The 55,243-nt window shown below is 69.3% G+C and carries 50 protein-coding genes (1 of these 50 cut by a window edge); 23 read left to right on the top strand and 27 right to left on the bottom strand.

Features of this window, described 5'->3' with window-relative positions:
- Positions 1–100 precede the first annotated feature (100 nt).
- Complete coding sequence (locus HUA76_RS00710; protein ID WP_174459718.1) at positions 101–517, bottom strand: EamA family transporter; 417 nt, start codon at positions 515–517, stop codon at positions 101–103.
- A gap of 101 nt (positions 518–618) precedes the next feature.
- Here HUA76_RS00710 and HUA76_RS00705 point away from each other — a divergent pair, with 101 nt between their 5' ends.
- Both HUA76_RS00705 and HUA76_RS00700 read left to right on the top strand, forming a co-directional pair.
- Positions 619–1,101, top strand: a complete 483-nt coding sequence (locus HUA76_RS00705) for a hypothetical protein (RefSeq protein ID WP_174454593.1) — start codon at positions 619–621, stop codon at positions 1,099–1,101.
- A 72-nt stretch (positions 1,102–1,173) separates the two neighbouring features.
- Positions 1,174–3,357 (top strand): MXAN_5453 family MXYO-CTERM-anchored protein, encoded by a 2,184-nt coding sequence (locus tag HUA76_RS00700; protein ID WP_174459717.1) that lies wholly within the window; start codon positions 1,174–1,176, stop codon positions 3,355–3,357.
- A gap of 77 nt (positions 3,358–3,434) precedes the next feature.
- On the opposite strand, the gene HUA76_RS00695 is transcribed toward HUA76_RS00700, so the two are convergent.
- Positions 3,435–3,713, bottom strand: coding sequence for a hypothetical protein (locus tag HUA76_RS00695; RefSeq protein ID WP_174459716.1), 279 nt, complete (start codon positions 3,711–3,713; stop codon positions 3,435–3,437).
- Positions 3,714–3,983: 270 nt separating this feature from the next.
- Here HUA76_RS00695 and HUA76_RS00690 point away from each other — a divergent pair, with 270 nt between their 5' ends.
- Together HUA76_RS00690 and HUA76_RS46000 are read left to right on the top strand one after the other, a co-directional pair.
- On the top strand, positions 3,984–5,612 hold the full coding sequence (locus HUA76_RS00690) for an LVIVD repeat-containing protein (protein ID WP_174459715.1): 1,629 nt from the start codon (positions 3,984–3,986) through the stop codon (positions 5,610–5,612).
- Between the two features lie 405 nt (positions 5,613–6,017).
- Positions 6,018–6,146 carry a hypothetical protein gene (locus HUA76_RS46000; RefSeq protein WP_256433613.1) on the top strand — a complete coding sequence of 43 codons (129 nt, stop codon included), beginning with the start codon at positions 6,018–6,020 and terminating at the stop codon, positions 6,144–6,146.
- Here the strand turns inward: HUA76_RS46000 and HUA76_RS00685 are convergent.
- The 7 genes from HUA76_RS00685 to HUA76_RS00655 all read right to left on the bottom strand — a co-directional run bounded on the left by HUA76_RS00685 (position 6,143) and on the right by HUA76_RS00655 (position 13,013).
- The gene (locus HUA76_RS00685; RefSeq protein WP_174459714.1) at positions 6,143–6,778 is read right to left on the bottom strand and encodes a hypothetical protein; all 636 of its coding nucleotides are present in this window, start codon (positions 6,776–6,778) and stop codon (positions 6,143–6,145) included. The genes HUA76_RS46000 and HUA76_RS00685 overlap by 4 nt on opposite strands.
- A gap of 69 nt (positions 6,779–6,847) precedes the next feature.
- Positions 6,848–7,654, bottom strand: a complete 807-nt coding sequence (locus tag HUA76_RS00680) for a hypothetical protein (protein WP_174454598.1) — start codon at positions 7,652–7,654, stop codon at positions 6,848–6,850.
- Between the two features lie 151 nt (positions 7,655–7,805).
- The gene (locus tag HUA76_RS00675) at positions 7,806–8,315 is read right to left on the bottom strand and encodes a biotin/lipoyl-containing protein (protein WP_141643121.1); all 510 of its coding nucleotides are present in this window, start codon (positions 8,313–8,315) and stop codon (positions 7,806–7,808) included.
- 27 nt (positions 8,316–8,342) lie between these two features.
- Entirely contained in the window at positions 8,343–9,866 is a 1,524-nt protein-coding gene (gene accC / locus HUA76_RS00670; RefSeq protein ID WP_174454599.1) for an acetyl-CoA carboxylase biotin carboxylase subunit, read from the bottom strand.
- 94 nt (positions 9,867–9,960) lie between these two features.
- Positions 9,961–10,572, bottom strand: coding sequence for a hypothetical protein (locus HUA76_RS00665; RefSeq protein WP_141643119.1), 612 nt, complete (start codon positions 10,570–10,572; stop codon positions 9,961–9,963).
- A 120-nt stretch (positions 10,573–10,692) separates the two neighbouring features.
- Entirely contained in the window at positions 10,693–12,255 is a 1,563-nt protein-coding gene (locus tag HUA76_RS00660; RefSeq protein ID WP_141643118.1) for an acyl-CoA carboxylase subunit beta, read from the bottom strand.
- 50 nt (positions 12,256–12,305) lie between these two features.
- Entirely contained in the window at positions 12,306–13,013 is a 708-nt protein-coding gene (locus tag HUA76_RS00655; protein ID WP_174459713.1) for a Coq4 family protein, read from the bottom strand.
- 276 nt (positions 13,014–13,289) lie between these two features.
- Between HUA76_RS00655 and HUA76_RS00650 the strand changes: the two genes are divergently transcribed.
- Positions 13,290–14,450 carry a site-2 protease family protein gene (locus HUA76_RS00650; protein WP_254613955.1) on the top strand — a complete coding sequence of 387 codons (1,161 nt, stop codon included), beginning with the start codon at positions 13,290–13,292 and terminating at the stop codon, positions 14,448–14,450.
- A 40-nt stretch (positions 14,451–14,490) separates the two neighbouring features.
- Here HUA76_RS00650 and HUA76_RS00645 read toward each other — a convergent pair whose 3' ends face one another.
- The 3 genes from HUA76_RS00645 to HUA76_RS00635 are packed head-to-tail and all read right to left on the bottom strand — an operon-like array spanning position 14,491 to position 16,224.
- Positions 14,491–15,288, bottom strand: a complete 798-nt coding sequence (locus HUA76_RS00645; RefSeq protein WP_174459712.1) for an ImmA/IrrE family metallo-endopeptidase — start codon at positions 15,286–15,288, stop codon at positions 14,491–14,493.
- Positions 15,272–15,712, bottom strand: coding sequence for a hypothetical protein (locus HUA76_RS00640; RefSeq protein WP_174459711.1), 441 nt, complete (start codon positions 15,710–15,712; stop codon positions 15,272–15,274). The genes HUA76_RS00645 and HUA76_RS00640 overlap by 17 nt, the downstream gene beginning before the upstream one ends.
- Positions 15,709–16,224 (bottom strand): hypothetical protein, encoded by a 516-nt coding sequence (locus tag HUA76_RS00635; RefSeq protein WP_217439175.1) that lies wholly within the window; start codon positions 16,222–16,224, stop codon positions 15,709–15,711. The genes HUA76_RS00640 and HUA76_RS00635 overlap by 4 nt, the downstream gene beginning before the upstream one ends.
- 203 nt (positions 16,225–16,427) lie before the next feature.
- Between HUA76_RS00635 and HUA76_RS00630 the strand changes: the two genes are divergently transcribed.
- Both HUA76_RS00630 and HUA76_RS46365 read left to right on the top strand, forming a co-directional pair.
- On the top strand, positions 16,428–16,736 hold the full coding sequence (locus HUA76_RS00630) for a hypothetical protein (RefSeq protein WP_174459709.1): 309 nt from the start codon (positions 16,428–16,430) through the stop codon (positions 16,734–16,736).
- Entirely contained in the window at positions 16,637–17,023 is a 387-nt protein-coding gene (locus HUA76_RS46365; protein WP_371823412.1) for a DUF1883 domain-containing protein, read from the top strand. The genes HUA76_RS00630 and HUA76_RS46365 overlap by 100 nt, the downstream gene beginning before the upstream one ends.
- Before the next feature lie 134 nt (positions 17,024–17,157).
- Here HUA76_RS46365 and HUA76_RS00620 read toward each other — a convergent pair whose 3' ends face one another.
- Entirely contained in the window at positions 17,158–17,892 is a 735-nt protein-coding gene (locus tag HUA76_RS00620) for a laminin G domain-containing protein (protein ID WP_174459707.1), read from the bottom strand.
- Positions 17,893–17,987: 95 nt separating this feature from the next.
- Between HUA76_RS00620 and HUA76_RS00615 the strand changes: the two genes are divergently transcribed.
- Both HUA76_RS00615 and HUA76_RS00610 read left to right on the top strand, forming a co-directional pair.
- Positions 17,988–18,737: a TIGR02269 family lipoprotein gene (locus HUA76_RS00615; RefSeq protein ID WP_174459706.1), complete on the top strand. Its 750-nt coding sequence runs from the start codon at positions 17,988–17,990 to the stop codon at positions 18,735–18,737.
- Positions 18,738–18,764: 27 nt separating this feature from the next.
- Positions 18,765–19,493 (top strand): double-CXXCG motif protein, encoded by a 729-nt coding sequence (locus tag HUA76_RS00610; protein WP_174459705.1) that lies wholly within the window; start codon positions 18,765–18,767, stop codon positions 19,491–19,493.
- 19 nt (positions 19,494–19,512) lie between these two features.
- On the opposite strand, the gene HUA76_RS00605 is transcribed toward HUA76_RS00610, so the two are convergent.
- The gene (locus tag HUA76_RS00605) at positions 19,513–20,901 is read right to left on the bottom strand and encodes a hypothetical protein (protein WP_174459704.1); all 1,389 of its coding nucleotides are present in this window, start codon (positions 20,899–20,901) and stop codon (positions 19,513–19,515) included.
- A gap of 183 nt (positions 20,902–21,084) precedes the next feature.
- On the opposite strand from HUA76_RS00605, the gene HUA76_RS00600 reads away from it, so the two are divergent.
- A complete protein-coding gene (locus HUA76_RS00600) occupies positions 21,085–21,552 on the top strand; it encodes a hypothetical protein (protein ID WP_174459703.1) in 468 nt (155 codons plus the stop codon).
- Positions 21,553–21,709: 157 nt separating this feature from the next.
- On the opposite strand, the gene HUA76_RS00595 is transcribed toward HUA76_RS00600, so the two are convergent.
- The gene (locus HUA76_RS00595) at positions 21,710–22,126 is read right to left on the bottom strand and encodes a hypothetical protein (protein WP_174459702.1); all 417 of its coding nucleotides are present in this window, start codon (positions 22,124–22,126) and stop codon (positions 21,710–21,712) included.
- A 207-nt stretch (positions 22,127–22,333) separates the two neighbouring features.
- On the opposite strand from HUA76_RS00595, the gene HUA76_RS00590 reads away from it, so the two are divergent.
- The 5 genes from HUA76_RS00590 (at position 22,334) to HUA76_RS00570 (ending at position 30,069) form a co-directional block, all read left to right on the top strand.
- The gene (locus HUA76_RS00590; RefSeq protein WP_174459701.1) at positions 22,334–25,417 is read left to right on the top strand and encodes an aminotransferase class I/II-fold pyridoxal phosphate-dependent enzyme; all 3,084 of its coding nucleotides are present in this window, start codon (positions 22,334–22,336) and stop codon (positions 25,415–25,417) included.
- A 314-nt stretch (positions 25,418–25,731) separates the two neighbouring features.
- A complete protein-coding gene (locus tag HUA76_RS00585; protein WP_174459700.1) occupies positions 25,732–26,535 on the top strand; it encodes an ABC transporter ATP-binding protein in 804 nt (267 codons plus the stop codon).
- Positions 26,536–26,700: 165 nt separating this feature from the next.
- Entirely contained in the window at positions 26,701–27,699 is a 999-nt protein-coding gene (locus HUA76_RS00580) for a class I SAM-dependent methyltransferase (RefSeq protein WP_174459699.1), read from the top strand.
- Positions 27,700–27,788: 89 nt separating this feature from the next.
- On the top strand, positions 27,789–28,589 hold the full coding sequence (locus HUA76_RS00575; protein ID WP_174459698.1) for a hypothetical protein: 801 nt from the start codon (positions 27,789–27,791) through the stop codon (positions 28,587–28,589).
- Between the two features lie 103 nt (positions 28,590–28,692).
- The gene (locus tag HUA76_RS00570; protein ID WP_174459697.1) at positions 28,693–30,069 is read left to right on the top strand and encodes a wax ester/triacylglycerol synthase family O-acyltransferase; all 1,377 of its coding nucleotides are present in this window, start codon (positions 28,693–28,695) and stop codon (positions 30,067–30,069) included.
- Between the two features lie 9 nt (positions 30,070–30,078).
- Here HUA76_RS00570 and HUA76_RS00565 read toward each other — a convergent pair whose 3' ends face one another.
- Both HUA76_RS00565 and HUA76_RS00560 read right to left on the bottom strand, forming a co-directional pair.
- Positions 30,079–31,488: a sigma-54 dependent transcriptional regulator gene (locus HUA76_RS00565; protein ID WP_174459696.1), complete on the bottom strand. Its 1,410-nt coding sequence runs from the start codon at positions 31,486–31,488 to the stop codon at positions 30,079–30,081.
- Positions 31,485–33,026 (bottom strand): nitrogen regulation protein NR(II), encoded by a 1,542-nt coding sequence (locus tag HUA76_RS00560; RefSeq protein ID WP_174459695.1) that lies wholly within the window; start codon positions 33,024–33,026, stop codon positions 31,485–31,487. The genes HUA76_RS00565 and HUA76_RS00560 overlap by 4 nt, the downstream gene beginning before the upstream one ends.
- Before the next feature lie 237 nt (positions 33,027–33,263).
- Between HUA76_RS00560 and HUA76_RS00555 the strand changes: the two genes are divergently transcribed.
- On the top strand, positions 33,264–33,665 hold the full coding sequence (locus HUA76_RS00555; RefSeq protein WP_174459694.1) for a tetratricopeptide repeat protein: 402 nt from the start codon (positions 33,264–33,266) through the stop codon (positions 33,663–33,665).
- A gap of 46 nt (positions 33,666–33,711) precedes the next feature.
- Here HUA76_RS00555 and HUA76_RS00550 read toward each other — a convergent pair whose 3' ends face one another.
- The 4 genes from HUA76_RS00550 to HUA76_RS00535 all read right to left on the bottom strand — a co-directional run bounded on the left by HUA76_RS00550 (position 33,712) and on the right by HUA76_RS00535 (position 39,494).
- Positions 33,712–36,876, bottom strand: a complete 3,165-nt coding sequence (locus HUA76_RS00550) for a FrgA protein (RefSeq protein WP_174459693.1) — start codon at positions 36,874–36,876, stop codon at positions 33,712–33,714.
- 51 nt (positions 36,877–36,927) lie between these two features.
- Positions 36,928–38,187 carry an RDD family protein gene (locus HUA76_RS00545; RefSeq protein ID WP_254613954.1) on the bottom strand — a complete coding sequence of 420 codons (1,260 nt, stop codon included), beginning with the start codon at positions 38,185–38,187 and terminating at the stop codon, positions 36,928–36,930.
- Positions 38,188–38,382: 195 nt separating this feature from the next.
- On the bottom strand, positions 38,383–38,649 hold the full coding sequence (locus tag HUA76_RS00540) for a GlsB/YeaQ/YmgE family stress response membrane protein (RefSeq protein ID WP_141649274.1): 267 nt from the start codon (positions 38,647–38,649) through the stop codon (positions 38,383–38,385).
- A 110-nt stretch (positions 38,650–38,759) separates the two neighbouring features.
- The gene (locus HUA76_RS00535) at positions 38,760–39,494 is read right to left on the bottom strand and encodes a 16S rRNA (uracil(1498)-N(3))-methyltransferase (protein WP_174459692.1); all 735 of its coding nucleotides are present in this window, start codon (positions 39,492–39,494) and stop codon (positions 38,760–38,762) included.
- A 248-nt stretch (positions 39,495–39,742) separates the two neighbouring features.
- Here HUA76_RS00535 and HUA76_RS00530 point away from each other — a divergent pair, with 248 nt between their 5' ends.
- Positions 39,743–41,077 (top strand): adenylate/guanylate cyclase domain-containing protein, encoded by a 1,335-nt coding sequence (locus HUA76_RS00530; protein WP_174454619.1) that lies wholly within the window; start codon positions 39,743–39,745, stop codon positions 41,075–41,077.
- 306 nt (positions 41,078–41,383) lie between these two features.
- Here the strand turns inward: HUA76_RS00530 and HUA76_RS00525 are convergent, their stop codons facing one another.
- The 4 genes from HUA76_RS00525 to HUA76_RS00510 all read right to left on the bottom strand — a co-directional run bounded on the left by HUA76_RS00525 (position 41,384) and on the right by HUA76_RS00510 (position 44,167).
- On the bottom strand, positions 41,384–41,899 hold the full coding sequence (locus tag HUA76_RS00525) for an Mpo1-like protein (protein ID WP_141649277.1): 516 nt from the start codon (positions 41,897–41,899) through the stop codon (positions 41,384–41,386).
- Between the two features lie 23 nt (positions 41,900–41,922).
- Complete coding sequence (locus HUA76_RS00520) at positions 41,923–42,411, bottom strand: DUF962 domain-containing protein (RefSeq protein ID WP_174459691.1); 489 nt, start codon at positions 42,409–42,411, stop codon at positions 41,923–41,925.
- A 135-nt stretch (positions 42,412–42,546) separates the two neighbouring features.
- The gene (locus HUA76_RS00515; RefSeq protein WP_174459690.1) at positions 42,547–43,605 is read right to left on the bottom strand and encodes an AraC family transcriptional regulator; all 1,059 of its coding nucleotides are present in this window, start codon (positions 43,603–43,605) and stop codon (positions 42,547–42,549) included.
- 46 nt (positions 43,606–43,651) lie between these two features.
- Complete coding sequence (locus HUA76_RS00510; protein WP_141649109.1) at positions 43,652–44,167, bottom strand: DUF1993 family protein; 516 nt, start codon at positions 44,165–44,167, stop codon at positions 43,652–43,654.
- 138 nt (positions 44,168–44,305) lie between these two features.
- Here HUA76_RS00510 and HUA76_RS00505 point away from each other — a divergent pair, with 138 nt between their 5' ends.
- Positions 44,306–45,430 carry a metal-dependent hydrolase gene (locus HUA76_RS00505; RefSeq protein ID WP_174454621.1) on the top strand — a complete coding sequence of 375 codons (1,125 nt, stop codon included), beginning with the start codon at positions 44,306–44,308 and terminating at the stop codon, positions 45,428–45,430.
- A 281-nt stretch (positions 45,431–45,711) separates the two neighbouring features.
- Here HUA76_RS00505 and HUA76_RS00500 read toward each other — a convergent pair whose 3' ends face one another.
- Positions 45,712–46,578 (bottom strand): 50S ribosomal protein L11 methyltransferase, encoded by an 867-nt coding sequence (locus tag HUA76_RS00500; RefSeq protein ID WP_174454622.1) that lies wholly within the window; start codon positions 46,576–46,578, stop codon positions 45,712–45,714.
- A gap of 40 nt (positions 46,579–46,618) precedes the next feature.
- On the opposite strand from HUA76_RS00500, the gene HUA76_RS00495 reads away from it, so the two are divergent.
- Together HUA76_RS00495 and HUA76_RS00490 are read left to right on the top strand one after the other, a co-directional pair.
- A complete protein-coding gene (locus HUA76_RS00495) occupies positions 46,619–46,981 on the top strand; it encodes a hypothetical protein (RefSeq protein ID WP_141649112.1) in 363 nt (120 codons plus the stop codon).
- A complete protein-coding gene (locus tag HUA76_RS00490; RefSeq protein ID WP_174459689.1) occupies positions 46,978–47,943 on the top strand; it encodes a hypothetical protein in 966 nt (321 codons plus the stop codon). The genes HUA76_RS00495 and HUA76_RS00490 overlap by 4 nt, the downstream gene beginning before the upstream one ends.
- Before the next feature lie 135 nt (positions 47,944–48,078).
- Here HUA76_RS00490 and HUA76_RS00485 read toward each other — a convergent pair whose 3' ends face one another.
- Positions 48,079–50,679 carry a pitrilysin family protein gene (locus tag HUA76_RS00485; protein WP_174459688.1) on the bottom strand — a complete coding sequence of 867 codons (2,601 nt, stop codon included), beginning with the start codon at positions 50,677–50,679 and terminating at the stop codon, positions 48,079–48,081.
- A 195-nt stretch (positions 50,680–50,874) separates the two neighbouring features.
- On the opposite strand from HUA76_RS00485, the gene HUA76_RS00480 reads away from it, so the two are divergent.
- The 3 genes in view from HUA76_RS00480 to HUA76_RS00470 are tightly spaced (at most 33 nt apart) and all read left to right on the top strand, a layout consistent with a single transcriptional unit that may run on beyond the window.
- The gene (locus HUA76_RS00480) at positions 50,875–53,700 is read left to right on the top strand and encodes a plectin 1 isoform 8 (protein WP_174459687.1); all 2,826 of its coding nucleotides are present in this window, start codon (positions 50,875–50,877) and stop codon (positions 53,698–53,700) included.
- A 13-nt stretch (positions 53,701–53,713) separates the two neighbouring features.
- Positions 53,714–54,919, top strand: coding sequence for a radical SAM family heme chaperone HemW (gene hemW / locus HUA76_RS00475; RefSeq protein WP_141644466.1), 1,206 nt, complete (start codon positions 53,714–53,716; stop codon positions 54,917–54,919).
- Positions 54,920–54,952: 33 nt separating this feature from the next.
- Positions 54,953–55,243: the 5' end (the start) of a hypothetical protein gene (locus tag HUA76_RS00470; protein ID WP_174454627.1), read on the top strand. 543 nt of this gene lie beyond the right edge of the window; 291 of the gene's 834 nt are visible here — the first part of the coding sequence; the start codon lies at positions 54,953–54,955; its stop codon lies beyond the right edge, outside the window.

Genomic DNA, 55,243 nt, shown 5'->3' with positions numbered 1-55,243 from the left:
TCGTGTGCCGCGGAAGCGGGGGGAATCGTGAGCGGCGATGGACCCTACCAGTCCCGGGTGATGTCGCGGAATTTCGATGCGGGGCCGGGTGCTCCATCGTTCAGCGGAGGGTCAGCAGGGCGCCCGCCACCATCAGCGCCACGCCCGCCCCCATCTTCCACGAGAGCGGCTCGTGCAGGAGGACGACGGCGAGGAGCACGGTCAGCGGCAGGCTGAGCTTGTCGAGCGGCGCCACGCGCGAGGCCGGCCCGAGCTGGAGGGCGCGGAAGTAGGCCAGCCACGACAGGCCGGTGGCGATGCCCGACAGCGCGAGGAACAGCAGCGTCTTGCGGCTCAAGGACGGCAGGGCGGCGTGTTCTCCCCGGGCCAGGGAGATGCCCCAGGCGAAGACGAGGACGACGCAGGTGCGCAGGGCCGTGGCGAGTGTGGAGGGAACACCCTCGACGCCGACCTTCGCCAGTACGGCGGTGAGCGCCGCGAAGAGGGCGGAGAGCAAGGCATAGACCCACCACGACATGAAGACCTCCCGACCGCGAGCGCACTCTGGAACCGCGATGTTAGTCTTTCGAGCGTCGACCGCCGCGCTCTCGCAATGGTGGTCCCAGGAGAGACCACCGGATGGCACCAGGGGGTCGATGGACTGTCGCCATCGCGGGAGTCGTGCTGTCGCTCTCGCTCGCGGCGTACCTGCGGCGTGAGCTGAGTCCTCCGACGCCGCACCGCGTGGTGGAGAAGGCATCGCCGCCCGTGGAGCCGCCTTCCGACAAGGCGCTTCCCCCGCCTCCGCCGCCCAGGCCGGAGGAGTTGGGGCGCGTTCATTTCCGGGCCCTGAAGAGATGGAGTGGGCATCCGCTGCGAGGCGTGACGGTGGGCATCATGCGGGAGACGAGGCCCCGCGTCGTGCATCCGGAGCAACTGCGGACGGACGCGAACGGCATGGCCGAGTTTGTCGCTGTCCCCTCGGGGCGGTTGACCGTCTGTGCTCGCGGGGCGGGCTACATGGAGTCCTGTTTGACGAGCTCGCTCGCGGCGGGCGGTCTGCTCACCATCGACTTGAGCATGTCGGAGGAACCGGCGAGCGCTCCACTCGCAGTCCCATGAGCCCGGCCCCTGAGTGGTAGCCTTCGCGCCCTACAGGCAGCGGGGGTTCCACCCATGTGTGACGTGACGTGGATGCGACGAGCACGGACGTTGCTGCGCCAGGCCGCGGTGTCGTTGGGGATGGGAGTGCTGACGCTGGCTCCCAGTGCGCGAGGGGAGTTGCCCGAGCACTACACGCTCCAGCTTCAGGCTCGCACCAACATGTTGGGCAATGCATCGGGTGCCTACAACCTGAAGCCGGGCAATCTGCTCGCGGGGAGTCTTCAGGTCCCGGTGGTCTCGGATGGGAGGGTGGCGTTCCGGTTGTCGATTACCCCCGAGGGGCCCAACGCCATCTGGTGGGGAAGCGACGCCGCGGGCCATCACCGTTACCTGTTGCCGGACCTGGGGGAGGATGCGCGCGCGAGCGACCCGGGGTTCAACTCGTCGGGGCTTGTCGCGTTCGCCGTCACGGGGGCGAGTGCCGTGACGAGCAATGGCATCTATCTGCTGCGCACCGAGGCGCCGAACGACGTGCGCATCATCCGCGAGCCGCTCGGGGCGTCGGACTGGTCCAGCCTTGCGCTCAATGATTCGGGGCAGCTCGGGTTCCGAGCCAACTTCAACTTCGTCGGCCGTGGCTACGTGGTGCTGACGCCGCAGGGTGCGGGTTGGACGACGACGTATCTGGCGAAGGAGAAGACGCTCGACGACACGAGTCCCTACGAGTTCCTCTACTCGCCAGCGTTCAACGACCTGGGACAGATGGCGGGCGTGGGAGACGTGGCGCCTGGAGGGTCGGAGTACTACCAGGAGTTGCGAGTCTTCAGCGCGGATGGCACGTCCCGGCTCATCGCGCAGTCGCGGGGCCGGGATGCGGGCTCGCCCATCTACCGGTTTGCTTCGGTGCAACCCGCGTTCGACAACCTGGGGCGCGTCGCCTTCATCGCGACGGCGAGGGTTGGGGCGGGACCGAACCTCACGACTGTTTTTCTGTGGGATGGCGCGGAGCTGCGGGTGGTGGCGCAGAACGGGCAGGGAGGCATCAAGGAGGTGGAGTTCTTCCCTCCGGACATGAACGACGAGGGGCTCATCGTCTTTCGCGCCATCGACAGCAACAGTCGGCGCGCGGTGTGGGTGAGCGATGGGCGAATGCTCAAGCGGGTGGTGTCGGAGCACGACATCGTCGATTCGGACCAGGGGCCGGCGCGCGTCGACCAGGAGACGCCGAGCAACCCGGTGTTCGCGGGAAGCGTGAGCATCAGTCCGAGAGGAGATGTGTCCGTCGTCGCGGGGCTGGCGCCACCGGAGAATGACCAGGAGGAGTGGGGCACCGCCATCTTCGTGGCACAGGCGTACTTCGCGCCGCCCGCGGATGGTGGCGTGGATGCGGGACCTGGCGAAGAACCGGACGCTGGCTGCGACGGAGGCGAGTGCCCCGGCGAGGGAGACAGTGGCACTCCGAGCTGTGACGGTGGTGAGTGTCCTGGCGAGGGAGACAGTGGCACTCCAAGCTGCGACGGAGGTGAATGCCCCGGCGAGGGAGACAGCGGAACTCCAAGCTGCGACGGAGGTGAATGCCCCGGCGAGGGAGACAGTGGCACTCCAAGCTGCGACGGCGGTGAGTGTCCTGGCGAGGGAGACAGTGGCACTCCAAGCTGTGACGGCGGTGAGTGCCCCGGCGAGGGAGACAGTGGCACTCCACGCTGCGACGGCGGCGAATGTCCCGGCGAGGGAGACAGTGGCACTCCACGCTGCGACGGCGGCGAATGTCCCGGCGAGGGAGACAGCGGAACTCCAAGCTGCGACGGAGGTGAGTGTCCCAGTGAGGGAGACAGTGGCACTCCAAGCTGCGACGGCGGTGAGTGTCCTGGCGAGGGAGACAGTGGCACTCCAAGCTGTGACGGCGGTGAGTGCCCCGGCCAGGAGGACAGCGGAACTCCAAGCTGCGACGGCGATGAGTGCCCCGGCGAGGGAGACAGCGGAACTCCAAGCTGTGACGGAGGCGAGTGCCCCGGCGAGGGAGACAGCGGAACTTCAAGCTGCGATGGAGGCGAGTGCCCCGGCCAGGAAGACAGCGGAACTCCACGCTGTGACGGGGGCAGGTGTCCTAGTGGTCCGGACGGCGGAGCCGTGGATGCGGGCGGTGCGGGGCCCAGGCCCGACAGCGGCGGCTGCGGTTGCCAGTCGACGCCTTCCTCCGCGCTCCTGCCGTGGATGTTCCTCGGCCTGGCCTGGTTCGGTGCGCGCCGTCGAAGAGGTCCGCGCGGTCACTGAGACGCTGGACCTCTTCTGAGGTCATGACGCCACGCCCGGGTGGGCAGCTCACCTCACCCGGGCGGCGGTGCTCCGACTCAGCAGGGCAGCCAGGGGCCGACGCCGCGGTTGCACGAGTCGTAACAGATGGAGATGGCCGCGGCGCACTGCTCGCTCGTCGCCTGACACTGGACTTCGCACCAGAAGTTGGCCTGGTAGCACTCGTCCGCGCAGGACATCTGGGCCTGGGTGGAGGACTCGCTGTCGGTCGTCTCCGGGCTCACGGGCTCGACCTCGGGAGCGCCCACGCCACAGGCCAGAAGGGCCATCCCAGACAACGAGGCCAGGACGAACGAGCGGATGCGGCGAGCATTCATGGACAGCTCCTTGCTGTGAAAGGGGACCACGGGCTCAGCGTAGCCCGACGTCTCGGTGTGTCGCGGGAGCACCCAGACGGCTCTTGTCTCAACGGAGTTCTGGGACCCAGGCTGCAATTCCAGGACCGGAAGCCGTCTCCTCGTCTGTGGCTCGAGCCCAGGTCGGGAGATGGGCTTCATCTGACAAGCATTGGCCCGGCGCCTCCGAGTGGGGCGACCGTGAATGACACAGGCTTTCGTACCCCGACAGTCCCCTCACCGAGGTGTCTCATGACGTCGTTGGTTCGCGCCCGTGTCTGGTTGTTGTCGTGTCTGCTGGGAGGGAGCGTCCTGTCCGCCTGTGACGACACTCCGAAGGGGACCCCCGATGCCGGAGCGGAACCCGGCGCCTGGGATGGGGGCGCCACGCCGCTGGAAGAGCATGGCAACTGGTCGGACCGGGGGCCGTACGCGCCCTGTGCCTTGCGTGAGCACGGGACTCCCCTCCGGTGCGACAGCTTGGGGCTCGGGAGCTTCGACCTGTCTGCTTGTGACTCGGACGCGCTGGCGCTCGTGCCGCAGGAGGGCATCTACCAGGCGGGGCAGCGCTACGAGTCGCGACTGGCGGATGGTGGGACGCAGGTGATGTTCGGCGTCGGCATCGGCTTCAAGCTGGACGGCGCGGGCGGCGGCACGCTGGCTTCGAGGCCGCTCATCACCCGGCAGACCGAAGGCGGCACCTTCTTCATCACCTCGGGCTCGCGAACGGGCACCGCGGTGTCGCGCCTGTATGCCGGGTGCCAGCGGCCCACGCCCGAGACCCTCACCGGGTGCTACGTGACGTGCAACCTCGCGGGGACGGTGAGCCAGAGCGGCACCTTCGAGGCCCATCGCATGACCTGGCCCGTGGATGAGCCGGAGTCCTCGGGAGGCCTGACGCTCGTCTCGGAGTCGCGCGTGCTGCTCGGCCGGCCGGTGGACATCTACGTCACCAGGAACCACGCCTATGTCGTCTCCGTGTCCGATTCCCTCACCGAACAGCCCGGTGGGCTCACCGTCTTCGACGTGACTGACAAGGCGCACCCCGTCCTCAAGACGTCCATCAGCCTGCCCGGAGACAACTACTGGAACGGCGTCTGGTCGAAGGGAGATGCGCTGTACATCGCCAGCGATGTCGCGGGCGTCATCATCTATGACATCTCAAAGCCCGCGGAGCCGGTCTTCGTGCGCGGCCTGTGGGCGGGGGACTATGGCGTCCACACCGTCCTGGTCGAGGGCGAGCGGCTGTACGCCACGTCCAACGAGGGCCGGACGGAAATCTATGACCTCACCCAGCCTTTGGAGCCGGTGCTGTTGCAGAGCATCTCCCTGTCGGAGGAACTCTCCGCGGGCGGCCCCCACGACACCTTCGTGTACGAGGGGCGGCTCTACATCAGCAACGCGCAGGGGGGCTACTCCATCATGGACATCACCCGGCTCGACGACGTGAAACACCTGGGTCAGTACAGCTACCCGGATGTGTATTCCCACCACAGCGCGGTGGGCACGTTCGCGGGTCGCACCATCGCCTTCGAGGGAGGAGAGTTCGCAGGCTCCCACCTGCGTGTGCTCGATGTCACAGACCCCGCCCACATCATCAAGATTGGTGAGCACCGCCTGCGGCCTGTGTCCTCCATCCACAACATGATTCTGAAAGGCACGCGCCTGTATATCGCCTGGTATCAGGAGGGCGTGCGCGTGCTGGACGTGGCCAATCCCACCCAGCCTCGGCAGGTGGCGCACTACAACGTCTTCCGAGAGGAGGATGCGACGCGCACGGACAGCATCTTCCAGGGTGCTTTCGGCATCCGCCTTCCGGGAGATGGCTTCATCTACGTCGTCGAGTCCGCGCGCGGACTGCTCATCTTCAACGAACTCTGAGCCGCGGTGCTCCACGACGTCCCGGCGAACGAATGAAGCGCGTCGCGCATGACGCGCTGAACCGGCGCGCGCATCGACTCGCGGGCGCGCCGAGGGACCTGGGAGGATGCGACGCCGGTCGCCGTGGGGTTGCGGCGGGGCATCGAGGCGATTGTGGCGCAGGTGGTGCGCTGCAATCTCGGCGCGACGTGTGTGCCCATCGACCTGCGGCATCCGCCGGAGCGCATCGGCTCCGTGCTGATGGACTTGGCGCGGAGGTGCTGCTCACCGGGACGCTGGCGGATGAGGCCCGGTGTGGCGAAGCGCCCGCGACGCGCGCGTGGCAGACAACGCGCTCTGCCCGCTGGTGCCCATGCTGTACGAGCAGGTCTACGCGGGCGAGACGACACGCTGGGATGCCGGTCCATGAACGCCCACAACACGTTCCACGCGCTCGAAGGGCGAGACGCCGGCTTCCGGAAGATGGATGCCGGGCTCCTGGGGCGCTACCTGGCGCACTGGCGACGTCTGGGCCTGCTCGCGGCGCCGGGCTAGCGGCAGATGCTCGACTTCATGGGGCACGGGAAGTCGAAGGTGCCCGCGACCTGGATGTTGCGGACGGTGGCGCCCGGCTTGTTCGCGGAGCTGTGCGTCGTCGCGCTGAACTTGAACGTGCCCGCGACGCCGGTGCCGTCGAACTTCGTGAGCACCAGCACGCCCGGCTTGGTCAGCATGTAGTTGATGCCCTTGAGGCTCAGCGCCACGGGAAGCTCACCGGGCTTCTCGTCGAAGGTCACGAGCGAGTACGTGCCGGGCTTGAAGGGGATGGTCGCCTTCGTGTTCTTGCCAGGCAGGATGCTGAGGCTCGCGGCCATCGCGCCGCTCCCGGGGCTCATGCAGTGCAGGGACAGGGGGCCCGCCATGGTGCCCCCGCGCGCCAGTTGCTTCTCCATGGCGGCCTGGGCCTTCTGGGAGGCCTTCGCCCTGCTGGAGGCCTTCGTGAGGAGCTGGCGCACTTCCTCGGGGGTCATCCAGTGGTCCGAGGCGGCGGCCTGGGTGCCGCCCTTGCCCGTGAAGGTGAGCGGAAGGCCCACGGTCACCCGGACCTCGCAAGTGCCCTCGCGCCTCGCGGCGAGCGCGGGCAGGCTGAAGAGGAGCGCGATGGCGACGACGGCGGCGTGTCGCATGACGGCGAGCCCTGAGAAGGGGGCGACCGGGATGGCCCGGTGCCCAGTGGAGTCCAGGACTCTAGAACGTCAGGGCTCCGGTGAGGCGCTCTTCGGGGCGCTTCCATCCGGAGGCCGGTCGATTTCCTCGGCGGGGAAGTTGGCGGCGGCCTCCAGGTAGCGAGGAGGCTGGACCTTGCGGCGATCTCTCCGGTTGAGTCCCTCCGGCTCCACGAACGTCGGCTCCGCTCCGCTGCGTTGCTCCACGCGGGCCCCGTCGCAGAACTGCCATGTGGTGCCGCCGTCCAGGCCCTGGCGCGCGTAGAACACCGTCGCTTCACCCACCTTCGGGTCCGCCGTGCACCAGGTGCCGCGCGCGGTGCTCTCCCGCTGGGGCGACTCCTCCTTCCACTTCTCCTGGGTCGTCCGCACGGCCGCCGCCGCGAGGACCGCGTCGGACTCCGCCAGCCGTGTCCGCGCTTCCTTCAGCAGCTCCTGGCCCCGGCGCGAAATCTCCGGGAACGCGCCCCGGTCCTTGAAGCCGCACCGCGCCAGACCCCGAAGGTTGCTCTCGTGGATGTCCAGCACCCGGGGCAGCGAGCCCTGGGCCTCCTTCACCAGCTCCACCTGCTGCGCGTGCTCGGGCGCCTCCGGCGTGGCGAGCTTCTCCGTGCCGGTGACGAAGCGCGCCAGCAGGCCGTTGACCGCGGTCAGCTCATCCGACAACCAGCGCGGCTCGGCGTCACAGGGGTCGGACTTGGCGCCGCCATAGTCCCGGTAGTCCGCTCGGGACATTCCCAACGAGTAGTGCTGCACCGGGGGCGCGGGCCGTGACGCGCACGCCGACAGTGCCGTGCCCAGGGCCGCGAGCAGGACTCTCCGACGAAATGACTTCATGGCGCTCCACTCTGCCATGTGGTTTGCGTCCAAACAAACCAGGACGGAGACTGGAGCGCCGGCCGTACTGCGAGTGTACGGGAGTGATTAGTACGGGCAGATGATGGGGCCGCCGCGCGAGCAATGGGCGCGCCGCTCCCGACGAAGGCCGCTACTCGACGATGACCAGCTTCGCGTTGTTCTCCACGGTGGTGCCTTCCTTGGCGAACAGCTCGGTCACCTTGCCCGCCTTGGGGCTCTTGAGCTCGTTCTCCATCTTCATGGCCTCCACCACGACGAGGCCCTGGCCTTCCTTCACCTCGTCGCCCACCTTCACCAGCACCTTCACCACCTTGCCGGGCATGGGCGCGGTGACGAGCTGCTTGCCCTCCACGGAGAAGGCCGCCGTGCCCGCGCGCAGCCGCAGCCGACGCTCGTCCGCCACGTCGAAGCGGCTCACCTGCCCGCGCAGGAGCACGCCGACCTCGTCGCCGCTCTCCTCGAACTCGGCGCTGTAGGACTGGCCGTCCACCAGCATGCTCATGGTGCCGTGCTCGAGCGCCAGCGCGTCCACCTGATACGTGACGCCGTTGACGGTCAGCTTGTACCTGTCGCCCCCCAGGGCCTCCAGGTCCACCGGCACCGCTTCCTTCTGTCCCTGCTGCTTCGTGAAATAGCGCATGGAAGTCTCGTGAGCTCGGAGGTGGGGTTACCGGCGGCGGGAGCGCAGCGCCAGGCGCCACGGGCTGATGCGACCACTGCTCGCGTCGGCCGCGCCCGCCTTGCCACCGGGCATCGTCCTGGCGCGCTTCGCGTCACGCTGGTGCGCGTACACCGCGCTGGCCAACAGGGCCATCTCGCTCAGCTTCGGGTCCTCCACGCCTTGCAGCGTCGTGTGCTCGCGGCCGAGGAAGCCCGTGTCGTAGTCACCCTCGATGAACTCGGGGTGCGCGAGAATCGCCTTGAGGTAGCGGATGTTGGTGGTGATGCCCTTCACCACGTACTCGGACAGCGCGCGCTGGGCCCGGGCAATCGCCTCGCGCCGCGTGGGAGCCCACACGGACAGCTTGGAAATCATCGGGTCGTAGAAGTTGGGCACCGTGTAGCCGGGGAACACGCCCGAATCGTCACGGACGTTGGGGCCGCCCGGCACGCGCAGGTACGTAATCTTTCCCGGGCTGGGCATGAAGTTGCGCGACGGGTCCTCCGCGTACACGCGCACTTCAATCGAGTGGCCGCGCGGCGTGGGCGCCTCCAGGAGCGGCAGCTTCTCGCCCTCGGCGACCTTGATTTGCAGCGCGACGAGGTCCAGCCCCGTCACCCACTCCGTCACCGGGTGCTCCACCTGGAGGCGGGTGTTCATCTCCAGGAAGTAGAAGTTGCGGTGCACGTCGACCAGGAACTCCACCGTGCCGGCGCCCACGTAGTTGACGGCCTTGGCCGCCTTCACCGCGACCTCGCCCATCTGCGCGCGAAGCTCCGGCGTCAGGATGGGGCTGGGCGTCTCCTCGACGACCTTCTGGTGCCGACGCTGCGCCGAGCACTCGCGCTCGTTCAGGTGGATGACGTTGCCGTGCGTGTCGGCGAACACCTGGATTTCGACGTGGTGTGGCTTCTCGAGATACTTCTCGATGTAGACGGCGTCGTTGCCGAAGGAGTTGAGCGCCTCGCTCTTGGCGGAGCGCCACGCGGACTCGAAGTCGCCCATGCCTTCCACCCGGCGCATGCCCTTGCCACCGCCACCGCCGGCGGCCTTGAGCATGATGGGGAAGCCAATCTTCTGCGCGTACTCACGGGCCTCGGCCTCGGTGGCGATGGGCTCGGTGGTGCCGGGGACGACGGGCACGCCGACCTTGATCATGTTGGCGCGGGCGCGGGTCTTCTCGCCCATGGCGTCCATGGCGGCGGCGGGCGGGCCGATGAAGGTGATGCCGGCGGCCTCGCAGGCGCGCACGAAGGAGGCGTTTTCGGAGAGGAAGCCATAGCCGGGGTGGATGGCGTCCGCGCCGGCGGCCTTGGCGGCGTCGAGGATGCGCTGCTGGACCAGGTAGCTCTCGCGGGAGGGCGGCGGCCCGACGAAGAAGGCCTGGTCCGCGGTGCGAACGTGCAGGGCGGAGCGGTCTGCTTCCGAGTACACCGCCACCGTGGCGATGCCGAGTTCCTTGCAGGTGCGCATCACCCGGATGGCGATCTCGCCGCGATTGGCGACGAGCACTTTGCGGATCTTGGGCATGGCCGCCCGTCTACCACGGGCCGACCCGGTTTGCCTGGGTTGGATGGCGTTCACGCCCCTGTCAGGGGCGTGGTCATCCGATGCCCGTGACGACCTACTTCCGGGCGCTGCGGTACTGCTCCATATAGGCGCGCGCCTGGGTCAGCTTGGCCTCGACGAACCGGTCATCCTCGTCCGGCTCCGGGGGCTTGGCCGGAGGGGCGTTCGGCTCGCCACCGAAGTCCACCGCCGCGGCCAGGAGGTTGCGCGCGGTGTTGCCACCTCCCAGCATCCGCGCCAACAAGCCCGTCTCCACGTCCAGCCAACGAGCGGCCTGGCGCATGACGTCCAGCACCTCACCCTCCACGGCCTTGGCGGGCCGGCCCGGGCCGCTGACGCACGTGCGGGCGTAGCTGTGCTCCCGGTCCACGAAGATGCCCAGCACGCGCTCCCGGAAGTCCTGGGACAGCGCCTGGGACATGGCATCGAGCTGCTCCTCCAGGAAGGGCTGCTCGGACTTGCGGGCCTTGCGACCGGGGGCGGGGGGCAGGGCCACCTCGGCGGCGTGCCAGCCGCCATCGGCCAGTCCCTCCGGGGGTGACTCCACCCACTTCACCTCGGGCGTGGGCAGTTCCACGGCCTCGCAGACGCGTTTGAGCGTCTGGCGCACGGCGGTGAGGTTTCCTTCGACGTCGGCGAGAAAGAGAAGAAGTCGGCGGTGGGGCAAATGGGGGTTCCTTTCCTGGCCACCTGAAAGCCCGCGCGGCGCACGAGAATTTCCCGAGCGCCGCGAGCCTGCCTGCTCTCCAGCCGGGGGAGAGCAGGCGTCCAGGGGCCTGAAAGGAGCCTACAGCGGGATGTTCCCGTGCTTTCGCGGCGGGTTTTCCTGACGCTTGTCTTTCAACATCTCCAGCGCCCGGATGACCTTGGTGCGGGTCTCCTCGGGGCGGATGACCTCGTCGATGTAGCCCAGCTCCGCCGCCTTGAAGGGGTTGGCGAACTTCTCGCGGTAGTCATTCACCAGCTTCGTGCGCTCGGCGGCGGCGTCCTTCGCCTTGAGCAACTCGTTGCGGAAGATGATGTTGACCGCGCCCTCGGGCCCCATGACGGCGATTTCCGCGGTGGGGTAGGCGTAGTTGATGTCCGCGCGGATGTGCTTGGACGCCATGACGTCGTACGCGCCGCCGTACGCCTTGCGGGTGATGATGGTGATTTTGGGGACGGTGGCCTCGGCGAAGGCGTACAGCAGCTTGGCGCCGTGGGTGATGATGCCGCCCCACTCCTGGTCGGTGCCGGGCAGGAAGCCGGGCACGTCCACGAAGGTAATCAGCGGGATGTTGAAGCAGTCGCAGAAGCGCACGAAGCGCGCGGCCTTCACGCTGGCGTCGATGTCCAGCACGCCGGCGAGGAACGCGGGCTGGTTGGCGACGATGCCCACGCTCTTGCCGTTCATCCGCGCGAAGCCCACGACGATGTTGCGCGCGAAGTGCTCCTGCACCTCGAAGAAGTGCTTGTTGTCGACGACGGCCTTGATGATGTCCTTGATGTCGTAGGGCTTGTTGGGGTTGCTCGGGACAATCGTCTTGAGCGACTCCTCGGCCCGGAACGGGTCGTCGTCACACGGCTGGGCCGGCGGGTCCTCCTGGTTGTTGGAGGGCAGGAAGGAGAGCAGCTCGCGCGTCATGACGATGGCGGCCTGCTCCGTCTCCGCGGCGAAGTGCGCCACGCCGGACTTCTGGTTGTGCGTCAGCGCGCCGCCCAGCGACTCCTTCGACACCTCCTCGTGCGTCACCGTCTTGATGACGTCCGGGCCGGTGATGAACATGTACGAGGTGTCCTTCACCATCATGATGAAGTCGGTGATGGCCGGCGAGTACACCGCGCCGCCCGCGCACGGCCCCATGATGAGCGAAATCTGGGGCACCACGCCGGAGGCCAGGGTGTTGCGCAGGAAGATATCCGCGTAGCCGGCGAGGCTCTCCACGCCTTCCTGGATGCGCGCGCCGCCGGAGTCGTTCAGACCGATGACCGGCGCGCCCACGCGGGTGGCCATGTCCATGATCTTGCAGATTTTCTGGGCATAGGCGCCGGACAGCGAGCCGCCAAAGACGGTGAAGTCCTGGGCGAACACGAAGACCTGGCGGCCCTCGACGGTGCCGTAGCCGGTGACGACGCCGTCACCCGGAATCTTCTTGTCGCCCATGCCGAAGTCGGTGGAGCGATGGGTGACGAACTTGTCCAGCTCGCAGAAGGAGCCGGGGTCGAGGAGCAGGTCGATGCGCTCGCGGGCCGTGAGCTTGCCGGCCTCGTGCTGCTTGGCGATGCGGTCGGCACCGCCACCCAGCTCGGCCTGCTGCTCCATCTGCTGGAGGCGTGCGCGGAGGGGGTCCTTCTCGGAGGTCTCGTCCATGGGCCGCCCTCTAGCACGATTGAGCGGCTCGCGCGCTGTCCGGCTTCGCGTCAAGCCGCTCTGCGAGAGGGGTCCATCTTCACCGGGGGCACCAGGGCCGGGAGCAGGGCGTCCACTGTTGGCAAATCCAGGCCGAAGCGTTGGCGAACGTCAACAAGGGGGACCTCCCACAGCTCGCGCCAGGGGGTGCCGAACACGGGCCGCGCCAGTCGTCCCAGCACCCAGCCCCGGGTGAGGGCCTGCATGCGCGCGTCGCGCTCGGAGAAGGCGTAGAGCAGGGTGTTGGCGAGGCCCCCGGTGAGGATGCCCAACGCGAAGGGGCTGCCCAGTTGCGCCAGGCTGAAGGCCTGCACGCCCAGCTCTCCGGCCACGTCGGTGCGAAAGCCGGTGAGCACGTGCCAGATGTCGTGCGACTCCAGCAGGTGGGCCCGGACGTAGTCCTCGTCGGTGTGGGCTTCTCGGTAAGGCAGGGCGTTGGGGTCCAGGCCGTTCTGGGTGAGGTGGTCGGCGAACGCGCGGCCGAGGGTGCCTTCGGGCAGCGTGCGCAGCGTGGCGAGTGGAAGCATTCCGACGCGGGGGCGCTCGACGAAGGCGCGCGCGGCGGTGGGGGATTGCATCAGCCGCTCCACCACGCGGCGCATGGCCATGGGCGGTGCGAGGACTCGGGCCAGGTCGATGATGTCCTGGAGACGATTCGGGTCCTGGAGCACTCGCACCATTCTCCAGGCTTCGCGTGCGAGCGTGAGGGGGTTGCGCATGGGTCCTCCGGGGGAAGGCGGACTCGGCCAGGGACCGAGCGGAGGAACGGTAGCCGGCGTTTCGCGCGGCGGGAGCGTGCGTGGTGGTGGGGTGCTCGTCGGTGGACATCCGGGGGCCTGGAGGCCCGGGAGCGGACACTCAGGAGGCAGACGGGCGAACGAGTCATTCCCGGCACCGTGCGCGCATCGGGTGCGGGACGGACCTTGAAGGAGGCGAGCAGGGGGCGCAGGCCGTGGGAGTGCCCTCGCGGTGCTGGCGCCCTTCGCGAGGAGGCGATGATGCGCGAGTCACGGGGTGCATTGAAGGTGGGCTCGCTGCGAGGCATCCCCATCCGGGTCCACTACTCGCTGCTGCTCGTCCTGCCGTTGCTGGCGTATCTGTTCGGCGGAGCGTTCCGGCGGGCGGCGGAGGTGGCCGAGGTCCCTCCGGAGCAGCTGATGGGCTCGCCCATGTTGTGGGGGTTGGGCGTGGCGGTGGGGCTGTTCGCGTCGGTCTTCGTGCACGAGCTGGCCCACACGTTCTATGCGCTGGCGCGGGGCGGACAGGTCCGCTCGATTACGCTGATGATGGTGGGCGGGGTGTCGGAGCTGTCGGAGGCGCCGCCCCGGCCTCGGGACGAAGCGCTGATGGCGCTGGTGGGTCCGCTGACGAGTCTGGCGCTGGCGGGATTGTTCGGCCTTGCGACGTGGGGCGTAGAGGGGACGACCTCGTTCAACCTCCAGTTCGCGTGTTTCTATCTGGCGAGCCTCAACCTGTTCCTGGGGTTGTTCAATTTGCTGCCGGCGTTCCCGATGGATGGCGGGCGGATTCTGCGGGCGGTGTTGTCGGGGCGGATGGGGCCGGTGCGGGCGACGCGGGTGGCGTCGCTGGTGGGGCGTGGGTTCGCGGTGCTCTTCGCGTTGTGGGGCGTGGTGTCGTTCAACCCGTTCCTGTTCGTCATCGCCTTCTTCATCTTCATGGGGGCGGAGGGCGAGTCGCGGCAGGTGCGGATGAAGGCCCTGTTGGAGCGGGTATCGGTGTCGGAGTTGATGACGCCGCGTGGGGCGGGGGTGGAGGCAGGGGCGTTGCTGGAGCAGGCGCTGTGGGATTTGCGACGCGAGCGGCAGACGGCGCTGCCGGTGACGGAGGACGGGCGGCCGGTGGGGCTGGTGGACGTGGAGGCGGTGCGCGCGGTGTCGGAGGCGGACCGAATCCATCGCCTGACGCGCGAGGTGATGCGGCCCGTGCAGGTGGTGCGGTTGGACGAGGATGGATGGCGGGCCGTGCGACAGTTGGCGGAGAACTCGGCGCAGCTGCTCGCGGTGGTGGATGCCGACGGGCGGCTGGTGGGGACGCTCGACGTCGATGACGTGCAGCGGGGGATGACGCTGCTACAGACGCGCGAGGAGCGTGCCGAGCGCGATGCGCGGCGCTGGCGACAGGAGCGGCCGGCGTGAATGCTTTCAACTGATGCGGACTCATGAGACGGGAATCCGCTCAGAGGTCAGAGCCTTCTGGAATCCAAAGCAGCGAAATGACTGCGCGGCTGGATGAGAGTGCGATGCTGTGCTCCCAAAGGTCTTGGCCGTGTACTTTTAGTGAGTCAAGCCAGGCAGAAGCGTCCACTTCTTCTGGTCCTTCTGTGCAACTTCCAGTGCGAAAGTAGTCGCTTGCAAGCGTGGCGGGATGAAGCCGAGTGTCTTTGCCGATGTAGTATCCGAAAGATGGTCCTGGAGCGGCCCATTTGATATTGCCATCTTGAGAATAGACTGTGCAGCATCGTTCGGAACTGAGCTTCGCGAAGCGAATGGCTGATGCCGTGAGGCTTGTATGAAACTCGGTCGCGAGACTGGAGATGTGGTTGATGGACGGATGGGCGACTTCGCATCGCTTTCTCCAGAGGTCAGCGGGCATCAGCAGTTCTGAGGCAAAAGCGTTGGCCTCTTGTTCCGCCCCTTGGTCGTATAGTTCGCTTATGGCCTGCTCGGTGCAGAGGGACAGTTCTGCTTGATTGTGCTCCTTGTGTATTTCGAGGTGGCCAAGTTCGTGTGCGACAACAAATCTCTTTCGCGGGGTGTAGTGGAGTGATGAATTGACGCTTATGACTGCTCGTCCATTGAGTCTTGAAAGTCTGCCTTCGCAGTTGGTTAGTGGGATGCTGCGAACAAGCGCGCCCCGTAGGTGTGCGAAGTCCTCAATGCTGATGTCGGCGATGTGAGGGAGTCCCAGTTGGTGCAGGATCTGTCGCGCGCGTCGAATTCCTCGCTCGGTGTCTGCACTATTTTTCGAGGTCATGTTCCTCGTTCCCGAGATGTTCGAATTCCGTCAGAAGTGCTTCGAGGTCCTCCCTTGAGGCACTGCTTGATAAGCCTTTGTGTGCGACTGAAATTTGATGGCTTTGTGGGGTGATGCTGAGTGCACGGACTTTTGCCCTGAGTTGTTCGATGCTGAACTCGGCGTACCGACTGATTAGTGCTGTCAGTCGAGACTCTTCCTCTGTTCGCTTCGTAGTTGACTGGGTGAGTTGAGCCCGTGTGAGTCGCTGCCGAACGGATTGGACGTGGGCGCGAATGCGCGTCGAGAATTCAGCAGGATTAACCCCTGCATCCCGTAGGATTTTCTCTGCTTCTTCGACGCTGCTTGGTGGGACTATTTCGTCGAGATCAAGTAATTCCAGGCGCTGGATGAATTCTTGCGCGGGGCTGATTTTCTGTTTCATATGGTCCTCTTCTTGAGGATTGACTTGTGTCTCTTTTTGAGTTTGTCTTTTGCTAGGTATATTTGCTTGGTGGTGAGGCCAGTTGCAGTGCTGATCTCGTCGGCCGTCCCGGCACCGTCTGCTAGTGCCTCCACCAGTTGTGCGAGAATTGGGTCCGAACCTGCTGCCTCGTACGCGTCTGCTTCGATTTCTGCGCAAGCTTCTTTAGAAAGATAAAAGTCCTCGGGAGTTAATGGTTGGCCAAAGGTTTGCGCCGCCCCATCCTCCGCTGCCTTGGCTAGGTCATCAGTTGCCCTGAGGTGGGCGTCAGCGCTAGTTGCTTCGTTAGAGACTAGGCTGCGTATGACCCCGCATAGATGCCCCTCGAGAGAGACTTGCTTCGGATTCCAAGGACGCCTCCCTTCGAGGAGTCGCGTAATTGATTCTTGAACTAGCTCGGCAGCTAGTTCGCGGGCTCTTCCTGTGATGCCACCGCCACACCACCGCGCACAGAGCCTGATGGCGTAGGCCATCGCTATTATTTCAGCTCCAGGTCGTTGCTTCTCAAACTGTTCGGCTGTCGCCGGTGTCATTGCGCCCCCACTCTCGCAATCAAGAGGTGATGCTGACTTGCGCTTTTTTTTCAGCGCCTTGCGGAAAGTAGGCCGTTGGTCAGCACCTACCCAGCGAGGCGGCGAGCATCTCGCTCGTGCGGCTACTCGTTGGAGCCTACGACATGACGTACTTCCAGAACCAGATGACGGTGCGGTTGAAGCACACACAGGGATACAACTTGATGTGGAACAGCAATACCGGGGAGGTCCACTCGACGGGTGTTGCATGTGCGGGGAGCCACAACCTCGACGCGATGGTCGTCGAGCACATGCACTTCTTCAAGGGATACTACTTGTGGGATCAAGTGCGCTGGCAGTTGCACATCTCGCTGTGGGATCCCCTGACGACCCCGGTCGAGGCGAAAGCTGGGATTCGGTACAGCAACTGCGGTCACTGCAAGCCCGAGCGCATGGCTGGGAGGGCGGCGTGAAGTTCTTGCACTACGAGGTGGATACCTCTGATGGCGATGAGGTTGTCGTTGCGCTGAGTGGTAATGCTGCCAATGTAAGGCTGATGGATACCCTCAACTTCAGCTCTTTTCGAAGGGGAAGACGCCATTCCTACATGGGTGGTCATTTCACTCGCTCACCTGCTGTTCTGCGTCCTCCACACGGTGGGCATTGGCATGTCGTGGTTGATCTTGGCGGGTACCGGGGCAGTGTTCATGCAACGGTTCGTGTCATGCGGAGTGGCGGTTCGCTCCACGACTTTGATTGAGCCTCGTACTGACGCTGCTTCAGACGTGTGAGGCGAGACGCACGGCTCTGGCGGGAGGAGTGGCCGGGGTAAAGGCGGGTCGAGCCTCCGAGGAGTCTTGCTCGGGGGTCGATCCGCTTTGTGCTTAGCGTGGCTCAGTCGATGTTGAAGTAAACGTCGTCGATTTCGCCGTGGTACTGGTCGTTGTTGTTGCCGACGCTCTTGGCGCCCACGTTGACGGGCTGGCCCACGGGATTGATGTCGTAGGTGGATGGGAGCAGTGCGCTGCCTCGCGCGACGTTGTCGACGAGGATGGTGAGCGTGGTGCTGGTGCGCTGGCAGGCGACCTTGTGCCAGGTGCCGTCGGCGACGCCCACGGACGACTTGACGATGATGACGTCCGCGCCGCCCGTGGTGCGCACGACGCAGCTGGGTTTGCCGAGCACGGCGTCATCGAGCTGGAGCTTCCACTGGGCCGTGTTCGCGAGGCCCTTCTGTACGAGGTTGGAGCCGTGGACGGAGGAGAGGTCCGCGAGGGTGAGGCGCACCCGGGCGCCGAAGGTGAAGAGGGCGGTGCCCGGATTGAGGCTGGCCGAGTCGGGGGTGGTGACGTTCGCGAGCGGGCAGCCCGTGCCGTCACACACGGCGGGGAACTTGATGCCCAGGCCGTCAAAGCCCGTCACGGGGACGACGGTGGCGCCGTTCGCCGTCTGCACGGTGCCGGTGCGCCCCTTGCCACTGTCGTCCACCACGGTGGCGACGGGGTTGGTTACCGCGTCGAACTTGTAGCGTAGCTTCTGGCTCACCGCGCCGGCCGCCACGGGGGCCAGCACCAACATCGCGAGCGCGGTCCGCTTCGCCATCCGTCGAGGCTGTGTCGTCAGGGTCATGAGGTGTTCTCGTTGTCGTGTTGGAGTGTGGGTACGGCGAGGCGCGGTGCAGCGAACAAGGTGCCGCTGTCACCCACGCCAGCATAATCGTCGCCATGTCCACGTTCCCTCGCGGCCTGTCGCTCCCGGCGGTCATTCTTCTGCTGGTGTCGTGTCTTTCCGCCTGTGGCACCTCATCGCCCGCGCAGCGGGCATGGGATGCGGCTGGGGCCAGAGCGGAATCGAATTGCGAGGCTCCAGACACCGACGAGTGTGTCGTCTTCGCCTGTGACGGCGCGCTGGCTGAATGTGGGCTCTTCGGTTGTGAAGATGTGGAGCGGGGTGAGGCCTCCCGGAACCCTCCGCGACACGGTGTGGTGCGTGTCAGTGGCGCATATCGACCTGTGCGGCCTCCGAGCAGGCCGCCGCCGCGCGACTACAGGCGCTCGGGGATTCGCCAGGGCGCGCGGCCTCGGATGGTCTTCCACTTTCGCTACAGCTACGGCTACCTCCCCGCGTTCCCAGACCTGGGTGGTAGCAGGTTGATCAAGCACCATCTGTTCCCGCAGGAGGAGTTGCTGGCGCGTTGGTTCACGCGGCATGGCATCAACATTCATGAGTTCACGATGGTGGTGCCCGAGCACCTTCACCTTCGTGTTCACAATCCAGGGGGACGCGGAGGACCTTGGAATGCAGCCTGGCGGGAATACATGAATGCGAACCTGCACCGTCGCCGCATTCCGAAGGAGGAGTTGCTCCGCAAAGCCCTCGAGCTGGCATTTCGGTTCGACATCACGGGACCCATCGTGCCCTACTACGGGCATCCCATTGCGCCACCGGGGCCCCAGCTTTTCACGGACCCCTGAGCCGTGACCCGAGGTCGGCGAGAGCGAATGAAGTACTTCCGAGTCGAGCAGGACCTGTCGTCGCGCTACTCAGGCGAGCTGAACGCCACGCATCGGTGGGGACTCCCGGGCGTGGAGCCCTGCCCGTTGTGCGGCCTGAGCGGCGCAACGCTGGGTCTCGAATACCCGTGCGTTGACCTGTCGAGTCTTCCACCTGCGGAGCAGGAGCGGTTGTCTGACCCGTCTCCTGTCCCCTTGGATGAACTCAAGCGGTTGCGTGAGCTGGTGCGCCCGCTGGCTCCCGTGAATGCGGTGCTCGATGCCGGAACGGAGCTGGGGCCATTGACGGGAACAGGCTCGGGAAGCTTCGGCCCGTTCTTCCTGCCCGCAAGCTGGTCCCTGTGCATTCGAGAGGACGCGCTGGTCCGGCTCCGCGAGGCGGGCGCTCGGGGGCTCCAGGGGCGCGAGGTCTCGGTGCGCTTCAGGACGAAGAGCCCACCGATGCTGCTGAACCTGCAACTGGATGTGCAGGGCCGGTTTCATCCCGACGCTTTGACCTGGACGCGAAAGCCGCCGTGTCCTCGATGCGGCATCAGTGACGCGGAGGGGCCCCTTCCAGCGCCCATCGTTCTCGACGCGGCGACGCTTCCAGTGGACGTGGACCTGTTCCGGCTGGCGGATGCCCCGGGCATCATCATCGCCACGGAGCAACTGGTGGATGCGGCAACACGGTTGTCGCTGGACGGCGCCGTGTTCCGGGGCGTGGAGGCGCGTTAGCCGCCGTCCCTGCCGCGCATTACTTCGACTCCGGCAGCGTCCAGTCGAAGACGAAGCGGTGGGCGCCTCCAGGCACGCTGTCCATCCAGCCCGTGATTCGCTCACTGCGCGCCAGCAGCGGGCCCAGCTCCGAGCTGACGGCGAAGAGCGCGGCGAGCTGCTCGTCCGACAGTACGTCCGACAGCGACACCTGGGAGAGTCCCCGCGCGAGCAGCTTCGGGTCCAACGCGAACTCCGCCGCGCGCTCCTGCTTCGCCGTCGTCTCCGGCAGCGCCGCCATCGTCGCCTGCATCACCGTCTCGTCGTTGCCCACCACCAGGTGCTTGCCCTTCTGTCGCACGAGCACGCTGCCGCCCTTCACCGTGAGCGCCCAGCCGTCCTCCAGCGCCTTCGCCCCGGGCAACGTGCCCAGCGGCGCCAGCGCGCTCTTCACCGCCGCCGCGTCCTTCACCTCCGCCGCCAACGCCTGCTTCACGGCGAAGAAGCGCGCCTCCCGCGTCCGCAGCGAACCACGCACCTGCACGTTGCTCATGTTCACCAACATGTTCCCCGTGAGCTGCTTCGCCACGGCGTCCGCCGAGGCCTGCACCTGCTCCTTGGGACATGTCGGGCAGAGGGCCTGGATGCTCGCGCGCAGCGAGCCCACGGCCTGCGACACTCCCGCCGGCGCCACCGCCACGCGCGAGAACAGCAACCCCTCCGGCTTCATCGCCCCATAGGGACTGTTGCTCTTGGCCTGGAACGGCGGCAGCGGCAGCTTCATCGCCGTGCCATCCACCTTCAGCCCGCTCGCCGTGCCATCCAACCCCACCACCGTCCCGCCCGTGGCGAGGAACGCGACCCCAGCGACCTTGCTCAGTCGCGCATCCGGCGCGGGCGCCTTGCCCACCAGCTTCACGGACTCCTTCAACAACACGGCGCCACCTTCATCCGTGGCCCCGAAGGCGCAGACCTCCTGCCCCTTGAGCGCGTAGCCCATCGCCCCGCCCGCGGCGCGCGTCGTGCTCACCGTCGTCACACCCTTCGACGTGACGGGCTTCGCCTCCGCGCCTCCCGCCTCCGTCATGGCCTCCGCCGCCTTCTGCTGGAACACCTTCGCGTCCGACACCCGCATGCAGGACACGCGGCCGTCCTCGCGCAGCGACACCGTGGCCGGCCCCGTCGCGTCCAGGCCCACCGCCGTGAGCGTCTCCGGACGCGTGGGGTCGATGGTGAGGAACGGATGCAGCTCCGCGCGCCACGCCGAGGGACGCAGCAGCGCGGCGTGCGTGCCCGCGCGCTCCAGGAAGGCGGAGAGCCCCGTCAACGCATCCAGCTTGGGAACGTGGACGACCGTCTGGGCCGACGCGGCGGAGCGAGGAGCAGGAGCAGCCGCCAGCGTGGCGGCGAGGACGAGCGAGGAGAACATGTCCCCCGTGAGAACAGCGCTCCTCCACCCCTGTCAAGACACTCGCGCGCTCACGCGGGCCGGAACAGGGCGGGCCCCCGGCCGAACGGCCAGTGGTGGACGATGGCCCCCTGGTGACGGTGCGTTTCTGGCGTGCCTGCTCGCCTGGCTTGATGTCGCGGCGGGCCCCGCTAACGTGGGCTCATGTCCCTTCGTTGGCGCGTGGGTGTCGTCGGCTGGCTGAGCATCATCGTGGCTCAAGGGTGCGCTCATTCGACTCCGACCGAGGTGTCGTCCTCCGCGAGTCCCAGGGCCTCCACGACTTCCCTCGTGCCCGCTTCAGCGCGCATCGAGAGTCTGGGCCTGGGGCTCAGTGCGTCCACGAAAGGACGCCGCGAGGACCAGAACTGCGCCGACTTCGTGCTCACGGAACCGCAGGTCCGCGCTTTCTTTGCGCAGTCGCGCGAAGTCACCTGGCGGGAGATTCACGACTCGGAGGACCTGGGCTTCGCGCCCTGTCTCGTCACCGGGCGGCTCGTCTTCGAGGACGGGCAGCAGGTTCGCTTCGCAATCAACCCGTTCCTGGTCGCGACCCTGAGCTACGCGGATGACAGCACTCGCTTGTTGGCCTGCGAGGGCGCCTGTTCCCAGAGCGTGCTCGGTCCTCCGTGAGTCAGGCTGGAAGTCCCGTGGGTCGCTCGTCCACTGGAGCCGCTTCGTCATGCGCCGGTGGAGCAGAGGCGCGAAAGCCAGTCCGCCCCGCTGCTCCACCGGTTCCCCCCTCCCGTCCTCTTCGTCGAGCGAAGACGGGAATGCCTCGTGTGCTGCGCTACAGCCGGCCGATGTTGGCCCACTCCGTCATCCGCTCCGCCAGGTCCTCGGCGTTGCGGCGCAGGTGCGCCAGCTGGAGCATCTGGTCATCCGACTCCGCCAGCGTCATGCGCCGCATCAGCAGATCCGCGAAGCGCACCACCTGCGCGATGCTGATGCAGTCGGCGTCCTCCGCCGCCCCGGCGAAGCGCGCGACCTCCGCGTCCACCTCCAACTGTTCGTCCAGCAGCGCCTTCACCAGCGCCGAGCGCGACACCGGCGTCTCGAACTCCTCCGGATTGCGAAGCTGACGCCGCCAGGGCTGCGACTCCCAGCGGACACGCACGGGGTCTCGGAGGACCCGGTTTCGCATCGGCTGAGCGCTCATCATCCCCTGCATGCCGGGCCTGGCCGGCGACCAGAAGCTGAGTTCCATCAGTGCCCCCTCTCCACTACGGGGTCTGTCCACAAGCGTGACCGAGTTCATCGTCTCCAGCCGTCCCTTCCCGTTCCAACCCACCCACCGCATCCCTATTACGGCCGAGGGCTCAAAACTTGATTGGAGCCACGGCGCCAAAGGGTTGCGTGCGCACGCCACGGGTGCGTTGACACAGGGCGGTGGGCCCGGGACAGTCCGCGCGCCATGCCGACCTATCCCTCCTCCCCCCGAGAGGCCTTCCACCTGTTGCGCGCCCTGTCGGAGGACCTGGGGCACCCGGAGCGGCGCGCCCGGGCCCGGGTGGAGCTGCGCGAGCTGGCGGAGCTGTCGCGCGAGCAGCCCGAGTCGGCCCCCCTGCGGCTGGTGACGGTGACGGTGGTGGCGGGCGCGTCCCAGGAGCGCCTGGAACTCTTCCTGCTCCCCTCCATCTTCGCGCCCGAGTCCTGGGCCTATACCTTCATGGAGGGGCTGCTCAGCGTTCCCTTGGACGAGTACGCCGGCAAGCGGCTGGTGGAGGTGGGCGCGGGCTCGGGGTGGATCTGCATCGCGCTGGCGAAGTTCACCCGGCTGGCGCACATCCACGGCGCGGACCTCAACCCGCACTCGCCCGTCGTGGCGCGCTGCAACGCGTGGCTCAACGGTGACGAGTCGCTCGTGTCTCGCCTCTCCTTCGCGGAGAGCGACCTGCTGCGCGGCGTGCCCGCGGAGCCCGCGTGGGACTTCGTGGTGGGCTGCATCCCCCAGGTGCTGCGCACGGAGGAGCTGCCCGGCGAGCTGTCTCAGGCGGATGAGCAGGCGCTGTATGACCTCTCCAACTACTGCACGTTGCAGAACGTGTACGAGGACCACTTCGGCCTGGGGCTCATCGCCCGGCTGCTCGACGAGGCCCCGGAGCGACTGGCGCCCACGGGCAAGCTGCTGCTCAACCTGGCGGGCCGTCCGGGTCGCCCCATCATCGAGCGCATGTTCACCCGGCGCGGCTTCACCACGCGGGTGAGGGTGGCTCGGCGGGTGCGGCAGGCGGCGGACACGGACATCCGTCCGCTGGTGGCGCTGGAGCAGCGCACGGGGCGCGAGTTCGAGTTCTTCATGGAGGCTCGCAGTCCGGAGCCGCTGCGCGCGGCCACGGCGCTGGGCTGGCTCCAGTCCGGGAACGCGGTGTGGCACGAGGTGGCCGTCTGGGAGGCGCACCTGTCGCGCCCGCGCGAAACGCTGGCCCTTCGTCAGTCCCTGCGCGAGCTGGGCATCCCAACGCTTCAGGAAGAGCTGGACCTGGGCGCCGCGTCGCCCGAGCAGCTCGGCTTTGTCTCCGCGCTGTCGCAGCGGCTGGCGAAGGGGCCGCTGTTGCCGTACGCGCACGAGGCCGGAGATGTGTCGTTCCGAGGCCAGGTGGTGCGCTACCTGGAGCGCTACTTCGGCCTGCGGCTCGCGGAGGAGGAGCTGTTCGTCGCGCCCGAGCGGGAGCAGGCGGTGTACTCGCTGCTGCTCGCCACGTGTGACGTGGGCGACGAGGTGCTGGTGTCGCGCAACCTCCATCCGCTCTACGCGCGGGCGTTGGAGAAGGCGGGCGTGCGCGCCACGGTGACTCACACGACGCTGGAGGAGATTCGCCGGCTGTTGTCCGCGTTCGACGTGAAGATGGTGCTGCTCACGGTGGAGAAGGGCGAGCGCACCAACCTCTCCGTGCTGCGCGACATCATCGCGGAGGCGGCGCGGCGGGGCATCTGGGTGGTGCTGGACGAGAGCGCCTTCTTCAACATCACCGGTGAGGTGGAGCCGCTCACGCTGTTCGAGTTCCTGGCGCGCGAGCCGTATTCGCCCAACCTCGTCGTGCTCTACGGCCTGGTGAAGAACGCGGTGTGGCCGGACCTGGAGCTGACGCTGCTGCTCCCCGTGCCGGAGCCGCTGCGCGGAGACCTGGAGGTGGCGGCGGAGGTGACGTACTCGCGCATCAGCACGCTGGCGCAGTGGTTCTATGAGCGCACGTTCGCGGACCTGCTGTCGTTCCGCATCTCCTTCGCGGAGCCGGAGCCGCCCGGGCCGCGCCGCGCGCCGGTGGCTCCGTTGCCGCGCTCCTCGCGCGTCCATGCGCTGGCGGGCTTCCCCGCCTTCGCGCCCAAGGTGTTCCGCGAGGACGACGCGGAGTTGGTGCGGTTGGACTACGGAGAGAATGAAGGCCCGCTGCCGCAGCCGCTGGTGGAGGGGCTCATCGCCGCCGCCGCCGCGCCGCGCGAGACGGGCGCGCAGACGGGATTGTCCGAGGCGGTGGCGGCCTTCCTCCTGGAGACGCGCGCCGCGCGGTATTCGCCCGAAGAGCTGGTCATGGCGCCGGGCGTCTGGCCGCTCATCCATCACCTGGGTGTGGCCCTGCGCAAACGTCTGGGGCGAGCCCCTCGCGTCTTCGTGGTGACGCCCTGTTACGGCGTGCTGCCGCCGACGTTCGTCTCGGCGGGGTGCGAGGTGGAGCAGGGGACGCTGGCGGAGTTGCTGGCGCGACGAGGCCAGGGCGCGAGTGGTCCGGACGCCGTGGTCATCTCCCAGCCGTCCAACCCCACGGGCGTCTACGTGGCGCGCGAGGAACTGGTGGCGCTGGCCAACTACGTGGTGGAGCAGCGGTGCCTGCTCGTGTCCGATGAAATCTTCGGACTGGTCAACCTCACCAGCCCCACGGCGGAGACGGTGCACAGCCCGGTGACGCTGGAGGGCGCGGTTCCCGGCGTGGGCGCGCGCACCGTGGTGTTGGGTGGGTTGTCCAAGGAGTTCGCCGCTGGTGGGCTGCGCGTGGGGTGGCTGGCCACGCGAGACAGGGCGCTGGCCTCGGTGATGAGGGAAGGGGGCCCGGGGGTGTTGCACCTCGTCACGGCTCGCGCGGCTGCGTACCTGTACGCGGCCTATGCACGCAGCCCGGATGGACAGCTCCTCTATGGCGCGCGGCACCGCTCGCTGCGGACCTTCCTGACGAAGATGCGGCGCGAGCTGGCGGAGAAGCGTGAGCTGTTGGTGCAAGCGCTGCCCGCGGACGGGCGCTCGGACACGGGAGACACGGGGGGGCTCTTCCTCGCGCCTCGCATGACGTCCTGGCTGGGACGCGAGGTGGACGGCGAGAAGCTCACGCCGGAGAACCTGCCGCGCATCGTGTACGAGCACACGCACGTGGTGCTCAACGGCGGGCCCTGGTGCTCCGACCCCGAGCGTGTGCGCGCCGTGTTCTCCATTCCCCGGGAGAAGCTGGTGAAGGCGTGCGAGCGACTGAAGGCGTTCGGCGCGAAGCTCCTCGCCGGCGACTGAGACGTTCCGCTTCCCCCTGTGTCGAGCGGGGAGTGTGCGTCCTTGCCTGAGTGCGTTCGGCGCGAAGCTCCTCGCCGACAACTGAGTCATCTGGTCCCGCTGAGCCGAGCGGGGAGTGCGCGTCCTCGCCTGAGGGCGTTCAGCACGAAGCTCCGCGCCAACGTCTGAGTCCTTCCGCTTCCCGTTGTGTCGAGTGGGGAGCGTCCTTCCCAGACTGGAAGGTGGCTCGCGGCGAGGGATGTGGGCGGCGACACTGCCCGCTCCTGACGCCGCGCCCGGTCCTCCCGGGTGTCGGCGGCACGGGGGGCGAGACAATGAGCGAGCCTGCGCCGCGCGCGGTCATCGAGCTGGTGGACGTGCACAAGTCCTTCGGCCCGCAGCAGGTGCTGCGCGGAGTCGACCTGGTGGTGCGCGAAGGCACGACCTGCGTGCTGATGGGCGTGTCCGGCTCCGGCAAGTCCGTGCTGATGAAGCACGTCGACGGCTTGCTGTCGCCAGACCGGGGCACCGTGCGCGTGGACGGCGAGAACCTCGCGGACCTGGACACGCAAGGCCTGGCGCGCGTGCGCCGGAAGCTGGGCATCCTGTTTCAAGGAGGAGCCCTCTTCGACTCGCTCAATGTCGAGGACAACGTGGCCTTCCCCCTGCGGGAGCTCACCCGACTCCCTGAGCGCGAGGTGCGCGCGCGAGTAGGCCGCGTGCTGGCATTGGTGGGACTTGAGGACGCCGCGACGCAACTGCCCGCGGAGCTGTCCGGCGGCATGCTCAAGCGCGCCGCCTTCGCCCGCGCCATCGTCATGGAGCCGCGCATCCTCCTCTACGACGACCCCACCGCGGGGCTGGACCCGCTGAAGACACAGTCCGTGGCGGAGGTCATCCTCACCGGCAAGCACCAACTGCACGCCACGTCCCTCGTCATCTCCCCGGACGTGGCCACCGCGTTCCAGGTGGGCGACAGCCTGGCCCTGCTGCACGAGGGCCGCATCGTCGAACACACGACACCCGAGGCCTTCCGGGACTCGCGCCACCCCGCCGTTCGCGCCTTCCTTCACGACTGGCTCGCGCGCCGCTCCCGACATGCGGGCCCCTCCAGCGCGGACGCGCCCATCCCTGGCTGACGCGCTCTGTTCGCTGCTGAACCCGAATGCCTGTTCAAGCGGGGACAGAGACCCAGCCCCTTCGCTGGATGGGCCGGAGCATGGGTTGTCCCGCATGGTTGGTAATCCCGGTTCCGGGGGGCTGCCTGGAGCGCGGTGGATTCGACTCACATCTCGGGGGGTGTCATGCCCAATCTGCTCGACCTGCCTCGGCAGGCGTTGATGGACCTTCGTTCTCGCTTGAGCCACCTGCCACTGATGTCCCAGTTGCCGCTGCGCAACGTGGTGCCGGACAGCCTGTCGCTGTCGAGTCCCACGCCGCAGGACTCGGCGCTGGCGGACCCGGCGCGGGTGTTGGCCTGGCAGAAGGCGTGTGAGCGTTATGTGAAGCCCGGCCAGGTGGTGATGGACGTGTGCTCGGGGACGGGGCTGCGCACCTTCCTGGCGGCGAGCCGACATCCCCGGCGGCTGTTCGCGGTGGATGGCTCGCGGCTGCTGGACACCGCGCAGTGGGTGGCGCGGCGCAACGGGCTGGAGCACATCGACTTCGTGCGCTCGCACCCGTGGAACTTCCAGGCCCCGGAGAAGGTGGACGTGCTGCTGCACGACCTCCTGGGCGAGGCCCTCTTCGACGCGGGCCTGGTGCCGAGGATGTTGGACCTGCGCTCCCGGCTGCTGCGGCCCGGTGGGCGCATCCTGCCCAACCGCTTCGAGGTCTTCATCGAGCCGGTGCAGCTTCGCGACGAGGCGTGCCTGCCCTTCATCTGGAGCCAGCGCTTCCCCAGCGTGGACTACAGCTGCCTGCAGACGCTGCGCGAGGCGATGAACCCGTCGTACTTCACGCGCGTCGTCCGCTCGTACGAGGTGGACCACCTGCTGTGTGACCCGGAGCCCGCGTTCGCCTTCGACCTGGAGACGATGGCGGCGGATGGGCTGCCGCACCGCGTGCGCTTCGAGCGCCCGGTGATGGAGGAGGGGCGCGTGGATGGCTTCTGCCTCTTCTACAAGGTGGCCTTCGACGCGGAGCTGTCCTTCACGGTGTCGCCGCTGCGCGGACAGAACCCCGCGGGCATGACGCTGCTGCGCGTGGACCCCCGTGAGTTCGCTCGCTACGAGACACTCGCCTTCGAGCTGGAGCTGGTGGACCCCGGGGATGTGCGCACCTGGCGCTGGCACTTCTGCTGAGGGCCCAGGCAGGCATTGCTCTCGGGTGGACAGCCCACCCGACGCGAGGGCTTCGCCCCGAAGGGGCCGTGCCTAGTTTGCTCCACGGCATGCGCTCCTTTCGTGGGTTCTTCTTCCTGGCGAGTCTGTTGGGCTTCTCCTTCTCCGCGCTGGCACAGGGGGCTTCCGAGCGTCCTCGCACCGTGGCGGGTGTCTGTGGCAGCGCCAACTGGGTGTGCGTGGCCGAGTGCATCGAGCCCGAGTGCGTGGACCGGTGTCTGCGCGAGGGCTGTGAGCAGGCGTTGGACCGACTCAAGTCCTGCACCTTGAAGGCGGGGTGTGCGGAAGACGACACCCAGTGCGCGGCGCGCACGTGCGGCCCCACGTGTCAGCGCGCCTTCGAGCCCGCGCCTCCGAGTCCGGAGAAGGAGCTGAAGGACCCCTGCCAGGGCCAGACGGGCTCGACGAAAACCGTGCCCGGCAAGCTGGTGGGAGAGTGGAGGCTGACCGCGGCCAGCCTGCCCGAAATCACGGACGGAGGCTTCACGCGCATCGAGCCCCAGCCCCGCGCCGACTATGCGCGCACGCTGCGAATCACGCCCGAGGGGTGCTTCGTGCTGCGCACCGCGCTGAAGGACGCGACGCTGGGACAGGGCAACGCGCTGGTCGTTCGCGCCTGGGGCATGGTGGAGGCCCTGGGTGAGCACCACGTGAAGCTCCTGGCCCGCGACGGACAGGCCGTGGGGCCGGTCTGCGGCGCCAAACGGGTCATCCCCCTGGCACGCTCGAAGGTGAAGTTCCGGGGCGGCTCGTACCGGTGGGACTTCGAGCAGGGCGCGCTCACGCTGACGCTGGATGATGCGACGAAGCAGACCTTCCAGTTCGAGCGCGAAGAGGGCGTGGCGCCGTAGCGCTCCTGAAAGTCCACCCACCACGCGAGGTCAACCTGCGCCATCATGGCGTGTCCCGGAGTCCTGGGACGCGGTCTGAGCGCACTGGGAGGCACGCGAGGCGATGGCGACACAGGAGCGGATGGCGAGCGTGGATGCGCTGTGGTTCCACATGGAGGAGCCCGCCAATCTGATGATGATTACGGCGGTCCTCTTCTTCGAGGGGCGGGTGGACTTCGAGCGCCTGCGCACGGAGACCCGCACGCGACTGGTGGACCGCTACCCGCGCTTCCGACAGCGCGTGGTGCTGGGACGGTTGGGCCTTCCTCAGTGGGAAGATGCGCCGGACTTCGACCTCGACGCGCACCTGCTGCGCCTGCCTGTCCCCGCGCCCGGAGACCGCGCCGCGCAAGAGGCGCTGGTGAGCGAGTGGATGAGCACGCCGTTGGAGCGCTCGCGGCCCCTGTGGCAGTTCCACGTGCTCGAGGGCGCGCAGGGCGGAGACATCCTGCTGGCGCGGCTGCACCACTGCATCTCCGACGGCATCGCCCTGGCGCGCCTGTTGTTGTCGCTCACGGATGGCGACGCGACGGACGCTGTGCCTCCGCGCGAGCACACGCGGGCTTCGTCGAGCGGGCTGGCGCGGTGGGTGCGCGGCGCGCGCGCGGTGGCGGGGACGGCGCGGACGGTGCTGCGCAAGAGCGCGGAGCTGGCGGCCGAGCCCATCCTGGCTGGAGACCTGCTGCGACAGGGGGCGCTCAGCGCGGCGGCGCTCGGCAAGCTGATGGTGATTACGCCAGACCCGCGCACGCCGCTGCGAGGGCCACTGGGGACCCAGAAGCGCGCGGCGTGGTCCTCGCCCATTCCGCTGGAGCGAGTGAAGGTCGTGGGCCGTGCGCTGGGCGGCACGGTGAATGACGTGCTGCTGGCGGTGCTGACGGGCGCGCTCAGGCGCTACCTGGAAGCTCGCGATGTTCCGCCCGAGGACCTGCATGCGCTGGTGCCCGTGAACCTGCGGCCGATGGATGAGCCGGTGCCTCGCGAGCTGGGCAATCGCTTCGGTCTGGTGTTCCTGCGCCTGCCCGTACACATCGAGGACCCGCGTCGTCGGCTGCACGAGCTGTCGCGTCGCATGGGCCTGGTGAAGAAGTCACCGGAGGCGGTGGTGACCTTCGGCGCGCTGGGGTTGCTGGGGTACACGCCGGCCCCGGTGGAGCGGGCGGTGGTGGATGCCTTCGGCACGAAGGCCTCGCTGGTGGCGACGAATGTGCCCGGCCCCCGACAGCCGGTGTCCCTGGCGGGCGTGACGCTGCGAGAGCTGACGTTCTGGGTGCCGCAGGCGGGGCACCTCGGATTGGGCGTGAGTCTCTTCAGCTACGCGGGCCAGGTGACGGTGGGCGTGGCCGCGGATGTCCTCCGCGTCCCCGACCCGCATGTGCTCATCCAGAACTTCCACGAGGAGCTGGATTCGCTGAGCGAGGCCGCCGCCCAGCAGGCGTGAGCCGGTGGGCTACACCAGCCCGTGCTCCTCCAGCTTGTTGTAGAGCGTCCGGCGGCTGATGCCGAGCAGCCGCGCCGCCAGCGTGCGGTTGTCTCCCGCGCGCTTCAGCGCATCCACCATGGCCTGTCGCTCCGTGTCCTTGCGCTGGGACTCCAGCGTGCGTCCAGACTCGGCGCCCGCGGGCTGCGCGCTCGAAGTCGCGGGCAGGGCCGTGGTGCCCTGGGATGGCGTGAGGACGGGGGCGGAGAGTCCGGGCTGGCGAGCCAGCTCGCGCGAGACGTCTTCACCTGTCAGCGTCTGTCCATCCGAGAGCACCACCAGTCGCTCCAGGAAGTTCTGGAGCTGGCGCACGTTGCCCGGCCAGGACTGGGCCTGAATCACCGCGAGCCCGTCGGCGGTGAGCGTGAAGGGCGGCTTCCCGTTCGTCCGCGCATGGACGTCCAGGAAGTGTCGCGCCAGGGGTTCGATGTCCTCGGGCCGCTCGCGCAGGGCGGGCAGCCAGAGCGGCACCACGTTGAGTCGGTAGAAGAGGTCCTCGCGGAAGCGCCCCGCCTTCACCAGGTCCTCGAGCGGCTGGTGCGTGGCGGCCACGAAGCGAACGTCCACCTTCACCGTCTGCGTGCCGCCCAGTCGCTCCAGCTCGCGCTCCTGGATGACTCGCAGCAGCTTCACCTGCACGGCGGGCGAGATGTCTCCCACTTCGTCCAGGAACAGCGTGCCCCCGTGGGCCAGCTCCACGCGGCCCGGCTTGCGCGTGGCCGCCCCTGTGAAGGCACCCTTCTCGTAGCCGAACAGCTCGCTCTCCAGCAGCGTGTCCGGGAGCGCCGCGCAGTGCAGCTTCACGAAGGGGCCCGCATGTCGCGGACTGCCGTCATGCACCGCCTTCGCCGCCAGCTCCTTGCCCGTGCCCGACTCGCCCCGCAGCAGCACGGTGGCCATGCCCGTGGCTGCCTTCGCCAGCAGGGCCTGGGCCTCCGCCATCTTCTGGCTGCCACCGACGAAGGCGCTGGGAGTCCGCAGCGGCTCGTGCGCCGCCTCGCCCTGCGCTCGCAGCAGCGCCTTGCGGATGGTGAAGAGAATCTCTTCCCGGTCGAAGGGCTTGAGCACGAAGTCCGCCGCGCCCGCCTTCATCGCCTCCACCGCCAGCGGCACGGTGCCGTGCGCGGTGAGCAGGATGACGGGGACGTCGGGCCAGCCCTTCGCCACCTCGTTCAACAGCTGCATCCCGTCCATGCCCGGCATGCGCACGTCGCTCACCACCACGTCCACGGGCTTGCGCTCCAGCATGGCGAGCGCTTCCTTCCCGTCGCGCGCCGCGTGCGTCGTCAGCCCCGCCTGGGACAGCAGCGCTCCCAGCACCTTGGCCACCGCCGGGTCGTCGTCCACCAGCAGCACGGTCCCCTTCAACGCCTCGCTCACGCGGCTTCTCCTTCAGTCCCACTCCCGGCCTGCCGGACTTCCATCGGCAGGCTCAGGCGCACCACCGTACCGTGCCCCTCGCGGCTTGTCAGACTCACCGTGCCGCCATGTGCCTCCACCACCCGCCGCACGAAGGCCAGGCCAAGCCCGCTGCCCGCGGCCTTGGTGGTGAAGAAGTCGTCGAAGGCGCGCTCGCGGGTGCGCACGTCCATGCCTTCGCCCGTGTCCTCCACCTCCACCGCCACGCCGGGGCCGTCCCGCAGGGTGCGCACCGTGAGGGTTCCTCCTCCGGGCATGGCCTCGACGCCGTTGCGCACCAGGTTCTCCACGGCGTTGGCCAGCAGGTCGGCGTCTCCCGAGCAGGGCGGCAGGCCCGCCTCCAGCTCGCGGACGATGGAGACCTGACCCGGACTCGCGAAGGCCTGGAGCGACAGGACGCCCTCCACCAGTCGCCCCAGGTCCACGGGGTGGGGGAGGGGCTCCACGCGTGCCAGCCGCTGGTACGTGTCCACCACGCGGCCCAGCCGCTCCACCTGCTCCAGCATCAGGTCCAGGAACTCACCGTGGCTGGCCCACGACTGGCCCCGCGCGTGCTCTTCCTTGAGGTACTGCGCGGCGCCCTTCAGCGCGGCGATGGGGTTCTTCAAGTCGTGCGCCATCTGCGCGGAGAAGCGGCCCAGCGTGGCCAGGCGCTCCATGCGCTCGGCGCGCGTGACGAACGCGGTGACACCTCGGCGCGTGGCGGCCAGCAGCGCGAAGGTGATGGCCGTGGTGAACACGACGAGGGCGCCGACCTGCGCGGCGAAGAGGCGGAAGACGGTGAGGTACGCCAACACGCCCACGCCCGCGAGGGCCGCCGCGTGCAAGGCCATGCGCGGAGCGCCTTCTCCCTGGTCTCGACCGAAGAGTCCGAAGCGCAGCGACGCCGTGGCCATCACCGGCAGACCCAGGAGGGTGCCCAGGCTGCCCAGGCGAGGCACCTGCCGCAGGCCCAGCTCCACCGCGAGCTCCGTCAGCAGCAGGGCCACCACCAGCGTCAGGCCGAGCACCATCAGCCCCGCGCGGGCCCGCTCGTCGGAGTGACGTGCTTCGCGCAGGTGGAAGCCGAGCAGCGCGAAGCCGGCACTGAGGGGCGGTGCCACCAGCACGGTGACGAAGATGCCGAAGCGCAACGTCAACAGCCGCGCCGCCAGCGAGGGCGCCCCCAGCGACGCGAGCATCGTCATCGCCAGGGCGCCGAAGATGGCGTAGGTGCCGAACATGGCCCAGGCCGAGCGGCGACGTCGTCCCACGAAGGCGAGGGCGAAGTGCAGGGTACACGGCACCGTCATCAGCGCGGCGGCGAAGCCCACCAGCCTCCATCCCGGCTCGCCCGAACGCTCGAGCGCGAAGCCGGTGAAATTCCAGGTGGAGAGCGCGATGGACAGCAGGGACAGGGGCAGCGCCAACGGGCTGCGCCCCACGCGCGCGAGCGCCAGTCCCGCGAGCGCGAGCTGCCCGGCGCAGGCGATGATGCTGATCCACATCCCGCTCGTCATGACGCTCTGTCTCGTGCCCGTGTCACGGACGTCAGCATAGTCCGGGATGGCGGTCGGCTCGGAGCGGGCAGGCGTCCTGGCTCCGAGTCGATTCCGTGTTCGTCACGGGTGCGGGGCCACCCGAGCACGTCCTGGCTCCCAGTCGCGGAGCCCGCGCCCACACGTCATGCCCGAGACGCCGAGCACGTCCTGCGGCAGGGCTCCCCACTCGATGCCCGTGTTGATGAGGAGAATGTCATGGTGAATGACGAGAACCCCCTTCGTACCGCGTCCGCTCTCGCCCAGGCAGGCAGGACGGCCGAGGCCATCGCTTGCCTGGAATCCGCGCTGGCTCGGACTCGGCCGGACAAGGAAAGGCCCGCCAATGCATCCATTCTGGCTCGAACAGCGGGCCTCCTCTGCGAGGAAGTCGGAAGGCTTTCGCAGGCAGCGCTCTACTACGAAGAAGCAGTTGCTACCGCGGAAGGAGAGCCACTCCTGCTGCTCGCCCTGGCGGACGTCCGCTGGCGGTCAGGTCAAGCGGACAGCGCGCGTTCGTGCCTGGCAAGAGCCGAGTCCATGGCCCAGTCCGCCTCTGATGCCGATGCCTTGAACATGGTCGCCAACCTCCGCGCGCGGTGGGCGAGCGAGGACCGTTGAGCAGCTCTCGCTCCTCCGGTCTCCCTGCCTGTTTTGTCAGGCACTCTCAGAGCATGCCGAGCCGGCGCGCGTTGGCCGGGTCCACCGCCGAGGCTTCCCAGCGCCGCACGGCCACCTCGCGCTCCGCCTCGGGGGCGTCCGCGTAGTAGCCGAGCGTGTCGTTGAGCGCGCGGCTCAGCTCCTCGATGGCGGCAAGGCGCACGTCGAGTTCACGGTGGCGCAGCGCGGTGATGAGCCAGTCCGCGCGGCGGCGGCTGCGGTTCTCCAGCCACCACGTCGCCCACTGCTTCGGGCTGAGGCCCAGCGGCATGCGCGTCACTTCACGCAGCGCCTCCGCCGCGGCCTGGGCGCACATCTCGTCGTCGCTGCTCGTGAGCTGGATGAGGCCCTCGACGGCCTCGCGGTCATGCAGGCTGCCCAGCGCCCTCGCGGCCAGCGCACGACGCATCATGTCCCGGCTGGTGAGCTCCTGGCGCAGCTCACGCAGCGCCGCGTCCAGGCGGGGCAACTGCTTGAGCGCGGCGGCGGCCACTCGCGCGGCGCTAGAGATGTCCGGCTCCAGGTCGAACAGCCCGCGCAGCACGCCATCCACCAGCTCCACGTAGGGCAGGTTGCCCGCCGTGAGCAGCGCGAAGTAGCGCGTGTCCGCGTCCTGCGAATCCAGCAGCGGCGACAGGGCCTGCGCCGCCGGACGCCCCAGGCGCGACAGCGCGGCGGGAATCGGTCCCAGCTCGTCCGCCTCGGGCAGCTCGACGACGGGCAGCCGGCTCCAGGCAGTGGGGCCAGGGAAGTGCTGGGCGAGCACGCGGGCGCTGGCCTCGGGCGAGCGCGCCAGCTCCACCATCGCGTTGGAGCGCTGCGCGGCGTCCGGGCCGGTGAGTCGGCGCAGCAGCGGCGCGAAGTCCGGAGGCGGGCGCTCCTCTTGCGACTGCGCGCGCGGCGGCAACGCGGCGGCGCGGCCCATGGTGCCGGAGGTGCCTCGGCCGAAGAAGGGGCCCCAGCCCAGTCCCGCCACCACCGCGGGCGCGGGAACCGGAGCGGCGGCGACCGGCACGTCCACGTCGATGGAGATGTCCTCTTCCGGCGCGCGCGGCTCCGCGGTGACGCGCTGCTTGCGGAACAGGATGAGCTCCTGGAAGGCCGAGGACAGGTCCTGGCAGAACAGGATGTAGTCCGACAGCCGGCGCTGGCTCATCGGCTTCTGGCCGCAATCCCCGTAGAGGATGGCCACCAGCCGACCCTTCACCTCCACCGGGTACAGGAACACGGTGCGCGGCGTCTGCCGACCGAACAGCTCCAGGTAGTGTCGGGTGAGCGCGTCCGGAGGCAACGGGCCCGCGTAGCTTCCCCGCGTCACGGCCACGGTGCGGAAGACGCTGCTCGCGTCGAGCGGCACGGACACCTGGGCGAGCCCTTCACCCGTCATGCCCTCGCCACGACCGTCCCAGCCCACCGCCGCGCCACGCAGCACGGCGAAGGCCGCCACATAGTCGAACGTGCGCCGGCCGAAGCGCAGCGCCACGTCCATCAGCCGGTCGCGGTCCTTGGTGGACTCCTTCAGCGCCGCGCGCGCCTGGGCCAGCGTCCAGTCCGGAACGTCCTGGCTGGAGGGCGAGGCGGGCGGCCGTGCTTCCGGCTCGGCCTGACGAGGACGCGCCTGCGCCGGAGCGGACGGCTTGCCCGGGTTGGGGAAGACGATGAACGCGGGCTCATTCGAGCGCGGCGGCTGGAGCGGAACGGGGGCGTCCGGACGCGTTCCCGACAGCGGAGAGCCGAAGCGGAGCGTGGGCGGCGGAAGCGCGTCGGCCGCGGACTGCTGCGCGGGAGGGCCCGGAGGCCAGACCTGGGGCGACGTACCGGGCTGCGCGGGCGGCGCCGGGGGCCACACCTGCGGGGCTCCCGTCTGCGCTCCAGCGGGATTCGTCGCCGGGCGGGCAGCGGGCTGCGCGCCAGTGGGCGGCGCCGTCGCGGGACGGGTCGAGGGCTGCGAGGTGTCAGCGGGGCGCGTCGCGAACTGCGCGACGTCAGCGGGACGAGAGGCAGGCTGCGCGCCATCGGCGAGACGCGAACCAGGCTGCGCGCCGTCGGCGGGACGAGAGGCGGGCTTCGCGCTGTCAGCGGGACGAGAGGCGGGCTGTGCGCTGTCAGCGGGACGAGAGGCGGGCTGCGCGCCGTCAGCGGGACGAGACGCGGACTGCGCGCTGTCAGCGGGACGCGCGGGCGGAGGCGCCGCGACGGACGGGGCCGCTGGTGTCGCGGTAGGGGCGACACGCGTCGAGGGCGTGGTCTCCGTGGTTCGGGTCGGCGGCGCGACAGGGGCCGTCGCCGGGGCTCCTCGCGGCCCCGGTGCTCCGGCAGGCGGCGTCGCGGTGAGGACGGGGGGCTGGGCCGGTGCACCGACGGATGGCCGGGTCGGTGCGCCCATGGGGGGCGTCGCGGTGAGGACGGGGGGCTGGGCCGGACGTGTGTCGGGCCTCGACGGCGTCGCCGTGGCGGGGTGCTCGGCCGCGGGCATGTTCAGGCGCAGGGGCGCCCGGACGAACGCGGGAGGCGGTGCGGCCGCCGTGTCGGGCGGAGGAGGCGGCGGAGGCCGCTGGGACGCGGGCGGCGCCTTCGGCGTGGGCCTCGCCTCGGTGGTCAGGGGCTCTCTCGCCACCGAGCGGGCCAGCCGCTCCACCATCTCCACCGTGAGGGACTCATCCGGCGGAGGAGGCGGCGGGGGCGTGACGGGAAGCTGCTTCTCGGGGTCCAGCGCGGCGACGAGCTGGACGAAGCGCGGCGCCAGGGGCTGGCGGTAGATGGTGGAAATCCACTCGCGGATTCGCACCTCGGCGGCCACCCACAGCTCGAGCGGCCTGCCCAACAGGAAGCCGACCTCGTCGAGCTCCTTCTTCGGCACCGGATACGCGCAGGCGACGTGCAGCGTCTGCCCATCCAGGGAGAGCGGCACCACGCTGAGCCGCTCGGCGATTTTCGGCGGGATGAAGGAGGCGACCTCGGCGTTCGGCTCGAAGTCGACCAGGTTCACCGGTCTGAAGCCGGCGACGTCCCCGAGCAGCGCGAGCACATCCGTCTCGCTCACCAGGCCCTGCTCCAGCAACACCGTGTCCAGGTGCCCGCCCTGAGCCTGCTGTATTCGCAACAACTCTCCCGCCTTCTCCTGGGAAAGGAGCGTGCGGGAGACGAGAAGCTGGGCGAGGCGGGCGGGCATGTAGGCGCGGCATCTTACGGCCGCGGCCGCAAGGCACAATGAAGCGGTGAATCAGCTGGGTTGAACGACGAAAGTGGACGTCAGCTTGTCATGGAGCGTCTGTCCGCGGCGATCAAAGAGCGCCATCCAGAATCCGCCCAGGAACAGGACGAAGGAGACGCTGGCGAGCAGCGCCCGCACGATGGCCCGACCCGGAGCGGGCGCCAGTCCATGCGTGTCCACCAGGCGGAGGCCCAGGAGCAGCCGGCCCAGCGTGCGTCCATTCCAGAGAAAGGCCGCCACCGCGCAGTACACGAGCGCCAGGATCAGCACCAGGAAAAAGCCCGGCAGCAACACCGTGTGCAGCGCGCGCAGCCACGCGACGAAGCCGTCCAGGCCCGTCAGCCCGGCCACGGGCGCCTTCGTCCCCGTCACCGACGAGGCGAGGGTGATGTAGAGCGCCGCCACGCCAGCGATGGCCGCCGTGTCGATGGTGAACGAGAGCAGCCGGCGCCACAGCGACGCGGGACGGGCATGCACTTCCGCGACACCCGGCTGAGACGCAGTCCGGACCGACGGGGGACGCGGCTTCTCCGTGCGAGGCGCGCTCTCCGCCATCACGGGAAGCCCTGGCAGGGTATCCACGGACTCCAGCGGAGGAAGGCTGACGGGGGCCGCGGCCGGGGACTCCATCCGGGGAAGGCCCGGGGCGGGGGCCGCCGACTCCATCCGAGGCAGGCCCGGCGCGGGGGCCGCCGACTCCATCCGAGGCAGGCCCGGCGCGGGAGCCGGAGCCGCCGTCCGAGGCAGGCCGGGGGCCGGAGAGGCCACGCCAGGCAGGGGGTGCGCCGCCAGTGCGCGCGCCGCCGGCGGCGTGCCGTACGCGGGCGTCAGGGGGGACATGGAGGGCTGCGCCGGAGGAGGCGGGGGCGGCACATCCGCGGCGAACGCGCCACCACCCTGTGCCCACGAGGGCTGGGCGGCGGGCGGAGGAGGTGCGGCGCGAGGCGCGGCGACAGCCGGGTGGGCGGGCGCGGGCCGGGCGGCGGGCGTCATGCCCGGAGGCGTGGGGCGCTTGACGCCTGGCTGCTGCTGAGGCGCGGCGGCACGGGGCGCGGCGGGAGGCGGGAGCGGGCCGGCGAGGGGCGCCACGGACGGCGGCGGCGAGGGCGGAACGAAATCGGCGTCCCTGAGGGTGGGCGCCTCGTCGCGCTCGCCGGCTCGGCGGTCGATGCGGAGGTCACGGTCCAGCAGGCTCGGCACCGCGGGCACCGCGGGCGGACGAGCTTTGGCGGTGGCGCAGGCTGAGCACTCTCCGACGGGCGGCAGCATGGCACCGCACTTCATGCACTTGGACAACGGACTCCTCCGGGCTGACTACGGCGGGTGCCATGAAAAGACGTCCGCACGCGAGGAGCAAGAAAAGTGGCGAGCCCCCGAGGTCCCTTGGTCGAGGAACCGTCAGGGGCTCGTCAACGCAGGCGCCCACCTGTCCCCTGGGGAACGGCAAGTGTGGAGCGCCTCACGCTAGGCGTGGACGCGGCGCCGTCCCACTGCCCCGACAATCAGGAGCACGACGATGGCACCTAGCACCGACATGATGATGCCTGACGGGCGCAAATCGAAGAGGCGGCCATCCCGCGTGAAGAGGGACCCAATCAAACCGCCGAGCAGCGAGCCCACCATGCCCAGCAGCGTCGTCGCCAGCAGGCCCATGCTCTGCTTGCCGGGGAGGATGGCGCGAGCGATGAGGCCCGCGATGAGGCCGATGATGATGAATGCGATGATCCCCATGAACCCTTCTCCTGTTTGTGGGGACCCGAGAGGTCCCAGACGGCACAAACGTAGGAACCGGCAACCGAAGGTGGGAACCCGTGTGGAACGGGCGCTCGACTGACCCCCTGCTAACCAAGCTCACCGTCGAGGTGCATCATCACCGCCAGGGCGGCCAGGGCGGCCGTCTCCGTGCGGAGGATGCGCGAGCCCAGCGTGACGGGCCGGGCGCCGAGCGCCTTCAGCGCCTCCACTTCCTCGCGCGCCAGTCCGCCCTCGGGGCCCACCACGAGTGCCACCGGCGTGCCAGCGCCCGACGCTCGGAAGGCCTCGCCCAGTGGCACCGCGGACTCCTCCTCGTCCAGCACCAGCACCACCGTGCCCGGGGCCAGCGTTTTCGCGGCCTCGGTGAGCGTGCGAGGGACGTCCACGGTGGGCACGTCGTCGCGGCGACACTGCCTGGCGGCCTCCTCCACGATTTTCGTCCACCGCGCGGTGCGCTCCTGGGCCCGACGGGGCTCCAGCTTCACCACGCTGCGCACGGTGTCCACGGGAAGAAACGCGGCGGCGCCCAGCTCCGTGCCCTTTTGCAGCACCCACTCCAGCTTGTCGCCCTTGGGGAGCCCCTGGAGCACGCTCACGGCGCGGCGCGCGGGAGCCTGCCGCATGGTGCCCAGCCGCACGCGCACGGCTTCCGCGTCCACGCCCGTCACCTGTCCGTCGAAGGAGCGCCCCTTGCCGTCGAAGACCTCCAGCGCATCGCCCACGCCCAGCCGCAGGACATGAACGACGTAGTGGCGGCGGTCACCCGTCAGCGCCACTTCGGCGGGCGCGGGTTCCGGAATGGGGGCGAAGAGGCGGACCACGGGGTGTTCTCCAGCGGGGCGAGGTGAGTGTCTCGAGGCCCCGCGTCAAGGCGGCGACTTCAACAGCAAGCCGCCGTCCGACGCCAGGGCTCGCTGGGCTTTCCAACTTGAGGCACCATGGGTGAGCCGCGCTTTCGCGGCGAGTCCTCGGGCCCGTCGGGTGTGGGGGAGGACGCACCGACGTGACGACGGGTGGACCGGGAGCGCGAGCCCCTGGCCTTGAAGCGGAAGGAAAGGGACTCGCATTCATGGGCCGAAGCGACGAGGTCCTCGTGCCAGGCAGGGACACCGCGGTGGCCCGCTTCGCGTTGAGCCGCGCCAACGAGGAGTTGGTGCTGGCGGAGAGCTCGCTCCGGGGCGAGCGGCGGGTGGCCTGGGTTCGGCTCGCGCTGATGGCGTTGCTGTCGCTGAGCCAGGGCGGCATCGCCCACGTCACCGGGGAGCCGCTTCCGCCGCACGACTTCCAGCGCGTGCTGGCCATCGTGTTGTACGGGCTGTTCTCCGTCGTCGCGCTGCTCGTGCTGCGCCGACAGCGTCCGCACCTGCGTCATGCGCGGTGGCTGCCGGTTCCCACCACGGTGGCGGACACCAGCTTCTTCGCCTTCATGGGGTGGCATGCATGGGCGCGCACGGGCCAGTTCGACGCCGGGATGCTGGGCGCGAGCATGGGCATGGTGCTGGTCTTCTCCGTGGCGCGCTTCTCGTGGCTGCATGTGCTGCTGTCCACGACACTGTCGTCGGTGGGCTATGCGCTCGTCGCGGGCATGTCCGGGCACGGCACCTGGTCCAGCACCAGCTTCGTCGTCTTCTGCTACGTGACGCTGGGGCTGCTCATCGCGATGACGAACGCGGAGGTGGGGAGCATGTTCCTCCGGCTGCGGCGCCGTGATGGGCTTTCGCGCTTCCTGCCGAAGCAGGTGGTGGAGCGGGTGATGCAGTCGGGGGACACGTCGCTCCAGCCCGTGCAGCGCGAGGTCACCATCCTCTTCAGTGACATCCGCGACTTCACGATGTTGAGCGAGACGCTCCCTCCGAGGGAGGTGCTGGAGTTGCTCGACGAGTACTTCGGCCAGATGACCCACATCGTGATGACGCGAGGGGGCATCGTGAACAAGTTCCTGGGGGACGGGATGCTCGCGTGCTGGGGTGTGCCGGACTCGAGCGAGGACCACGCGGAGCGGGCCATGCGCGCGGCGCTGGACATGCGCGAGAAGCTGGGCGAACTCAACGCGCGTCGGGCGTTGCAGGGCCTGTCACCGCTGCGCATCGGGATTGGGCTGCACACGGGGGTGGTGGCGGCGGGCATGCTCGGGGGCGCGGAGCAGCACGAGTACACCGTCATTGGTGACGCGGTGAACCTGGCTTCACGGGTGGAAGGGCTCACCAAGGTGCACGGCGTGGATATCCTGGTGAGCGAGAGCACCTGGCTGCGAGGAGGAGGAGACTTCACCGGCAGGCGGCTGGGCGAGACTCACGTGAAGGGACGCCGCGAGGCGGTGGTGGTGCATGCGCTGCACGGCCACGTATCGGGTGCGCCCGTCGAGGTTCCGCCGCCTCCCGCGCGCATCGCGAGCGGCTCATAGCGGACGACGCAGCGGCGCCAGTCGCGTGTGTTCACGTAGCACGAGGCTGGCGACACGCCGCTCCGGTCGTGGCGGGCTTCACTTCGCTCGACGCGGTGCCGAGGCTGGCGAATACGCCGCTCCGTCGTTGGGTGCTTCACGTCGTGCGACGCGGTGCCGAGGCCGGCGACACGCCGCTCCGTCGTTGGGTGCTTCACGTCGTGCGACGCGGTGCCGAGGCCAGAGACACGCCGTTCCGTCGTTGGGTGCTTCGCGTCGTGCGACGCGGTGCCGAGGCCGGCGAGGTGCCGCCCCGGCGGTGGTGCTTCACGCCGTGAGCGTCGCTGGCTGAGGTCCGCCCGCCGTGACGCGGGCGTGCAGTCCGCGCTTCAGCCCCATCCCGAAGAGGACGAGGGTGAGCAGGTAGACGGGCTCGATGAAGAAGAGCAGTGGGCCGCCGAGGGACAGGCCGTGGGTCTTCTTCTCGAGGACGATGTGCGCGCCGACGACGAGCGCGAAGCGCACCACCATGACGGAGACGGCGACGATGGCGACGGTGGGGCCCGGCAGGTGGCCCACTCCCAGCGCGGCGTTCAGCGTGGGAATGAGCGGCAGGCTCATGAGGATGCCCGCCGTCCACTCCAGCGAGACGGCGTAGAGCGCCACGGCGGCGACCAGCACATGCGCCGCCGACAGCTCCGTGCCACCCACGGAGAACCGCACGAGGCCGAGCGGCACGAGCAGGGCGAAGATGAACATGTACGCGCCCAGGAAGTGAACCGCGCGGCTGACGCGGTTCTCGTGCAGGGGCATCCAGACGCGCAGCTTGTCGGCGAAGCTCATGGGGGGCGTGGGGACAGCGGTGCTCAGGCGCGCGCCGGGGCGCCGGCCTGGGGTTGGGGCTTGATGACGTAGTCGCCGAAGAGGACCGCGACGAAGAACAGCGGACCCACCAGCGCGTGGACCAGGTTGGTGAGGAACGACGGGGACTTCTTCTCCCAGACGGCATGGCCCGCCAACTGGATGAGCCAGCCGAACACGGCGATGGCCACCACGCTCCACGTGGGCATCAGCCGGCCGATGGGGAAACAGGCCGCCATGAACGCCACCACCACGAGGCCCAGCTTCACGTCCGCGCGCAGGTACCAGATGGCCGTCAGCGCCAGCGCCACCATGCCCAGCGTCAACACACCACCGGGCAGCACGGGAACGGCCACGAGCTTCACCCAGTCCATCATCGCGATGATGTGCAGCACGATGACGGGGATGGCGACCTTGTGAGTCAGCCGGTTGATGGGGTGCTGATGCGACGAGTAGTAATCATCGAAGAGGGCGGCGACCTGGGGCTTGAGCATGACGTCCTCCGGACGGGGGCAGGGGCTTCTGGGAAGTTAGGTGAAGTCGTGACGGGTGTCCTGGCGGCGCACGCCAATCTCCTGGCCGAAGACGCCACGGGTCGGCTGCCCCGCACCCCTCCCACCGCGCGGGACTCAGGGCCGCTCGGTGCTCTCGCGCCAGACGCGCGGCGTCATTCCCGTCCACCGCTTGAAGGCGCGGTCGAACGTGCTCAGCTCGGAGTAGCCCAGCAGGAAGGCGACCTGGCTCACTCCCAGGTTCGCGTCGCGCAGGTACTGGAAGGCCAGCTCTCGCCGCACCGCGTCGACCTCGTCCTGGAACGACGTCCCTAACTCCGTGAGTCGGCGCTGGAAGGTGCGGGGGCTGACGTGGAGTCCCTTGGCCACATCACTGACTTGGGGCGCCCCGTCCCGCAGCGAGGCGCGGATGACGTCGCGCACCGCCTGGACGAAGCCGGGCGCGTCTGGGGGAGCCGGGGGCGTGGGTGCGCTGACGCCACTGGCGGCGCGCTCCAGGACGGAGAGGAGGGCGGGGTCCGCGCCCACCACGCGCAGGTCGAGCGCGGTGGCGTCCAGCGAGAGGGCGTTGCGTCCTCCGCCGAACGTCGGGGTGACGCCGAAGTGCTCCACCAGCGGCGCGATGTCTGGAGGCGCGGGGTGGGCGAACGCGACGGCGCGAGGCTTCCACGGGCGCTCGGTGAGCTGGCGGCCGACGTGGGTGAAGAGGGCGAGGCCGTACTCACTGGCGTGACGGCCGTACGCGAGCGGGGCTCCGGCGATGCCGTAGGCGAAGGTGCCGCCGCCGTCCGCGTCGTCGGTGAACGACGCGAGCCACGCGGGCTCCAGCAGCGCCATGTACCGCGCGAGCGAGCGGAAGGTGTCGCGCACCGTGGGCGAGGCCCGGGCGATGTACTCGACGAGCCCGTAGTTGCCGCGCGGCACGCGCTGGGCGACGTGGAGTCCGAGGAAGGCGTCCTGGGAGAGGGCCTCCGCCGCGTCCAGGAAGGCGTGCAGGGTGGGGAGCGGGAGGCTGACCTCGGGAAGGGTGCCAGCGTCGAGCGGCAGGCCGAATCGCTCCACCAGGGGCGCCGGGTCCAGGCCCGTGGCGCGCAGGTAGGCGAGCAGCGGGCCCACGAGTTGGGAGCGGACCTCGTCCGGGGGCTTGGGCGGCGGATGGGTGGGTGGGGGCTCCACGCGGCGGGGACGCTAGCGCGTTCGGAGCGTGGAGCCCAAGAGACGTTCAGCGCGGCTCGAAGGGGCCAATGAAGTCCTGCTTGCCGATGCGCACGCCGTTGTGGCGGAGGATGTCGTAGGCCGTGGTGACGTGGAAATAGAAGTTCGGCAGGCCGAAGGTGAACAGGTAGTCGTCTCCCTGGAAGTCGCGCTTGTAGTCCCCCGCCGTGAGCGTGACGGTGCGCTTCTCGCTGCCCTGGAGCGTCGAGGCGTCGATGGACTTCAGGAAGGCGACGGTCTTCGCGATGCGCGCGTGCAGCTCGTCGAAGGTCTTCTCGGTGTCCGGCATGCGCGGGGCGGGCACGCCGCTCAGGCGCTCGGCGGTGGCCTTCGAGGTGTCGCTGGCGCGCTGCACCTGGGCCACGAGGTTGAGCATGTCCGGCGCCAGCTTCGCGTCGAGCAGGGTCTGCGGGTCGACTCCGTTCTCCTTCGCGTGCTGGGCCCCCTTTTCGAGCAGGGTGGAGAGCACGTTGAGGGCTCGGATGAAGACGGGAATCGACGCCTGGTACATCGAGATGGACATGGAAGGCTCCAGGCCGTCACGGGCGGACGGCGGTTCTTCGAGGCGCGACTGTCTAACGCGTCCCTCATTTTCGTGCCGGGCAGAGAAGGTGACGCGAGGTGTCGAGGTCCGTGTGGGAGTGAAGTACCCTCAAGACGGATGGACAATCTCGCTCACTCGCTGGTCGGAGCCTGGATGGCGGAGGCGGGGCTGAAGCGCTACACGCCGCTGGCCACCGCTACGCTCGTCATCGGCGCGAATCTCCCGGACGTGGATGCGGTCTTCGCCCTCGCGGGCTCGGACGCGTCGCTGTACTGGCGTCGAGGCTGGACGCATGGGGTGCTCGCGCTGTCGCTCTGGCCCTTCGTGCTCACGGGGCTGATGTTGTTGTGGGACCGCTTCGTGCGAAGGCGCCGGCGGCCAGACCTGGCTCCCGCGCGCGTGGGGCCGCTGTTGCTCTTGTCCACGGTGTCGGTGCTGAGCCATCCCGCGCTGGACTGGCTCAACACCTATGGTGTGCGGCTGCTGATGCCGTTCGACGGGACGTGGTTCTACGGAGACACGTTGTTCATCGTCGACCCGTGGGTCTGGCTGCTCGCGGGAGCGGCCGTCATCATGGCGGATGCGCGCACGCGGAAGTCCGTCGCGGGCTGGCTCGTGTTGGGCGTGGCCACCACCGCGCTCGTCACCATTCCAGGTTTCGTTCCCTGGCCCGCGAAGGTGCTCTGGGCCGTGGGTGTCGCGGCCATCCTCTGGCTGCGCTTGAAGGGCACGCAGGTGGTGTCCACCCAGCGCGTGGCCACGGTGTGCGGCGTGGGACTGGTGCTCTATCTGGGCGCCATCCTGCTGGGCTCCCAGGTCGCCGCGCCCAGGGCCCAGGAGTGGCTGAAGGCGCGGGGGCACTCCGTGGAGCGCGTCATCGCGGGGCCGGTGCCCGCGAATCCCTTCGTGCGAGACCTCATCGCCCTGGGGCCGGACCGCTACCACTTCGTTCGCGCGGACTTCCTGCGCGGCGGTGATGAGCATCTTGAAATGAGCGGGCCGACGCTTCCTCGCGAGCCGAACCCCGGGCCCGTCATCCAGGCCGCACTCGCGGCGCCGCATCTGCGTGGCCTCGCCAACTGGCTGCGTTTGCCCACGTATCAGGTGGCACAGACGGAGGCCGGGTGGCGCGTCACGATTGATGACGTGCGCTACTCGCGCTCGCAGAGCGGAGGACTCGGCTCCGCCGTCGTGGAACTCGACAAGGAATTGCGGCTCGTGAAGCGCCCGACCGTCGAGTAACCCTCCGCGCGCGGGCGCGTGGCCACACGCTGTCGTGCCCACTCCGCATCGAGGAGTCTCGCCACATCCCCGAAGCCGCCCACTCGCGGGTGAGGACGCCGCGCGAGCCACATCCCTGAAGGAGCCCACTCGCGGGTGAGGACGCCGCGCGAGCCACATCCCTGAAGGATCCCACTCGCCGGTGGGGGCATCGCGCGAGCCACATCCCCGAGGCGGCGCTTCGTGGGCGCCGTACGTCCAGGCTCGCGTGGTCGCCGCACGCGAGCCCTCGCTCGGGCACTTCAGCGCTTCAAATCGATGCGCACCCACTCGCCCTGCGTCGCACCGGGCAGCACGGTGAAGCCCTGGTTGCGGTATGCGGCCTCCACGTCCGCGCGCTGATGAGACAGCACGCCCGCGAGCACCAACCGGTCCTTCGCCTTGAGCGCGATGAGCGGCGCCAACTCGATGAGCGTGTTGGCGAGGATGTTGGCCAGCACCAGGTCGAACGTACCTTCCACCGCCGTCAGTTCCTTGCCGGACACGTCGATGTCGGGCGTGCCGTTGTCCGCCAGGTTCTCCTGCGCCAGCTCCACCGACGTCGGGTCGTTGTCCGTGGCGACGACGCGCCCCGCGCCCAGCTTCTTCGCCGCGATGGCGAGCACACCCGTGCCGGTGCCCACGTCCAGGACGCTCGCGCCCGGATGGTCCGCCATGAACGCATCCACCGCCGCCAGACACAGCGACGTGGTGGGGTGGTCGCCCGTGCCGAAGGCCATCTTCGGCTCAATCACCAGTCGCACCGCCCCGGCGGGGGCATTGCCCACGTCCCACGGCGGCCCCACCCACAGCCGGCCCACATGGACGGACTTGATGAGCGACTTCCACTCGTTGCTCCAGTCCTGCTGGGGCTGCTCGTCCAGGCTGAGCCGGGCCGAGGGGTAGGACTCGGCGACCTCTTCGCGGGCGGCCTCGGCCGTCTCGCGGTCCTCGAAGTAGCCAATGATGATGTTCTCGCCCACCGGCGGAGCCTTCACGCCGGGCATGGGGGGAGTCTCCCGGTCTCGTACCTCGAGGCCGAGCGCACCGGACTCGTGGAGGAGGTCCTGTACGGCCTCGGACGCTTCCTCGGGCAACTCCACGGTGAGTGACAGATAGGTCTGGGACATGCGGGCCCTTTTACCGCGCCGTGCGTAGCGTGGGAGCGCCGTGAGACACCTGTTCATCTTGTGGCCGCTGGCCTGGCTGACCGCCTGCTCCGGCCCAGAAGCGCCCGACGCCGCCGTCTGTCGGGATGTCGTCAACCGCCTCTGCGAGACGTCGGCCTGTCCCGGCGTGGCCGAGCAGCTCGCCGTGGACACCCGCTGCGAGGCCACCCTGTTGGAGCGGACCGGCTGCGGCTCGGAGGACTTCACCTTCTCCGTACCCACTCGGGAGCGGGTCCTGGACTGCCGGGTGCCACTCATCCGGGAGGGGACCACCCCGGGGCGCACGCCCACCTGTGGGGATTCGGCCCGGTTCCTCGTGGACTGTCCGGACGTGACGACCTTTTTCCGGGGGGAAGTGCCATGAAGCGGTGGGTGGCGTCGGCGTTGGTGCTGTCGGTGGGGTGTACGCCCCTGGATATGGAGCGGCGCACCGAGCGAGGCCCCGTCCTGCGCACGTACCTCCAGGAGACGCAGCTCGGGGAGCGCATGCCCTTCGCGCGCACGGAGGTGCGGTGGCCCCAGCTCTCCCTGCGCTTCTTGACGGCGGACATCTGCCGCACCGAACAACACGCCGAGTACACCGAGGACATCATCACCACCCGCTCCGCGCCAGGCGCGGCGGGGGCGGTGAGCTCGGGGGGTGTCCTCACCGCCGTGGGTGGCTTCCTGGTGCTGGGGCGCACGCTCTTCTCCAACACACCGGACAAGGACTCCATCGACCGGAGTGGCCACTACGGTGCCCCCAGTCGCGAGGTGGCGACGACGTGGGGCGTGGTGCTGCTGTCACTGGGCGTGCCCGCGGTGGTGGCGGGCATCATCCAGCTCCACCGGGGCGGCGAGACGAAGGAGACGCGCAAGGCCGACGAGATGGTGGCGTTGCGTGAGGTGCCCTGTCAGCCGCAGCCCGCTGATGGCGTGGTGGAGCTGGCGGGCGGCAATGGCCCTCCGCCCGAGCCGCGCGCCACGCTGAATGGGACGCTGGTGCTGAGCGCCGACGAGATGCGGACGATGAGCTTCTCGGGCCTGCTGTTGGACGGAGCCCCGGTGCTGCTCCATGACGAGGACCGCTCACGGATGGAGACCTTCCGCACCTGCGCCTCGCTGCTGGCCGCGCCGGTGGACCCGGAGGCGCTGGCCCGCGAGGCCAAGACGCATCCGAACCGGCTTCGCACCAAGCGGGAGCTGGTCCGGGCCTGCACGACGCTGCCGGGGGCTCCGGCGGGTCCGTTGCTGGAGGCCATCGACTCCGCGCTCTCACTGGGGACAGGCGTCGAGCCGGAAGCGAAGCCTTCGCCTCCTCCACCCATGCCAGGCACCGACCTCTGAGTCAGCACGGGTCACCCGCGAGCCCGGAGCGAGAATGCGAAAGGGCCCACCCTCGCGAGAGAGCGGGCCCCTGAGGCTCCGATGAGTTCAGCGTGACGCGGGGCCCACCCTCGTGGAAGAGGGCGGGCCCGCGACTCACGGACCGACGACGGTGAGCACGCTCTTGTCGAAGTCGATGACCTGACGCGCCACCTCGAGCACCTGGTCCGACGTCACCGCGGCGATGTGCTCCGCGTAGTGCAGGAAGTTGTCCAGGTTCAGCCCGTAGACGGTGTCCATGGCCATCATCCCCGCGCGCGCGCCGTTTCGCTGGAGCGCGATTTCGTGCGTGCCGATGAGGTTCTGCTTCGCCCGCTCCAGCTCCTCCTCGGGGATGCGCTCGTCACGGATGCGCTTCAACTCCGCGCGGATGCCGTCCAGGGCCGCGTCCACCTTCTCGGGGCTCGTGCCCATGTACGCGGCGAAGTAGCCCGGCTCGATGCCCTCGACGCCGAAGCTGCTCACGCTGTACGCCATGGAGCGCTTGTCGCGCAGCTCCACGAAGAGCCGGCCGCCCTGCCCGGACAGCACGCCCGACAACGTCTCCAGCGCGTGGCGCTCCGGGTCGTTGATGCGCAGCCCCCGGAACCCCATCACCAGATGCGACTGAGCCTTGGCCAGCACGCGCTTCTCCTGGCGCGCGGCCTCCAGCGGACCCTCGGCGGTGACCTTCGGCGCGGCGGCGGCCTTGCCTCGCGAGGCGCCGAAGTACTCCCGCGCCAGCGCGAGCACCTCGTCCACCTTCACGTCGCCCACCACGGTGAGCGTGAGCTGGGACGGGTCCATGTAGCGAGCGTGATACGCGCGCAGGGCCTCGGGCCCCAGGGCCTCCACGGACTCCTTCTCCCCGAGCGTCGGCAGCCGGTACGGATGCGTCCGGTACAGCGTCCGGTTGAACAGGTCGAACGCGAGGCTGGACGGCTTGTCCTCGCGGGTGAGGATGTCCTGGAGCATCAGCGCGCGCTCGCGCGCCACCTCCACCTCGGGGAACGAGGGGTTGGACAGCGTGTCCGCGAACAGGCGGAAGGCCGACTCGAAGTGGCGCGAGAGGAACTCGCCCCGCAGGTTCACCGAGTTGCGCCCGCTCAATCCGCCCATGCTGCCCGCGTAGATGTCCACGAGCTGCGAAATCTCCTCCGCGTCCCGCGTCGGCGTGCCTCGCGTCAGGCTGCGCGACAGCAGCGTGGTGAGGCCGTTGTCGGCGGACGTCTCGTAGCGCAGGCCGCCCATGAAGGCCGCGCGCATGGCGAACAGCGGCACCGCGGGCTCCTCGCGCACCATGATGGTCGCGCCCGAGGGAAGCTTCTCCGTGATGATTTCGCTGGGGCCCTTCGTCTTGGCCCCCAGGCGCAGCGAAGGCTCTCCCACGGAGACCTTGCTCGCCTTGCGCTCCGGAGGCGCGGCGACGGGGCCGCGTTCCACCCGGTCCAACACCGCGTGGACCTGCTCCTCCGTGAAGGTCGTGCCGTGCGGCAGAAGCCCGGTGACGGTGGCGTGGTCGAAGCGCAGGTACTTCTCCGCCGCCGCGCGCACCTGCTCCGCCGTGAGCGAGCGGATGCCCTCGTAGTAGCGCGCCTCCGCCTCCAGGCTGCCCATGCCGGACTGGTAGAAGCCCATCTTCCGGGCGATGCCCTGCACCGTCTCGCGCTGGTAGACGGCCTCCGCCTCCAGCAGCGCCTTCGCCGTGGACAGCTCGTCCGCGGCCACCGGCGTCACGCGCAGCGTGGCCAGCGCCTTCGAGGCCTCCTCCAGCGCCCGCTCGAGGTTGCCCGGCTGCAGCGTCATCGACATCGAGAACAGGCCCGGGTCCTGCGGCGTGTAGGAGAACGCGTGGATGTCGTTGACCAGGTTGTGCTTGCGCTTCACCTCGCGCGTCAGGCGGGAGGCGTCACCCTGGCCGACAATCATCGCCAGCACGTCCATCGCGGGCGTGTCCGCGTGCGAGGCCTCGGGGATGGGGAAGGCCATGTGCAGCCAGGCCTCCTTCACCTCGTCCGGGCGCAAGAGCACGCGGCGGCCGGTGGGCGTGGGCTCCTCGGGACGCTTCCCCGCGCCCTCGTACGGACGGCCCCAGTCCCCGCCGAAAATCTCGTCCACCCACCCGCGCAGCTCCGCCTCGCTCAGGTCTCCGGAGACGGAGAGCACCAGGTTCTTGGGCGTGTAGTAGCGGTGGTAGAACTCCAGCACCTTCTCCCGCGTGAACCCGCGCACGCTCTCCGCCGTGCCGAGCACCGGCAACCGGTACGGATGCGTCTGGAACACGGTGGAGAACAAGTCGCGCGACGCGCGCCGCGAGGGTGTGTCCTGGCTGCGCTTGATTTCCTCGCACACCACCTCGATTTCGCGCGCCAGCTCCTCGGCGTCGAAGGAGGAGCGGCGCACCGCGTCCCCGAGGATGTCCAGGCCCGTCCGGGCGAACTGGCTGGCGATGACGATGTGGTAGACGGTCTGGTCGTACGACGTCCAGGCGTTGATTTCGCCGCCGTGGGCCTCCACGTCGCGGGCGATTTCGCCGGGGCCTCGCCGCTCGGTGCCCTTGAAGAGCATGTGCTCGTGCAGGTGGGCCAGGCCCGCCTGGTCGGGGCGCTCGTCGGCGCTGCCGACCTTGACCCAGACCTGGAATGCCGCGACCTTGGCGGCGTGGTTTTCGTCGAAGACGACGGTGAGCCCGTTGGGAAGCGCGTAGCGGATGGCCATATAGGAGCGTCCGAAGCTGGCACTCGCCCCCCAGGAGGGCAAGGCGAGGTGTGATGTTTCCCCCACTGGCTAACGCCCGGGGGCCCCGGCGTCGAGGGGTCCGTGCGGCCTCCCAGCGTCCAGGAGCCCGAACCGACCTGTCTCGTCACGCGTCCCTGGTAGGCCGCGCCGCCGGGCGGTAACCTGCGAATGCCCATGCCGTCACCTCCGGAAGAGGTGGATCCGCTCGCGGACCTGCGCGACAGCCTGGACCTGGAGGACACTGGCGTCCAAGCGGCCCCCCCCGCCCCCACCGCCGCTGCCCCCTCCAGGCCCCAGCCCAAGCCCCCGCCCTCGGCGCCACCGCCCGCTGCCCCGCCCCCTCTGCCCCCTCGCCGTCCGGCCGCTTCCGCGGTCTCCGCGTCGGTGGGCACGGGTGCGTCCAAGCCCGCGGCCACCCCAGCCCCCATCGCCCCGGCCACCCCGGCCCCGATTTCGCGGGCGGTGCGGGTGCCCGGCAATGACCCCTTCAACGAGGCGTCCGAGCCCCGGATGCCCATGGGGGGCTCGCCAGAGGACAAGCTGGAGTACTTCCGGGCGGTGGTCCGGCAGAAGACGGAGACCCTGGCCCGCGCCCGCACGCTGTACGCGGAGCGCGACGGGGAGGTGAACGGGCTGAAGCAGTCGCTCACCCAACTGCGCAAGGAAGCGGCGGAGGCGAAGGCGCAGCTGTTGGCGGTGAAGGACTCGCCCGCGAAGCTGGTGCAGACGTCGGAGGCGCTGTCGGGCGCGGAGAAGCGCGCCGCCGAGGCCGAGGCGAAGCTCGCCGGCCTGGAGGCGGAGCTGGCCTCGTTGGAGGCGGACCGCAAGGACCTGTCGCGCGCGCTGGCGGAGGTGGAGTCGGAGATCCCCCGGCTGACGGCGGAGCTCCAGGACGAGCGCGAGTCGCGGGGCGCGGTGGCCGAGGAGCTGGTGGGCGCCAAGGAGGCGCTGTCGCTGGCGCAGGACCGCGTGGCGGAGCTGGCGGCGGAGAAGTCCGAGTCGCAGGGCGCGCTGGAGGCCGTCCAGGAGCAGTACCAGCAGGTCGTCGCGGACGTGGAGAGGCTGGGCGGCGAGCTGGAGGAGATGACGGGCGAGCGCGACTCGCTGAGCCTGCGCGCGGGGCAGTTGGAGACGGCGCTCGCGGAGGCGCAGGGCGCGCTGAGCGCGGTGGAGAGCGAGAGCGACTGGTCCAAGAGCTCGCTGGAGGAGTCGCAGGGGCGCGCGCAGACGCTGGAGCAGGAGCGCGACGAGGCGCGCCGTCAGCTCGCGGTGGTGGAGGAAGGGCTGCGCACGCTCCAGGGCCAGACGGCCGAGCTGGAGAAGGCGCTGGCGCTGAAGGACGCCGAAATCGTCGGGCTGCGAGCGGCGCTCACCGCGCGCACCACGGAAGCGGCGGAGCTGCCCGTGTTGCGGCAGGCGCTGGAGGGGCGCGCCTCGGAGCTGGCGCGGCTGACGTCGCGTCTGGAGGCGGAGGAGGCGCGCGCGACGGAGCGTGCGCAGGCGCTCGAAGAGGGGCTGTCGCAGGCCGGTGAGCGGGCGTCGGTGGCGGAAGGGGAGGCGGCGGCGCTGAAGGAGGCGCTGGAGGCGCTGGAAGTCGAGCAGGTGGCGCTGCGCGACAGGATGGAGGCGGACGCGGCGGCGCTGGGCGAAGCGGCGCAGCAGGCCGAGGCCAAGGTGGCCGAGTTGACCTCGGCGCTGGAGGCGGCGCAGGTCGAGCGCGAGGCGCTGAAGAAGCAGGTCGGCGCGGCGGAGATGAAGGCGGCGACCACGGACGCCGAGCGCGTGGGACTGGCCGCGCGCGTGTCGATGCTGGAGACCGCCTCCGGGCAGCGTGAGGCGGAGCTGGCGCGGGTGCAGGGCGTGCTGGCGCAGGCGAAGGAAGACGTGTCGCTGGAGCGCGTGCGTCGCGAGGCGGCGGAAGCCGAGCGCGCGGACGCACAGGTGCGGGCCGCGGAAGAAGAAGCGCGCGCGGACTCGCTGGCGGCGGGGAAGGGCGGCACCGAGGCGGAGCTGGCGGAGCTGCGCGATGAGCTGGAGGCCACGCGCGCGGAGGCGGACAAGGCGGAGCGGCTCCAGCAGCGCTTGAAGATGCTGGAGGGTGCGCTGGAGTCGGCCAAGGCGGAGGCCACCAAGGCGGCGCAGGCAGCCCAGGTCGCGCAGGCCGCGAAGCAGAAGGAGACCGAGGCGAAGCTGGCGCAGGTCGAAGCGGCGCAGGCGAGTGCCTTGAAGGAGGCCGCCGAGAAGCTGGCGCAAGCCGAGGCCGCGCAGGAGCGCAAGCTCAAGGACCTTGAAGCGAAGCTCTCCCAGGCCGAGACCGCTCAGGCCAGCGCGCTGAAGGCGGCCGCCGAGAAGCTGACGCAGACCGAGGCCGCGCAAGCGAGCGCGCTGAAGGCGGCCGCTGACAAGCTGACGCAGACCGAGACCGCGCAAGCGAGCAAGCTCAAGGACCTCGAAGCGAAGCTGACGCAGACCGAGGCCGCGCAGACGAGCAAGCTCAAGGACGCCGAAGCGAAGTTGTCGCAGGCCGAGGCCGCGCAGGCGAGCAAGCTCAAGGACGCGGACGCCGCGCGGTCCGCGACGGAAGCGAAGCTGTCTCAGGCGGAGTCTTCGCAGGCGGGCAAGCTCAAGGACCTCGAAGCGAAGCTGGCTCGGGCGGAGGCCGCGCTGGAGGAGTCGCGCGGCGCGAAGGCGGGACAGGCCAAGGACTCGGACGCGGCGCGAGCGGCGGTGGAGGCGAAGCTGACGCGCGCGGAGTCCTCGCTCCGGACGGAGCAGGAGGCTCGCGCGGCGCTGGAAGCGAAGCTGGTCCAGCTCGAGAAGCAGGCGGGCGGAAAGCCCGCTGGCGGTTCCGGCGACTGGGAAGCCGAGCGGGAGGGGCTCAAGGCGGACGCGGCGAACCTGAAGCGAAAGCTGATGGCGGCCGAGACGGCGCTCGAAGCGGCGGCTGGCTACAAGGCGAAGATCGCGAAGCTCGAAGCGCAATTGAAGGGCCGGAAGTAAAGGTTTGCCCCTCATGCCGTTCGACGCACCAGTGGACCCGCTCACGGGGATGGCCGCGGCCCGCTTCGGGCTGTACCTGCATTTCCCCTATTGCCTCGCGAAGTGCCCGTACTGCGACTTCGCGGTGGCGGTAGCGAAGCAGGTGCCCGAGGAGCGCTATGCGAACGCGGTGCTCGCGGAGCTCGACACGCGGCTCGCGGCGTCGCCCGGGCTGCGCTCGAAGCCGCTGGAGTCCATCTTCCTGGGCGGCGGCACGCCTTCGTTGTGGCACCCCCGCTACGTGGCCCGCGTGCTGGAGGGCATCGCCGCCAGGCTGACGGTGTCGCCCGGCGTGGAGGTGTCGCTGGAGGGCAACCCGGAGCGCGCCGACGCGGAGCGCTTCGCGGGGTATCGGGCCGCGGGGGTGAACCGGCTGTCGTTGGGCGTGCAGTCCTTCCGCCCGGAGACGCTCAAGGCGCTGGGCCGCGCGCACGACGCCGCGCAGGTGGAACTCGCCGTGGAGCTGGCCCGGCGGGCGGGGTTCCCGGTGGTGTCCATGGACTTCATCTACGGCGTGCACGGGCAGAGCGTGGCGCAGGTGGAGGAGGACGCGCGGCGGGCGGTGGCGCTCGCGCCGGAGCACCTGTCCACGTATGCGCTGACGGTGGAGCGCGAGGTGCTGGCGGAGGACACGCCGTTGTCCAAGCGCCTCAAGCGCGGCGAGCTGGAGCTGCCCGCGGACGACGACGTGGTGGAGATGGCCCGGGTGGTGCGCGAGGTGTATGGCGCGGCGGGCCTGCGCCGCTATGAAGTGTCCAACCACGCGAGGGAGGGCTTCAGCTCCCGGCACAACGCGCTCTACTGGACGGGGGGCGAGTACCTGGCGCTGGGCGTGGGCGCCACGGGCATGCTGCTGACGCCCGAGCCCTCGCGCTACGTCAACGTGCGCAGCCCGGAGAAGTACCTGGGCGAGGTGGAGGCGGGCCGCTTGCCGGAGGAGGGGCGGGAGGCGCTGGGGCCGGAGGAGCTGTTCGCGGAGCGGCTGTCCATGGGCTTGCGGCTGGTGTCCGGCGTGGACTGGGAAGTGGTGTGCGAGCGGTACGGGCAGTCGGTGGAGGCGCGGCGGGTGGAGGTGGCGCGGCTGGTGGAGCACGGCTTCGCGACGCTCACGGGTGGGCGGCTGGCTTTGACGGAAAAGGGCGCGGACGTACACAGCGCCGTCTGCGCGCGGCTGCTCTAGTCAGCGGCGCGCGCGAGGGATGTCGAGGAGCTTATGAGCAAGTGGATGTTGTGGATGTTCCTGACCCTGCTGACCGGCAGCCCGTTGCTGTCGCTGGGCCTGGTCATCGTCTTCATCTTCGTGGCGGACCGCTTCACGTGGCGGCTCTTGCCCAGCCCGGTGCGCATGTTCAAGCGCTTCCAGCGCGCGGGCGAGCTGGCGGGGACCATCCTCACCAACCCTCACGAGCGGCGCGCGCGGCACGAACTGGCGGACATCCGCGTCGAGCAGAAGCGGTACGACGAAGCCGTGGACATCCTCAAGCCCAACCTGGAGGCGGGCGAC

The sequence above is a fragment of the Myxococcus sp. CA056 genome, assembly GCF_013336715.1.
GTDB classification, from domain to species: domain Bacteria; phylum Myxococcota; class Myxococcia; order Myxococcales; family Myxococcaceae; genus Myxococcus; species Myxococcus llanfairpwllgwyngyllgogerychwyrndrobwllllantysiliogogogochensis.
Note: the sequence above shows the minus strand (reverse complement) of the source record. Positions and strands in the feature narration are given on the sequence as shown.

Coding starts and splice junctions, on each gene's coding strand:
- HUA76_RS00710 (WP_174459718.1), bottom strand. CDS start 517: ATGTCGTGGTGGGTCTATGCCTTGCTCTCCGCCCTCTTCGCGGCGCTC.
- HUA76_RS00705 (WP_174454593.1), top strand. CDS start 619: ATGGCACCAGGGGGTCGATGGACTGTCGCCATCGCGGGAGTCGTGCTG.
- HUA76_RS00700 (WP_174459717.1), top strand. CDS start 1,174: ATGCGACGAGCACGGACGTTGCTGCGCCAGGCCGCGGTGTCGTTGGGG.
- HUA76_RS00695 (WP_174459716.1), bottom strand. CDS start 3,713: ATGAATGCTCGCCGCATCCGCTCGTTCGTCCTGGCCTCGTTGTCTGGG.
- HUA76_RS00690 (WP_174459715.1), top strand. CDS start 3,984: ATGACGTCGTTGGTTCGCGCCCGTGTCTGGTTGTTGTCGTGTCTGCTG.
- HUA76_RS46000 (WP_256433613.1), top strand. CDS start 6,018: ATGAACGCCCACAACACGTTCCACGCGCTCGAAGGGCGAGACGCCGGC.
- HUA76_RS00685 (WP_174459714.1), bottom strand. CDS start 6,778: ATGCGACACGCCGCCGTCGTCGCCATCGCGCTCCTCTTCAGCCTGCCC.
- HUA76_RS00680 (WP_174454598.1), bottom strand. CDS start 7,654: ATGAAGTCATTTCGTCGGAGAGTCCTGCTCGCGGCCCTGGGCACGGCA.
- HUA76_RS00675 (WP_141643121.1), bottom strand. CDS start 8,315: ATGCGCTATTTCACGAAGCAGCAGGGACAGAAGGAAGCGGTGCCGGTG.
- accC (WP_174454599.1), bottom strand. CDS start 9,866: ATGCCCAAGATCCGCAAAGTGCTCGTCGCCAATCGCGGCGAGATCGCC.
- HUA76_RS00660 (WP_141643118.1), bottom strand. CDS start 12,255: ATGGACGAGACCTCCGAGAAGGACCCCCTCCGCGCACGCCTCCAGCAG.
- HUA76_RS00655 (WP_174459713.1), bottom strand. CDS start 13,013: ATGCGCAACCCCCTCACGCTCGCACGCGAAGCCTGGAGAATGGTGCGA.
- HUA76_RS00650 (WP_254613955.1), top strand. CDS start 13,290: ATGATGCGCGAGTCACGGGGTGCATTGAAGGTGGGCTCGCTGCGAGGC.
- HUA76_RS00645 (WP_174459712.1), bottom strand. CDS start 15,288: ATGACCTCGAAAAATAGTGCAGACACCGAGCGAGGAATTCGACGCGCG.
- HUA76_RS00640 (WP_174459711.1), bottom strand. CDS start 15,712: ATGAAACAGAAAATCAGCCCCGCGCAAGAATTCATCCAGCGCCTGGAA.
- HUA76_RS00635 (WP_217439175.1), bottom strand. CDS start 16,224: ATGGCCTACGCCATCAGGCTCTGTGCGCGGTGGTGTGGCGGTGGCATC.
- HUA76_RS00630 (WP_174459709.1), top strand. CDS start 16,428: ATGACGTACTTCCAGAACCAGATGACGGTGCGGTTGAAGCACACACAG.
- HUA76_RS00620 (WP_174459707.1), bottom strand. CDS start 17,892: ATGACCCTGACGACACAGCCTCGACGGATGGCGAAGCGGACCGCGCTC.
- HUA76_RS00615 (WP_174459706.1), top strand. CDS start 17,988: ATGTCCACGTTCCCTCGCGGCCTGTCGCTCCCGGCGGTCATTCTTCTG.
- HUA76_RS00610 (WP_174459705.1), top strand. CDS start 18,765: ATGAAGTACTTCCGAGTCGAGCAGGACCTGTCGTCGCGCTACTCAGGC.
- HUA76_RS00605 (WP_174459704.1), bottom strand. CDS start 20,901: ATGTTCTCCTCGCTCGTCCTCGCCGCCACGCTGGCGGCTGCTCCTGCT.
- HUA76_RS00600 (WP_174459703.1), top strand. CDS start 21,085: ATGTCCCTTCGTTGGCGCGTGGGTGTCGTCGGCTGGCTGAGCATCATC.
- HUA76_RS00595 (WP_174459702.1), bottom strand. CDS start 22,126: ATGGAACTCAGCTTCTGGTCGCCGGCCAGGCCCGGCATGCAGGGGATG.
- HUA76_RS00590 (WP_174459701.1), top strand. CDS start 22,334: ATGCCGACCTATCCCTCCTCCCCCCGAGAGGCCTTCCACCTGTTGCGC.
- HUA76_RS00585 (WP_174459700.1), top strand. CDS start 25,732: ATGAGCGAGCCTGCGCCGCGCGCGGTCATCGAGCTGGTGGACGTGCAC.
- HUA76_RS00580 (WP_174459699.1), top strand. CDS start 26,701: ATGCCCAATCTGCTCGACCTGCCTCGGCAGGCGTTGATGGACCTTCGT.
- HUA76_RS00575 (WP_174459698.1), top strand. CDS start 27,789: ATGCGCTCCTTTCGTGGGTTCTTCTTCCTGGCGAGTCTGTTGGGCTTC.
- HUA76_RS00570 (WP_174459697.1), top strand. CDS start 28,693: ATGGCGACACAGGAGCGGATGGCGAGCGTGGATGCGCTGTGGTTCCAC.
- HUA76_RS00560 (WP_174459695.1), bottom strand. CDS start 33,026: ATGACGAGCGGGATGTGGATCAGCATCATCGCCTGCGCCGGGCAGCTC.
- HUA76_RS00555 (WP_174459694.1), top strand. CDS start 33,264: ATGGTGAATGACGAGAACCCCCTTCGTACCGCGTCCGCTCTCGCCCAG.
- HUA76_RS00550 (WP_174459693.1), bottom strand. CDS start 36,876: ATGCCCGCCCGCCTCGCCCAGCTTCTCGTCTCCCGCACGCTCCTTTCC.
- HUA76_RS00545 (WP_254613954.1), bottom strand. CDS start 38,187: ATGCTGCCGCCCGTCGGAGAGTGCTCAGCCTGCGCCACCGCCAAAGCT.
- HUA76_RS00540 (WP_141649274.1), bottom strand. CDS start 38,649: ATGGGGATCATCGCATTCATCATCATCGGCCTCATCGCGGGCCTCATC.
- HUA76_RS00530 (WP_174454619.1), top strand. CDS start 39,743: ATGGGCCGAAGCGACGAGGTCCTCGTGCCAGGCAGGGACACCGCGGTG.
- HUA76_RS00525 (WP_141649277.1), bottom strand. CDS start 41,899: ATGAGCTTCGCCGACAAGCTGCGCGTCTGGATGCCCCTGCACGAGAAC.
- HUA76_RS00520 (WP_174459691.1), bottom strand. CDS start 42,411: ATGCTCAAGCCCCAGGTCGCCGCCCTCTTCGATGATTACTACTCGTCG.
- HUA76_RS00510 (WP_141649109.1), bottom strand. CDS start 44,167: ATGTCCATCTCGATGTACCAGGCGTCGATTCCCGTCTTCATCCGAGCC.
- HUA76_RS00505 (WP_174454621.1), top strand. CDS start 44,306: ATGGACAATCTCGCTCACTCGCTGGTCGGAGCCTGGATGGCGGAGGCG.
- HUA76_RS00500 (WP_174454622.1), bottom strand. CDS start 46,578: ATGTCCCAGACCTATCTGTCACTCACCGTGGAGTTGCCCGAGGAAGCG.
- HUA76_RS00490 (WP_174459689.1), top strand. CDS start 46,978: ATGAAGCGGTGGGTGGCGTCGGCGTTGGTGCTGTCGGTGGGGTGTACG.
- HUA76_RS00485 (WP_174459688.1), bottom strand. CDS start 50,679: ATGGCCATCCGCTACGCGCTTCCCAACGGGCTCACCGTCGTCTTCGAC.
- HUA76_RS00480 (WP_174459687.1), top strand. CDS start 50,875: ATGCCGTCACCTCCGGAAGAGGTGGATCCGCTCGCGGACCTGCGCGAC.
- hemW (WP_141644466.1), top strand. CDS start 53,714: ATGCCGTTCGACGCACCAGTGGACCCGCTCACGGGGATGGCCGCGGCC.